General features: G+C 67.9%; 57 protein-coding genes, 1 tRNA gene and 1 pseudogene (2 of these 59 running past the window's edge). 20 read left to right on the top strand and 39 right to left on the bottom strand.

Annotation, left to right across the window (positions count from 1 at the left end; all coding sequences use genetic code 11):
- The 3 genes in view from AC37TH_RS06280 to AC37TH_RS06270 are tightly spaced (at most 14 nt apart) and all read right to left on the bottom strand, a layout consistent with a single transcriptional unit that may run on beyond the window.
- Nucleotides 1-637, bottom strand: the 5' portion of a protein-coding gene (locus tag AC37TH_RS06280) for an ABC transporter ATP-binding protein (protein ID WP_490763480.1). The gene continues 53 nt to the left of window position 1, outside the view; only the first 637 of its 690 coding nucleotides appear in the window; it begins with the start codon at nucleotides 635-637; the stop codon falls past the left edge of the window.
- Nucleotides 634-1,722 (bottom strand): efflux RND transporter periplasmic adaptor subunit, encoded by a 1,089-nt coding sequence (locus AC37TH_RS06275; protein WP_490763479.1) that lies wholly within the window; start codon nucleotides 1,720-1,722, stop codon nucleotides 634-636. Before AC37TH_RS06275 ends, AC37TH_RS06280 begins: the two co-directional genes overlap by 4 nt.
- A gap of 14 nt (nucleotides 1,723-1,736) precedes the next feature.
- The gene (locus AC37TH_RS06270; protein WP_490763478.1) at nucleotides 1,737-2,264 is read right to left on the bottom strand and encodes a hypothetical protein; all 528 of its coding nucleotides are present in this window, start codon (nucleotides 2,262-2,264) and stop codon (nucleotides 1,737-1,739) included.
- 196 nt (nucleotides 2,265-2,460) lie between these two features.
- On the opposite strand from AC37TH_RS06270, the gene AC37TH_RS06265 reads away from it, so the two are divergent.
- The 3 genes from AC37TH_RS06265 (at nucleotide 2,461) to AC37TH_RS06255 (ending at nucleotide 4,793) form a co-directional block, all read left to right on the top strand.
- The gene (locus AC37TH_RS06265) at nucleotides 2,461-3,126 is read left to right on the top strand and encodes a response regulator transcription factor (RefSeq protein WP_490763477.1); all 666 of its coding nucleotides are present in this window, start codon (nucleotides 2,461-2,463) and stop codon (nucleotides 3,124-3,126) included.
- Nucleotides 3,123-4,316: a HAMP domain-containing sensor histidine kinase gene (locus AC37TH_RS06260; protein WP_490763476.1), complete on the top strand. Its 1,194-nt coding sequence runs from the start codon at nucleotides 3,123-3,125 to the stop codon at nucleotides 4,314-4,316. The genes AC37TH_RS06265 and AC37TH_RS06260 overlap by 4 nt, the downstream gene beginning before the upstream one ends.
- Nucleotides 4,317-4,670: 354 nt before the next feature.
- Nucleotides 4,671-4,793 carry a hypothetical protein gene (locus AC37TH_RS06255; protein ID WP_490763475.1) on the top strand — a complete coding sequence of 41 codons (123 nt, stop codon included), beginning with the start codon at nucleotides 4,671-4,673 and terminating at the stop codon, nucleotides 4,791-4,793.
- Between the two features lie 75 nt (nucleotides 4,794-4,868).
- On the opposite strand, the gene AC37TH_RS06250 is transcribed toward AC37TH_RS06255, so the two are convergent.
- Nucleotides 4,869-6,896, bottom strand: a complete 2,028-nt coding sequence (locus tag AC37TH_RS06250) for an ABC transporter permease subunit (protein ID WP_490763864.1) — start codon at nucleotides 6,894-6,896, stop codon at nucleotides 4,869-4,871.
- Between the two features lie 5 nt (nucleotides 6,897-6,901).
- Nucleotides 6,902-7,738, bottom strand: coding sequence for an ABC transporter ATP-binding protein (locus AC37TH_RS06245; RefSeq protein WP_490763474.1), 837 nt, complete (start codon nucleotides 7,736-7,738; stop codon nucleotides 6,902-6,904).
- Nucleotides 7,739-7,955: 217 nt separating this feature from the next.
- On the opposite strand from AC37TH_RS06245, the gene AC37TH_RS06240 reads away from it, so the two are divergent.
- Both AC37TH_RS06240 and AC37TH_RS06235 read left to right on the top strand, forming a co-directional pair.
- A complete protein-coding gene (locus tag AC37TH_RS06240) occupies nucleotides 7,956-9,509 on the top strand; it encodes a sensor histidine kinase (RefSeq protein ID WP_490763473.1) in 1,554 nt (517 codons plus the stop codon).
- Complete coding sequence (locus AC37TH_RS06235) at nucleotides 9,506-10,198, top strand: response regulator (RefSeq protein ID WP_490763472.1); 693 nt, start codon at nucleotides 9,506-9,508, stop codon at nucleotides 10,196-10,198. Before AC37TH_RS06240 ends, AC37TH_RS06235 begins: the two co-directional genes overlap by 4 nt.
- A 25-nt stretch (nucleotides 10,199-10,223) precedes the next feature.
- Here AC37TH_RS06235 and AC37TH_RS06230 read toward each other — a convergent pair whose 3' ends face one another.
- Both AC37TH_RS06230 and AC37TH_RS06225 read right to left on the bottom strand, forming a co-directional pair.
- Nucleotides 10,224-11,033, bottom strand: coding sequence for a COG4705 family protein (locus AC37TH_RS06230; protein ID WP_490763471.1), 810 nt, complete (start codon nucleotides 11,031-11,033; stop codon nucleotides 10,224-10,226).
- A gap of 65 nt (nucleotides 11,034-11,098) precedes the next feature.
- The gene (locus AC37TH_RS06225) at nucleotides 11,099-11,743 is read right to left on the bottom strand and encodes a DedA family protein (protein WP_490763470.1); all 645 of its coding nucleotides are present in this window, start codon (nucleotides 11,741-11,743) and stop codon (nucleotides 11,099-11,101) included.
- Nucleotides 11,744-11,865: 122 nt separating this feature from the next.
- Between AC37TH_RS06225 and AC37TH_RS06220 the strand changes: the two genes are divergently transcribed.
- Nucleotides 11,866-12,009 carry a hypothetical protein gene (locus AC37TH_RS06220; RefSeq protein ID WP_490763469.1) on the top strand — a complete coding sequence of 48 codons (144 nt, stop codon included), beginning with the start codon at nucleotides 11,866-11,868 and terminating at the stop codon, nucleotides 12,007-12,009.
- A gap of 15 nt (nucleotides 12,010-12,024) precedes the next feature.
- On the opposite strand, the gene AC37TH_RS06215 is transcribed toward AC37TH_RS06220, so the two are convergent.
- Entirely contained in the window at nucleotides 12,025-13,422 is a 1,398-nt protein-coding gene (locus AC37TH_RS06215) for an APC family permease (protein ID WP_490763468.1), read from the bottom strand.
- Nucleotides 13,423-13,455: 33 nt separating this feature from the next.
- Nucleotides 13,456-15,156, bottom strand: coding sequence for an amidohydrolase (locus AC37TH_RS06210; protein ID WP_490763467.1), 1,701 nt, complete (start codon nucleotides 15,154-15,156; stop codon nucleotides 13,456-13,458).
- A gap of 94 nt (nucleotides 15,157-15,250) precedes the next feature.
- On the opposite strand from AC37TH_RS06210, the gene AC37TH_RS06205 reads away from it, so the two are divergent.
- A complete protein-coding gene (locus tag AC37TH_RS06205) occupies nucleotides 15,251-15,856 on the top strand; it encodes a TetR/AcrR family transcriptional regulator (protein ID WP_490763466.1) in 606 nt (201 codons plus the stop codon).
- A gap of 3 nt (nucleotides 15,857-15,859) precedes the next feature.
- Here the strand turns inward: AC37TH_RS06205 and AC37TH_RS06200 are convergent, their stop codons facing one another.
- The 3 genes from AC37TH_RS06200 to AC37TH_RS06190 all read right to left on the bottom strand — a co-directional run bounded on the left by AC37TH_RS06200 (nucleotide 15,860) and on the right by AC37TH_RS06190 (nucleotide 18,499).
- Entirely contained in the window at nucleotides 15,860-16,414 is a 555-nt protein-coding gene (locus AC37TH_RS06200; RefSeq protein ID WP_490763465.1) for an adenylyl-sulfate kinase, read from the bottom strand.
- Nucleotides 16,415-16,589: 175 nt separating this feature from the next.
- The gene (locus tag AC37TH_RS06195) at nucleotides 16,590-17,804 is read right to left on the bottom strand and encodes a CynX/NimT family MFS transporter (protein ID WP_490763464.1); all 1,215 of its coding nucleotides are present in this window, start codon (nucleotides 17,802-17,804) and stop codon (nucleotides 16,590-16,592) included.
- The gene (locus AC37TH_RS06190; protein WP_490763463.1) at nucleotides 17,801-18,499 is read right to left on the bottom strand and encodes a FadR/GntR family transcriptional regulator; all 699 of its coding nucleotides are present in this window, start codon (nucleotides 18,497-18,499) and stop codon (nucleotides 17,801-17,803) included. Before AC37TH_RS06190 ends, AC37TH_RS06195 begins: the two co-directional genes overlap by 4 nt.
- A gap of 65 nt (nucleotides 18,500-18,564) precedes the next feature.
- On the opposite strand from AC37TH_RS06190, the gene AC37TH_RS06185 reads away from it, so the two are divergent.
- From AC37TH_RS06185 to AC37TH_RS06160, 6 genes are all read left to right on the top strand, one after another.
- Entirely contained in the window at nucleotides 18,565-19,071 is a 507-nt protein-coding gene (locus AC37TH_RS06185; protein WP_490763462.1) for a hypothetical protein, read from the top strand.
- Between the two features lie 66 nt (nucleotides 19,072-19,137).
- A complete protein-coding gene (locus AC37TH_RS06180; RefSeq protein ID WP_490763461.1) occupies nucleotides 19,138-19,740 on the top strand; it encodes a hypothetical protein in 603 nt (200 codons plus the stop codon).
- A 49-nt stretch (nucleotides 19,741-19,789) separates the two neighbouring features.
- A complete protein-coding gene (locus AC37TH_RS06175) occupies nucleotides 19,790-20,812 on the top strand; it encodes a hypothetical protein (RefSeq protein ID WP_490763460.1) in 1,023 nt (340 codons plus the stop codon).
- Nucleotides 20,803-21,477 (top strand): ABC transporter ATP-binding protein, encoded by a 675-nt coding sequence (locus AC37TH_RS06170; RefSeq protein ID WP_490763459.1) that lies wholly within the window; start codon nucleotides 20,803-20,805, stop codon nucleotides 21,475-21,477. Before AC37TH_RS06175 ends, AC37TH_RS06170 begins: the two co-directional genes overlap by 10 nt.
- On the top strand, nucleotides 21,474-22,526 hold the full coding sequence (locus tag AC37TH_RS06165) for a hypothetical protein (RefSeq protein WP_490763458.1): 1,053 nt from the start codon (nucleotides 21,474-21,476) through the stop codon (nucleotides 22,524-22,526). Before AC37TH_RS06170 ends, AC37TH_RS06165 begins: the two co-directional genes overlap by 4 nt.
- A gap of 418 nt (nucleotides 22,527-22,944) precedes the next feature.
- Nucleotides 22,945-23,463, top strand: coding sequence for a peptidase inhibitor family I36 protein (locus AC37TH_RS06160; RefSeq protein WP_490763457.1), 519 nt, complete (start codon nucleotides 22,945-22,947; stop codon nucleotides 23,461-23,463).
- Between the two features lies 1 nt (nucleotide 23,464).
- Here AC37TH_RS06160 and AC37TH_RS06155 read toward each other — a convergent pair whose 3' ends face one another.
- The 4 genes from AC37TH_RS06155 to AC37TH_RS06140 form a co-directional block, all read right to left on the bottom strand.
- A complete protein-coding gene (locus AC37TH_RS06155) occupies nucleotides 23,465-23,965 on the bottom strand; it encodes a hypothetical protein (RefSeq protein ID WP_490763456.1) in 501 nt (166 codons plus the stop codon).
- 23 nt (nucleotides 23,966-23,988) lie between these two features.
- Complete coding sequence (locus tag AC37TH_RS06150; protein WP_490763455.1) at nucleotides 23,989-24,576, bottom strand: RNA polymerase sigma factor; 588 nt, start codon at nucleotides 24,574-24,576, stop codon at nucleotides 23,989-23,991.
- 139 nt (nucleotides 24,577-24,715) lie between these two features.
- The gene (locus AC37TH_RS06145; protein ID WP_490763454.1) at nucleotides 24,716-26,710 is read right to left on the bottom strand and encodes a potassium transporter Kup; all 1,995 of its coding nucleotides are present in this window, start codon (nucleotides 26,708-26,710) and stop codon (nucleotides 24,716-24,718) included.
- A 103-nt stretch (nucleotides 26,711-26,813) separates the two neighbouring features.
- Nucleotides 26,814-27,383, bottom strand: coding sequence for a TetR/AcrR family transcriptional regulator (locus tag AC37TH_RS06140; protein ID WP_490763453.1), 570 nt, complete (start codon nucleotides 27,381-27,383; stop codon nucleotides 26,814-26,816).
- 144 nt (nucleotides 27,384-27,527) lie between these two features.
- Between AC37TH_RS06140 and AC37TH_RS06135 the strand changes: the two genes are divergently transcribed.
- On the top strand, nucleotides 27,528-28,478 hold the full coding sequence (locus AC37TH_RS06135; protein ID WP_490763452.1) for a ketopantoate reductase family protein: 951 nt from the start codon (nucleotides 27,528-27,530) through the stop codon (nucleotides 28,476-28,478).
- A 15-nt stretch (nucleotides 28,479-28,493) separates the two neighbouring features.
- On the opposite strand, the gene AC37TH_RS06130 is transcribed toward AC37TH_RS06135, so the two are convergent.
- Nucleotides 28,494-29,279: an SDR family NAD(P)-dependent oxidoreductase gene (locus tag AC37TH_RS06130; RefSeq protein ID WP_490763451.1), complete on the bottom strand. Its 786-nt coding sequence runs from the start codon at nucleotides 29,277-29,279 to the stop codon at nucleotides 28,494-28,496.
- Between the two features lie 105 nt (nucleotides 29,280-29,384).
- On the opposite strand from AC37TH_RS06130, the gene AC37TH_RS06125 reads away from it, so the two are divergent.
- The gene (locus AC37TH_RS06125) at nucleotides 29,385-29,870 is read left to right on the top strand and encodes a MarR family winged helix-turn-helix transcriptional regulator (protein WP_490763450.1); all 486 of its coding nucleotides are present in this window, start codon (nucleotides 29,385-29,387) and stop codon (nucleotides 29,868-29,870) included.
- Between the two features lie 108 nt (nucleotides 29,871-29,978).
- Here AC37TH_RS06125 and AC37TH_RS06120 read toward each other — a convergent pair whose 3' ends face one another.
- Nucleotides 29,979-30,563: a hypothetical protein gene (locus tag AC37TH_RS06120; protein WP_490763449.1), complete on the bottom strand. Its 585-nt coding sequence runs from the start codon at nucleotides 30,561-30,563 to the stop codon at nucleotides 29,979-29,981.
- Between the two features lie 283 nt (nucleotides 30,564-30,846).
- Here AC37TH_RS06120 and AC37TH_RS06115 point away from each other — a divergent pair, with 283 nt between their 5' ends.
- Complete coding sequence (locus tag AC37TH_RS06115; RefSeq protein WP_490763448.1) at nucleotides 30,847-31,431, top strand: RNA polymerase sigma factor; 585 nt, start codon at nucleotides 30,847-30,849, stop codon at nucleotides 31,429-31,431.
- Nucleotides 31,428-31,970: a hypothetical protein gene (locus AC37TH_RS06110; protein WP_490763447.1), complete on the top strand. Its 543-nt coding sequence runs from the start codon at nucleotides 31,428-31,430 to the stop codon at nucleotides 31,968-31,970. Before AC37TH_RS06115 ends, AC37TH_RS06110 begins: the two co-directional genes overlap by 4 nt.
- Here the strand turns inward: AC37TH_RS06110 and AC37TH_RS06105 are convergent.
- The 19 genes and pseudogenes from AC37TH_RS06105 to AC37TH_RS06015 all read right to left on the bottom strand — a co-directional run bounded on the left by AC37TH_RS06105 (nucleotide 31,913) and on the right by AC37TH_RS06015 (nucleotide 50,609).
- Entirely contained in the window at nucleotides 31,913-32,581 is a 669-nt protein-coding gene (locus AC37TH_RS06105; protein ID WP_490763446.1) for a peroxidase-related enzyme, read from the bottom strand. The two genes, AC37TH_RS06110 and AC37TH_RS06105, sit on opposite strands and share 58 nt — an antisense overlap.
- Complete coding sequence (locus tag AC37TH_RS06100) at nucleotides 32,578-33,165, bottom strand: CMD domain protein (protein ID WP_490763445.1); 588 nt, start codon at nucleotides 33,163-33,165, stop codon at nucleotides 32,578-32,580. Before AC37TH_RS06100 ends, AC37TH_RS06105 begins: the two co-directional genes overlap by 4 nt.
- 45 nt (nucleotides 33,166-33,210) lie before the next feature.
- Entirely contained in the window at nucleotides 33,211-34,251 is a 1,041-nt protein-coding gene (locus AC37TH_RS06095; protein ID WP_490763444.1) for a putative FMN-dependent luciferase-like monooxygenase, read from the bottom strand.
- Complete coding sequence (locus tag AC37TH_RS06090; protein ID WP_490763443.1) at nucleotides 34,248-34,973, bottom strand: ABC transporter ATP-binding protein; 726 nt, start codon at nucleotides 34,971-34,973, stop codon at nucleotides 34,248-34,250. The genes AC37TH_RS06095 and AC37TH_RS06090 overlap by 4 nt, the downstream gene beginning before the upstream one ends.
- Nucleotides 34,970-35,827 carry an ABC transporter ATP-binding protein gene (locus AC37TH_RS06085; RefSeq protein WP_490763442.1) on the bottom strand — a complete coding sequence of 286 codons (858 nt, stop codon included), beginning with the start codon at nucleotides 35,825-35,827 and terminating at the stop codon, nucleotides 34,970-34,972. The genes AC37TH_RS06090 and AC37TH_RS06085 overlap by 4 nt, the downstream gene beginning before the upstream one ends.
- On the bottom strand, nucleotides 35,824-37,626 hold the full coding sequence (locus AC37TH_RS06080) for an ABC transporter permease (RefSeq protein ID WP_490763441.1): 1,803 nt from the start codon (nucleotides 37,624-37,626) through the stop codon (nucleotides 35,824-35,826). The genes AC37TH_RS06085 and AC37TH_RS06080 overlap by 4 nt, the downstream gene beginning before the upstream one ends.
- 24 nt (nucleotides 37,627-37,650) lie before the next feature.
- The gene (locus tag AC37TH_RS06075; RefSeq protein WP_490763440.1) at nucleotides 37,651-38,811 is read right to left on the bottom strand and encodes an ABC transporter substrate-binding protein; all 1,161 of its coding nucleotides are present in this window, start codon (nucleotides 38,809-38,811) and stop codon (nucleotides 37,651-37,653) included.
- A gap of 209 nt (nucleotides 38,812-39,020) precedes the next feature.
- A complete protein-coding gene (locus tag AC37TH_RS06070) occupies nucleotides 39,021-40,001 on the bottom strand; it encodes a hypothetical protein (protein WP_490763439.1) in 981 nt (326 codons plus the stop codon).
- 116 nt (nucleotides 40,002-40,117) lie between these two features.
- Nucleotides 40,118-40,207 (bottom strand) — tRNA-Ser (locus AC37TH_RS06065).
- Nucleotides 40,208-40,297: 90 nt separating this feature from the next.
- On the bottom strand, nucleotides 40,298-41,029 hold the full coding sequence (locus AC37TH_RS06060) for a DUF2510 domain-containing protein (protein WP_490763438.1): 732 nt from the start codon (nucleotides 41,027-41,029) through the stop codon (nucleotides 40,298-40,300).
- Between the two features lie 233 nt (nucleotides 41,030-41,262).
- A complete protein-coding gene (locus tag AC37TH_RS06055) occupies nucleotides 41,263-41,784 on the bottom strand; it encodes a gluconokinase (protein ID WP_490763437.1) in 522 nt (173 codons plus the stop codon).
- Nucleotides 41,781-43,031, bottom strand: a complete 1,251-nt coding sequence (gene manD, locus AC37TH_RS06050; RefSeq protein ID WP_490763436.1) for a D-mannonate dehydratase ManD — start codon at nucleotides 43,029-43,031, stop codon at nucleotides 41,781-41,783. The genes AC37TH_RS06055 and manD overlap by 4 nt, the downstream gene beginning before the upstream one ends.
- A 1-nt stretch (nucleotide 43,032) precedes the next feature.
- A complete protein-coding gene (locus tag AC37TH_RS06045; protein ID WP_490763435.1) occupies nucleotides 43,033-44,484 on the bottom strand; it encodes a mannitol dehydrogenase family protein in 1,452 nt (483 codons plus the stop codon).
- Nucleotides 44,481-45,359: a sugar phosphate isomerase/epimerase family protein gene (locus tag AC37TH_RS06040; protein ID WP_490763434.1), complete on the bottom strand. Its 879-nt coding sequence runs from the start codon at nucleotides 45,357-45,359 to the stop codon at nucleotides 44,481-44,483. Before AC37TH_RS06040 ends, AC37TH_RS06045 begins: the two co-directional genes overlap by 4 nt.
- A 4-nt stretch (nucleotides 45,360-45,363) precedes the next feature.
- On the bottom strand, nucleotides 45,364-46,506 hold the full coding sequence (locus tag AC37TH_RS06035; RefSeq protein ID WP_490763433.1) for a Gfo/Idh/MocA family protein: 1,143 nt from the start codon (nucleotides 46,504-46,506) through the stop codon (nucleotides 45,364-45,366).
- Nucleotides 46,503-47,335: pseudogene (locus AC37TH_RS06030) on the bottom strand (sugar phosphate isomerase/epimerase family protein). Before AC37TH_RS06030 ends, AC37TH_RS06035 begins: the two are co-directional and overlap by 4 nt.
- Nucleotides 47,336-47,355: 20 nt before the next feature.
- The gene (locus tag AC37TH_RS06025) at nucleotides 47,356-48,231 is read right to left on the bottom strand and encodes a carbohydrate ABC transporter permease (protein WP_490763432.1); all 876 of its coding nucleotides are present in this window, start codon (nucleotides 48,229-48,231) and stop codon (nucleotides 47,356-47,358) included.
- Complete coding sequence (locus tag AC37TH_RS06020; protein WP_490763431.1) at nucleotides 48,228-49,238, bottom strand: carbohydrate ABC transporter permease; 1,011 nt, start codon at nucleotides 49,236-49,238, stop codon at nucleotides 48,228-48,230. Before AC37TH_RS06020 ends, AC37TH_RS06025 begins: the two co-directional genes overlap by 4 nt.
- A 12-nt stretch (nucleotides 49,239-49,250) precedes the next feature.
- Nucleotides 49,251-50,609 carry an ABC transporter substrate-binding protein gene (locus tag AC37TH_RS06015; RefSeq protein ID WP_490763430.1) on the bottom strand — a complete coding sequence of 453 codons (1,359 nt, stop codon included), beginning with the start codon at nucleotides 50,607-50,609 and terminating at the stop codon, nucleotides 49,251-49,253.
- A 144-nt stretch (nucleotides 50,610-50,753) separates the two neighbouring features.
- Here AC37TH_RS06015 and AC37TH_RS06010 point away from each other — a divergent pair, with 144 nt between their 5' ends.
- Nucleotides 50,754-51,788 carry a LacI family DNA-binding transcriptional regulator gene (locus AC37TH_RS06010; protein WP_490763429.1) on the top strand — a complete coding sequence of 345 codons (1,035 nt, stop codon included), beginning with the start codon at nucleotides 50,754-50,756 and terminating at the stop codon, nucleotides 51,786-51,788.
- The gene (uxaC, locus tag AC37TH_RS06005) at nucleotides 51,785-53,203 is read left to right on the top strand and encodes a glucuronate isomerase (protein WP_490763428.1); all 1,419 of its coding nucleotides are present in this window, start codon (nucleotides 51,785-51,787) and stop codon (nucleotides 53,201-53,203) included. The genes AC37TH_RS06010 and uxaC overlap by 4 nt, the downstream gene beginning before the upstream one ends.
- Here uxaC and AC37TH_RS06000 read toward each other — a convergent pair.
- Both AC37TH_RS06000 and AC37TH_RS05995 read right to left on the bottom strand, forming a co-directional pair.
- A complete protein-coding gene (locus AC37TH_RS06000; RefSeq protein WP_490763427.1) occupies nucleotides 53,193-53,741 on the bottom strand; it encodes a DUF1697 domain-containing protein in 549 nt (182 codons plus the stop codon). The genes uxaC and AC37TH_RS06000 overlap by 11 nt on opposite strands.
- 34 nt (nucleotides 53,742-53,775) lie before the next feature.
- A complete protein-coding gene (locus tag AC37TH_RS05995; protein WP_490763426.1) occupies nucleotides 53,776-54,564 on the bottom strand; it encodes an SDR family oxidoreductase in 789 nt (262 codons plus the stop codon).
- Nucleotides 54,565-54,641: 77 nt separating this feature from the next.
- On the opposite strand from AC37TH_RS05995, the gene AC37TH_RS05990 reads away from it, so the two are divergent.
- A protein-coding gene (locus tag AC37TH_RS05990) for a sigma-70 family RNA polymerase sigma factor (protein WP_490763425.1) crosses the window boundary here: on the top strand, nucleotides 54,642-55,033 show its beginning. 499 nt of this gene lie beyond the right edge of the window; 392 of the gene's 891 nt are visible here — the first part of the coding sequence; the start codon lies at nucleotides 54,642-54,644; the stop codon falls past the right edge of the window.

Raw genomic sequence — 55,033 nt, 5'->3', positions numbered from 1 at the left:
CGATCTGGCGGGGGAACTGCTCCGCGATCTCCACGTCGTGGGTGATCAGCACGATGGTGGTCCCGCGCGCGTTCAGGTCGTGCAGCAGTTCGACGACCGCTGCGCCGGACTCGGAGTCGAGGTTGCCCGTCGGCTCGTCGGCCAGCAGCAGCGGAGGATCGCCGATCACCGCCCGCGCGATGGCCACGCGCTGCCGTTCCCCGCCGGAGAGTTCGTTCGGCTTGTGGCCGTGGCGATGCCCGAGTCCGACACTGTCGAGCGCTGCGCGTGCTCGACGTCGACGCTCCGGACGCGGCACGCCGCCGTAGAGCAAACCGTCGGCGACGTTGTCGACAGCCGACACCCCGTCCGCGAGGTGGAACTGCTGGAAGACGAACCCGATCCTGTGCGCCCGCAGCGCAGAGAGCGCGGCGTCCGACAGGGAGTGCACGTCGACGCCGTCGATCAGCGCTGTCCCGGCGGTGGGCCGGTCGAGCGTCCCGATCATGTTCAGCAGCGTCGACTTGCCGGATCCGCTCGGACCGACGATCGCGACGAGCTCACCCGTCTCGATCGTGAGGCTCACGCCGTCGCAGGCCCGAACGGGAGGCTGCCCGTACGTTCGCTCCACATCCTGGAGCACGATGATCTCGCTCATAGCGTCGGCACCACGACTTTCTGCCCTTCGGTGAGGCCGCCGCCGGAGATCTCGACCCGCCCGCCGGCGAACAGGCCGGTCTTCACCGGTACGCGTTCCGTCGTGCCGTCCTTCTTCACGACCTCGACGCCGAACTGCGAGCCGGACAGCGCGACGAGGGCGCCGACAGGAACCGACAGCACGTTCTCTCGCGTGTCGGACGGGAAGTTGACCGTCACCGTGGCCTGCTGCAGCTCACCCGCCGCCGCCGGATCGTCGAGCGTGATGACGACCGGGATGCTCACGGAAGTTCCCCCGGTGCCGTCCTTCTTCTCCTGGGGCGTGCCGACCGAGGTGACGGTGCCGCCGGTCTGCGTGCCGCCCGGCAGGTCGATGGTCACCTTCCCTCCGGTCTTCGCGAGGCGCTGGTCGGCGAGCCGCAGATCCACCGACACGCGCTTCTCGGTGCCGGTCACCGACAGCACGGGGGCGCCGGGCGCTGCGCCGTCGCCGACCGCGACCTTCAGCGCCGAGACGCGCACGTCGCCGTGCTGGAACACGACACGGCCCAGGTCGACGCTGCCGGTCTGCTCCTGTCCGGTCGCCTTCTGCCAGGCCTTGATCGCGCTCACGGTGCGCCAGCTGAACTCGTCGTCCGGCTCTGCGGCGAAGTAGCCGAGCGCCTTAAGGTTCTGTTCGAGCTGCTTCACGTCCGGTCCGTCGTCCATCCCGGAGGCGAACGCTCGCCAGGCGGGAAGGTCACCGTGGAACAGGTACACCGGCACGTTGTCGACCGAGAAGAGCGGCTGGCCGATGCCCACCGTCGAGCCTGGCTGTGGGAGAGCCGTCACCACCCCGGCCGAGCCGGATCCGAGGTCGTGCGGGTCGGCGAACGCGAGCGAGCCGCTCGCCTTGCTGCTGCCGGTGAGTGTCCCGCGCTCGATCGCCGCGGTCGCCGACGTGATCGGGCGCTTGGGCGCCGGGCGATCGGAAGCCGAGATGCCGTACGCGGCGACAACGCCGCATCCGGAGACGAGGAACACCGCGAGGACGACGCCCGCGATCCAGCGGGCGCGGCGATTCGGGCGGGAACGCGATTCGTTCACTGTCTGCTCCGACATCACTGGATCGGTGCCGTCGCGGACATGCCGCCGCCGCATTTCTCCACGACGTCGTCCGGCGCACCGGCCGGCGGGGTGACCCCTTCGCCCGGCCGCGGGTCCGGCACGTCGAAGCCGCTGTCGCGGTAACACTTCGCGGTCTTCAGCATCGCCTTCTGCATGTTCGCCTCCATCTCCTTCTTTTCTTCCGGGCTGAACGGCGGCGGCGTGCCGACCTTCTTCTGGCAGGTGTCGGAAGCGGCCATCATGGCGTCCTGGTTGCTGTCGTCGACACTGAATGCCGCCGTCCCAGAGCCGCTGGGGTCGGGCATGTCCACCCCGTTGTCACGCATGCACTGCGCGAACTTCAGCTGCCAGGTTTCCCGCGCGCTGTGGGCGGACTCCGACGAACCTCCACCACCCTGGCCGGAACCGGAACCGGAACCCGAGCCCGGATTCGCCGCGCAGGCCGTGAAGGCGAGCAGAAGGGCAGGAACGGCGAGCAGAGTTGCGACGGTCTTCGCGTGCCGCTTTCGGAGCAGTGGCATGGTGTCGTCCTTTCGGTCGGAACGGACAGGGTGTCCGCTGACACGAGTCCACCCGGATCGACGTTGCGACGACGTTCAGGAAATCCTTTACGTTCCGATGACATGCTGCGTGCTTGGCTTCTGTCCTGGGGGAACGCCCGGCCGGCGTGATTCGACACCGCGCCGGCCGGGCACCGGAACACAGTGAGGAGAACGGATGCGCGCGCTCATCGTCGAAGACGAGGAGTATCTGGGCGAGGCCGTGCAGACCGGTCTGCGCCGCGAGACGATCGCGGCGGACCTGGTGAACGACGGTGACACCGCCGTGGAGTTCCTGAGCGTCAACGACTACGACGTCGTCGTCCTCGACCGCGACATCCCCGGGATGCACGGCGACGAGGTGTGTGCGTGGGTGGCGGCGAACCGGCCGGAGTGCCGGGTGATCATGCTGACGGCCGCGCGCACGCTCGACGACAAGGTGAGCGGTTTCGAGCTGGGCGCCGACGACTACCTGGCGAAGCCGTTCGACTTCCCGGAACTGGTGATGCGGCTGCGCGCGTTGGAGAGACGCCCCGCCGCCTCCCGGCCGCCCGTGATCGAGGCCGCGGGGGTGACCTTGGACCCGTTCCGCCGGGAGGTCTACCGCGCCGGCCGCCTCGTCCGCCTCAGCCGCAAGGAGTTCGCTGTGCTCGACGTGCTGATGCAGGCGGGCGGAGGGGTGGTGAGCAGCGAGACCATCCTGGAGAAGGCGTGGGACGCGAACGCCGACCCGTTCACCAACACCATCAGGGTCACCATCTCGAACCTTCGTAAAAGGCTCGGCGAGCCGTGGGTGATCCACACGGTCTCCGGCAGCGGCTACCGTTTCGAGATGCCGCGATGACGACGATGGATGCGCCACCGCTCCGCAGCGCGCGCCACTTCACGATCCGCGCGCGCTTGGCGCTGACCTATGCCGCGCTGCTTGGCGGCACCGGTGGCCTCATGCTCGGCGTGGTCTACGTCTTCATGCGCTTCGTGCCCACCTACGAGCTGACCAGCGCGACGTCGATGGCTCCGGCGGCCACCGTGGACGACTCGATCGCCATCATGAAGGACGCGGGCGGCCTGTCGGTCACCGCCACCACGGCGCCCGTGGTGAACAGCACCAACGATCTGCTGAACCTGCTCCTCGTCGTCTCCATCGCGGCGTTCGTCGTGCTCGGCATCGTCGGGGCCGTCATCGGCTGGGTCATCTCCGGCCGCGTGCTGAAGCCGCTGCAGGCGATCAACTCGGTCGCGCAGCGCGCCGCCGCGGGCGATCTCGACCAGCGAGTGGCCGCGACGGGCCCGCGCGACGAGATCCGCGACCTGTCCGACACCGTCGACGAGATGCTCAGCCGACTGGAACGCTCGTTCACAGAGCATCAGCGGTTCTCGGCGAACGCCTCCCACGAACTGCGCACCCCCATCGCCACCACGCAGACACTGCTCGACGTCGCCCTGTCCGACCCCGAGCTCGACCTGCCGACGCTCCGCACGGTCGCCGAGCGGGTCTACGCGACGAACAAGCGCAACCTGGAGATCGTCGAGTCCCTCCTCGATCTCGCCGAGGCGGGAGGCTCGCCGCCGCGCACCGACGACATCGACCTCGCCGCCCTCGTCCGGTCGGCCATCACCGAGGAGAGCGCGGCGATCGCCGAATCGAGGCTGAACGTTCACACGCGCCTCTCCCCCGCCACCATTCGCGGGGACGGCGTGCTCGTGCGCCAGGCGGTGCGCAACCTGGTGCAGAACGCTGTGCGCCACAACGTCGAGGGAGGCACGATCGAGCTGTCGACGGGCCTGGTGCCCGGCGGCGCGAACCTCCTGGTCGCCAACAGCGGGTCGACCCTCCCTCCGGAGGTCGTCGAGTCCCTGGTCGAGCCGTTCGTCCGCGGCCAGGGCCGTACCACCCGGCGGGGGGCGCCGCGCGGTCACGGACTCGGCCTCGCCCTCGTGAAGAGTGTCGCGGGTGCGCACCGCGGCACGCTCGCGCTGTCCGCCCCCGCCTCCGGCGGCCTCCGCATCGAATTGACGCTCCCGACCGCCTAGCTGCCGCGCCCGAGACCGCCGCGACCGAACGAGTGGTCCCGAATTGCCGTGGGGATGGATTCCACGCGGCAATTCGGGACCACTCGTTCGATTCGTTCTGCTTCTTATGGAACCAGAGCGCGTCTGCCGGACATTACAAGGTATGGGGACCGAAATCGTACCGGCGCGAGATCGTCTCGAAACCGGTGACAACCTCCGCGCGCATGACAAGGGGCATTCCGCGGAATGAGGGACGGTGCCCGCCGCCTCGACGCCTGGGGGTAGGCGGCGGCGGGCACCCACCGACCCGAAGGAGTCCGCCAACGGGAACCGGCTGCACAACAGTGTGGCATCGCAGGAGAAGGAAGGCATTTCATGTCCGCACATCGCACCATCGATCCGGCCGCACTCGATCTGCCGCCGACCGAACCGATCGACATCACACAGCTCCTCGGCACCCTCTTCGCGCAGGATGCGCGGGAGGTCCCGCAGGTCTGACGCACAGGCACCGGCCCACCCTGTCGGGGGCGGGCCGGTGCCTGTGTCTGTGCGGGTGACTCTGCAGCGAAGCCGTCAGCCGTTCGCGCCGGCCGGCGTCGTCGTGGGCGTGTAGCCCTCCAGCTTGTTGGCCGCGTCCGCGTACTTGTTCGTGAACGTGTCCGTGTACGTGATCTTCGACGTGTCGATGCCCAGCGTCTTCTCCATGTTGAAGATCACCTTCGGGCCACCGGCCGGCATGATGCCGTCCGGCAGGAACTGGCCCTTGTCGGTGGTGAGACCGTCGATGTACTGCTGCTTGCTGATCGTGGCGTTCTGCACGAAGTCCTGCGGCAGCTTGTTCGCGATGTCGGTCGCCGAGTGCTTGTCGATCCAGTGCATCGTGGCGACCAGCGCGTTCACGACCTTCTGCGCCGCATCCTCGTGGGACTTGACCCAGCTGGCGTTGGCGAGGAGTCCGGCTGCCGGCCACGCGCCGCCGAGCGCCTTCTTCGCGCCGTCGGTGGTGGCGAGGTCGACAGCGGTCGTGGCGAGCTTCTGCGAGGTGAGCGCGCCGACCGTCGGCTGGGTCGTCATCACGCAGTCCGCCGACTTGCGCTGGATGGCGGCGATGGCCGTGGACCCGGCGTGAACCGCGATGGTGTTGTACGCGCTCTTCTTGATCCCGTTCTCGGCGGCGAGGAACTGGGTGAGCTCGTCCGTCCCGGAGCCGAGGTCGGTCACCCCGAGGTTCTTCCCGGAGAAGTCGGCTGCGGACTTCACCCCACTGCTCGGGCCGCACATCTCGCGCTCCCCCGGCGCCCCGGAGAGCTGGACGAGGTTGACGACGTCCTTGCCCTTGGACTGGAAGTCGACCGTGTGGATGTACCAGGCGCCCGCCAGGTCGACCTGCCCGGAGGCCATCGCCTCCTCGGCGCCGACTCCGCCGTTCTGCTCGGTCGAGAGCTCCATGTTGACGCCGTACTTCTTGTAGTAGCCGAGGCTCTGGGCGAGCTGGTACGGCAGGTAGATCTGCTTGTCGATGCCGCCGACCATCATCTTGACGGTGGGCATCGCCGCGCTGGTGCCGCCACCGGCCGTTCCGCCTCCGCCGCCGCTGCACGCTGCGAGGCTGAGGGCGATCACGCCAGCGGCCGCGAAGATCCCGATGCTGCGTTTGTTCATGGTGCGTGTTCCTTTCGTCATGCCGGAGACCGGCGTCTGCTTCATTGCAGGTAGGAGGGGGGTCAGATCGCTTGCACGTCGTTGCGGACCGGCGGCCGCCACTTCAGGAGCGACTTCTTCGAGCAGGGTGATGAGGTATTCGGCGACGAGGGTGACGACGGCGACGATCACCATGCAGGCGAAGACCGTGTCGGGGTCGAAGTTGCCCTGCGCCTGGCTGATGATCAGGCCGATGCCGTGCTGGGCGCCGAGGACTTCGGCGACGAGGGCGCCGATGATCGCGAACCCGAACGCGGTGTGCAGGCTGGCGATGATCCAGGTCATGGCCGACGGGATGGTCACGTGACGGGCCACCTGGAACGGCGATGCGCCGAGCACCCTGACGTTCGCGACGAGGTTCTGGTCGACCTCCCTCACGCCCTGGAAGGCGTTGAAGAACACGACGAAGAACACCAGCACGGACGCCAGCAGCACCTTGGGGAAGACGCCGAGGCCGAACGCCACGATGAAGATCGAGCCGAGCACGATGCGCGGGATCGAGTTGACCACTTTGATGTACGGGCCGAAGACGGCGGCGAGGTAGCGGTTCGAGCCGAGGAGGATGCCGAAGACCACGCCGGTGAGCGTGCCGAGCAGGAAGCCGAGGAACGCCTCCTGGACGGTGATCCACAGGTTCTCCCAGATCGTGCCGAAAGCGGTCCCGACCGTGAACAGGTGGACCAGGCTGTCCCAGATGCCCAACGGCTGGCCGTAGAAGAACTTGTCGACCCAGCCGGTCGCGGTGAACCACTGCCAGCCGCCGATGACGAAGACGGCGACGGCGACGCGTCCCACCCAGATCCAGGCGGTACGCCTGCTCCTGGCCTGACGGGCCGCCACCTGCAGATCGATCTCGCGCTTCTCGGTGGTCGTGCTCTTCGCGGTGTCGATGGTTGTCATGGTGGTCACGCTGCCGCTCCTGCTGTCTGCTCGTACGCTCTGGTGACCTCGTCGCGGAGGGACTCCCAGATGCGGCCCTGGATGTCGAGGAAGCGCTCCTCGTGCCGGATCTCCTGCACGTCGCCACGGGGGCGGGGCAGGTCGACGTCGAAGACGTCCTTGACGGTGCCGGGGCTGCTCGTCATGATGACCACCCGGTCGGAGAGCGCGACCGCTTCATCCAGGTCGTGGGTGATGAAGAGGACGGACGGCCGGAACTGCTCCCAGAGCTGCAGGAGCTCGGTCTGCATGATCGCCTTCGTCTGCACGTCGAGCGCACCGAACGGCTCGTCCATCAACAGGATGCGCGGGTTGTTGATCAGCGCGGCCGCCATCGCGACGCGCTTGCGCATCCCGCCGGACAGCTGATGCGGGTACCGGTCCTCGAAGCCGGAGAGCCCGACGCGGCGCAACCAGTCCATGGCGAGCGCCGTTGCTTCCTTCTTCGGCGTCCCGAGGAGGATCGGGCCGATCATCACGTTGGCGAGCACCGTCTTCCAGGGGAAGAGGGAGTCGGCCTGGAACATGTAGCTGACGCCGCTGGTGATGCCGTCGACGAGACGCCCGCCGACGCTGACCGAGCCGGCGCTCGGTCGCTCCAGGCCGGAGACCTGAGCGAGCGTCGTCGATTTGCCGCATCCTGTCGGTCCGACGATCGCGCAGAACTGGCCGGGCTCGACCGTCAGGGTCACATCCCGGATGGCCGTGAAGGTCTCGCCCTTCGGCGTCAGGAAGCGTTTCGTCAGACCGACGATGTCGATGCGGCCGGCATCGTCCGGTGACGCGGATTCGTATTCACCCATCTGTCAAGACCTCTCTGTCTCTTGGTGCAGGTAGGCCTTGATGCTGCCCGTCGCCGGTGGGCGCTGTCGCGCTTTTGAGCTATTCGCCCTGTTCTGCCCGTTGTGCGACGTTTTGGGCGTTCTGTGCGGACCGCGTTCACACCGCGGGGTGAAACAATCGGTTGTGATGCGACGACGGATCAGACGATTGTCGAGCCTGATACTCCTGGCTCAGGTGGTGATTCTCACTGCCTCGATGGCGATCGGCTTCCTCCTGTTCGCACAGACCGCGCGCAGCAATCTCGATACCGATTTCCAGGCTCGCGCCGCCGCCATCGCGCAGACGTTCGCGGGCATCCCGGACATCCGGTCGTGCATGACGACCAACGGCCCCGGATGCGCGGCGACGGTCCAGGACCTTGCGACGCAGACCGCCGACCGGACGGGCGCCGCCTACGTCGTGGTCATCGACACGAACCGGGTGCGGCACTCGCATCCGAACCCCGCCCTGATCGGCAAGAGGATCGAGGAGCCGCTGATCGCTGCGGACGGCAAGGTGCATCTCGGGACAGACAACGGGTCGACCGGGGTGAACGCCAACGCCCGCGTTCCCCTGTACGGGCCGTCCGGGAGCCTCGCGGGCGAGGTCTCCGTCGGCATCCAGGAGAGCTCGGTGTCGAGTGAACTCCTCGCCGAGCTGCCGACATACGCCGCCTGGTTCGTCGTCGTCCTCGCGATCGGCGCTGCGGCGTCGTTCGGGTTGGCGAGCCTCCTGAAACGGCGCACGTTCGGCTTGGAGCTCGACGAGATCGCTCGGTTGCTGCAGGAGCGGGAAGCGACGCTGCACGGCATCAGGGAGGGCGTCATCGCGATCGACCCCGCCGGACGGATCACGGTCGTCAACGACGAGGCCCAGCGTCTGCTCCGGCTGCCGGAGGGAGCGAGGGGGCGGCTGCTGGAGGACGTCCTGGTCGCCGGTCCGATCAGGGACACCCTCACGGGCACGACTGTGGTGAAGGACGCCATCGCCGTCACCGACGACTACGTCCTGGTCATCAACCGGATGCCGATCACCCTCGGCGGACGCCCGCACGGCGCGGTGTTCACCCTGCAGGACCGCACCGAGCTGATCGGCCTCACCAGGGAGCTGGACGGCGAGCGCAGTTTCGCCGAATCCATCCGGGCGCAGAAGCACGAGTTCTCCAACCGGATGCACGCCGTCTCCGGGCTGCTCGAACTCGGCCGCATCGACGAGGCGCTGCAATACGTCAACGAGATCCGTGGCACCACCGCCGACCTGGATGAGACGCTGCGCACGCACGTCGGCTCTCCGATGATCGTCGGTCTGCTCCTCGGCAAGGCCGCTGAGGCCAACGAGCGCGGCATCGAGCTGGTCATCGCACCGGACACCGACCTCGGCGACGCGCCCGGCCGGGTGCAGGCCCTCACCACCATCCTCGGCAACCTCATCGACAACGCGTTCGACGCCCTCGCCGGAGCCCCTGGTCCGCGGCGCTGCGTGGTCAGCGTCGTCGAGTCTCCACAGTCGCTCACCGTACGGGTCACCGACAACGGCCCTGGCGTGCCGAGCGCGGACGTGCCCCGGATCTTCAACGACGGCTACACGACCAAGCGCGGCTCCCTGACCAGGCACAGCGGGCTGGGGCTCTCCCTCGTCCACTCCACCGTCACCAAGCTCGGCGGGACCGTCACCGTTTCCGGCGGCCCGGGCGCCACCTTCACGATCGTGCTCCCCCACGCCGTGCTCGGCACGGAGGAGAGGCAGCGATGACCGACGAATCCATCTCGGTGCTGGTCGTCGACGACGACTTCCGTGTGGCGTCCGTGCACGTCGGGTTCGTCGAGGCTGTTCCCGGTTACACAGTGGTCGGCCAGGCGCACACCGCCGCCGAGGCGCTGCGTGCGGCGGAGACGCTGCGCCCGGACCTGGTGCTCCTGGACATCTACTTGCCGGACGGCGACGGTCTCAGCGTGGTCCGCGAACTGCTCACGACCCCCGCCCCGCCCGCGGTGATGGTCATCTCGGCGGCCAAAGACCTGGCGACCGTTCGTCAGGCCATCCAGCTGGGCGCCATCCACTATCTCGTCAAACCGTTCGGCTTCGCCGAGTTCGCCGAGCGTCTCGAAGCGTTCCGGAGAGCCCGCGGCGACGCCGACGCCTTCCCCGCCAACGCGACGCAGCAGGATGTGGATCGGCTCTTCGACCTTTTCCGTCCGTCCACGGCGGCCCAGGCCGACGAGCTGCGGCGGTTGGCCCCGACCTTGCAGGCCGTCCTCGACGCGATCACCGCCGGAGCGAGCCCGCTGTCCGCGAACGACGTCGCCACTGCGATCGGTGTCAGCCGCACCACCGCGCAGCGGGCGCTCAGCCAGTTGGAGCAGAGCGGGGTGCTCCGGCTGGAGCTGAGGTACGGGACCACCGGCCGCCCGGAGAACCTCTACGCCGTCAAGCGCCGCTGACCTCCCCCGCACCGACCGCTGCCGGTCAGACGGCTGCAGGCTCCTCGATGCCCGTCGAGCTGGCCGCGGATGCGCGGGTCTGGCGCTTCCCTCTGATGGACAGGTAGATGACCAGCGCAACGATCGCCAGCAGGAAGATGACGCTGGTCACGATGGTGCCGAGCCCCAGGCCGCCGTCGGCAGTGGGCTGCGACAACAGGTCGCCCAGGGAGGCACCCAGCGGGCGGGTGAGCACGTACGCGATCCAGAACGCGGTGATCGGTCCCAGCCGGAAGACGAAGTGGGCGACGGCGACGATCGCGATCGCCGCGGCGAAGACACCGACCGACGCCAGGTAGCCGAGGTTGAGCTGCTCGGCCAGGAAGTCGCCCGCCGCCGTGCCGAGCGCGAACGTGAAGAGGATCGCCAGCCAGTAGAACGCCTCCCGGCGCCGAGTCACGATCTCGTGGATGGAGAGGGTGCGCTCGACTGCGTACCAGACCGCGAACGTGGCCACGAGGGCGATCGCGAACACCGTGGTGGACAGGCCGAGCGGAACGCCGAGACCATCGGTGAGGTTGTCGGTGATGAGTGTTCCGACGACGCTGATCAGCACGACGGTGAGCCAGTACACGGCCGGGATGTACCGCCTGCTCCGGAACTGGACGACGAACACCGCGAGGAACAGCACCGCCATGACCACCGAGGTGAGCTGGGTGCCCAGGTGCAGGCTGGTCGCCAGCAGATCGGCGGCCGTCTCGCCGACGGTCGTCGCGAGGATCTTGATGATCCAGAAGGTGGCTGTCGGCTCTGGCACCTTGTTCTCGCGCAGCGAGAGACGAGTCGGCTCGGTCAATGGATTCCCCTTCGGTTGATCGGGTCGGTCACTTCGAACAGTACGAAGCCGACCCTCATCCACCGCTAAGAATCGACGCGCGAGCGGCGGCGCAGGGTGATCATCCTGACCAGCACGGGGACCACCGAGACCACCACGATCCCGATCAGGATCAGATCCAGGTAGCTGGACACGAAGTCGGCGACACCCGGGATGTGCCCGAGCCCGTAGCCGAGGAGGATCACGGCGGTCGCCCAAATGGCGGCGCCGACGACGTTGAACATCGTGAAGACGCCCCAGCGCATCCGGCCCACACCGGCCGCGACGGGCGCGAACGTGCGGACGACGGGGACGAACCGGGCGACCGTGACCGCCGCGCCGCCGAACCGGTCGAAGAAGTGCTGCGTCCGTTCGACGCTCGCCGTGCTGAAGAAGCCGGACTCCTTCCGCTCGAACACCCGGGGCCCCGTGCGGCGCCCGATGGTGTATCCGAGCTGGTCGCCGAGGACGGCTGCGACGACGACCGCCAGGATGATCACCCAGAGCGGCTGGGGGAAGTGCCCGGTGAGGGTCAGCACGCCCGTGAAGAACAACAGGGTGTCGCCCGGCAGGAAGAATCCGACGAGCAGCCCCGTCTCGATGAAGGCGATGGCGCAGACGCCGAGCAGCGCCCACGGGCCCGCGGCCTGGATGATGCCTTGCGGGTCGAGCAGACCGGAATGGACGATCATGGTGTCCTTTCGGAGACGGTGTGGGGAGACGTCCCAGTCAATCGTCCGCATCCCCAGAAGAGTCCAAGAGAAGCCCCAGTCGGCTGGGAGGTTTCTTGGAGTGCACACTGGACACTGTCGTCATGCGAGTCATCGTTCCCGTTTTGCTGGCGGCACTGGCCGTCGCGGCCGGGCTGGTGGCGTTCGAGCTGCTCGTCGAGGCGGCCGACCTCAGAGACGAACGCGACGATCCCGCCCGGTTCGGACGTCTCGAGTTCGACCTCTGAGGCCGCGGCCGGCGCCTACAGGTCGGTCGGCCCGTGCAGCGGCGGCGGGCTGACGCGGAAGAAGCGCGTGCGCCACAGCAGGTAGGCCAGCCCGATCGCCACCCACACGCCGCCGACGATCATCGCGCTCGGCTCCAGGCTGAACCACAGGGCGACGTTGATCGCCACGCCCAGCCCTGGCAGCACGAGGTAGCCGATCCTGGCCCGCCAGCCGCGGTCCTTCACGAACCGGATGTAGGTGAAGATCACCGACAGGTTCACGAAGATGAAGGCGACGAACGCGCCGAAGTTGATGAGCGACGCCGCGCGGCCGAGGTCGAGGAAGACGGCCGAGCAGGCCAGCGCCGCGATCAGAAGCACGTTGGCGGCCGGGACGCCCGCACGGTTCAGCGAGCCGAAGAAGCGCTTCGGGAGCGCGCCGTCTCTGCCCATCGCGTAGAGCAGCCGCGCCGCGCTCATCTGCTGGGTGATACCGCAGCCGAGCACGGCGACCATGTAGCCGCCGATGAAGATCGCCTGGAAGGCGGCGCCGCCGATGTACTTCGCGATCTCCGGAGACGCGCCGACGATGTTGCCGACCTTCGCCACGTCGGGGAAGAGCGCCTGCATCGCATACGTGACGGACACGAAGAACACCCCGGCGACCGCCACGATTATCAGGATGGCGCGGGGGATGTCGCGCCGTGGCTTCTCCGCCTCCTCCGCCAGCGTGCTGACCGCGTCGAACCCCAGGAACGACAGCGCCAGGATGGCCGCGCCGGAGGCGACGGCCGGCACGTCGAGGCCCGGCGAGAAGAACGGCGTCATCGTGAACGACGAGCCGTTCGCGCCGTCCGCGATGTTCTTGATCGTCAGCGCCACGAACGCCACAGCGACGACCACCTGGATCACCACCAGGATCACGTTCACCTTCGCCGCGATCTGCACCCCGATCAGGTTCAGGACCGTGCAGATGACGATGGTGGACAGGATCCACACCCACGACGGGATGCTCGGGAACGCCGCGGACATGTAGATCGCCGACAGCAGCGCGTTGATCATCGGCAGCAGCAGGTAGTCGAGGGTCGCCGCCCAGCCCACCAGGAAGCCGATGTGCGGGTTGATCGCCTCCCTCGTGTACGTGTATGCCGAGCCGGCGAGCGGGAAGACCTTCACCATCTTGGAGTAGCTGAGCGCCGTGATCAGCACGGCGACGAGCACCACCAGATACGCCAGCGGGACGTGCCCGTGGGTGACGTCCGCGACGATCCCGAACGTGTCGAACACGGCGAGCGGCGCCATGTACGCCAGCCCGAGGAAGACGATGTGCCGGAGTTTGAGGGTGCGGCGGAGGCCGGGAGCGCCGTGCGTTCCCTGGGCGTGCGGCGCCTCCGCCGAGCGGGTCGGCGCGATTGACGGGTCGAGCTGGGACATGGGGGTTTCCTTCGCGACGGTGAGAGGAACGGATCAGTGGAGGTGGCCGGCGTGCGCCGCGTCGGCGGTTGCCGCCGAGCAGTGCGCGAGCCCGCCGTACACGGACGGGACGGCAGAGGCGGTGGCCGCGTCGTGCACGACCTCGCCTCCCACGATGGTGAGCGCGGCCTGCTGATCGAGCAGGCCGGACGGGTCTCCCTCGTGGGTGTACAGGTCGTCGGACCAGGCGACGACATCCGCCTTCGCTCCGACGCGGAGCACGCCGAGCTCCTGCTCGGCGTGCCAGGCCCAGGCGCCCTCGCGGGTGTACCCGCGGAGCGTGTCGTCGAGCGTGATCCGCTCACCGGGTGTCCAGGAGTCGCGGCCGTCGAGACCGGCGCGAGTGAGGGCGGAGTAGAAGCCGACCAGCGGGTCCATCTCCCCCACCTGCCAGTCGCTCGACAGCGCGACGTGTGCGCCGGATGCCATCAGCGACCGGATGCGCCAGGCGCGATCCCAGCGCTGCTCTCCGACGTTCTCCATCCAGGTGCCGGCGACGAGGTCGGGCGAGCAGTGCCGCGGCTGCATCGCCGCGGTGATGCCGAGCGCGGCGAACCGCGGGAGGTCGTCGGGGTGCAGGCACTCGACGTGCACGATGCCGTGCCGGCGGCCGACCGTGCCGTTCGTTCGCGCGGCGTGCTCGATCGCATCCAGTGCCAGCCGGATGCCGCCGTCGCCGGTGGCATGCGTGTGGGTCTGGAAGCCGAGCCTGTCGAGCTCGGTGACGATCCTGGTGAGCTCGCCCACCGGCGCGCTCGGGTTTCCGCGGTGGCCCGGCTGGTCGGCGTAGTCGTCGAGCATCCACGCGGTGTGCGGTTCGATGACGTCGTCGGCGTAGAGCTTCACCGGGCCGAAGCGGAGCCGTTCGTTCTGCGGCGCGGAGTCGACCGCTTCGCGCAGGTCGCGACGGAACGCGGCATCAGCGTCGATGGGGTGGAACAGAGCCGCGATCACGCGCGAGCTGAGCCTGCCCTCGGCGTGCGCCCTGGACAGCAGGTCGATCTCCGCGAGCGGAACCTGCGGCTCCACCACGGTGGTGATGCCGCTCGCGGTCGCGAGTGCGAGACTGCCGACGAGCTTGCGGTAGCGGCGCTCCGGCGAGTACATCGGGATGTCGCGCTGCAGTCCGGCGAGCCCGGCCGTCGTCATGGCGCTGGTGTAGAAGTCCGTGACCCAGCCGGTGGCCGTGCCATCGTCGCGGCGCTCCGGTCGCCCCCAGGGGATGTCCCCGCCGTCCGCGATCCCGAGGACGCGCATGGCCTTCTCGTCCAGCCACACCGAGTGCTGGTCATAGGTGGTGACGAAGATCGGCCGGTCGGTCAGCCCGGCGAGGTCGTCGGCGTTCGGACGGCGGCCGGCGACGATCGAGTAGACGGCGTTCTCCGCGCAAATCCAGTCGAGGTCTGGTCGGCTCGCGGCCAACTCCCGGATGCGCCGCCTCACTTCGTCGAGCGTGTCGGCGCCCTCCAGGGTGACCGCATCCTGATCGAAGCCGAGCAGCAGGTGGTTGTGGCTGTCGATGATGCCGGGGGTGACCGACGCACCGGCCAGATCCCTGGTCTCGGTGGCGTCCGGAGCGTCGTCGACGGAGCCGACATAGCTGATGCGTCCGCCCGTGATCCCGACCGCCTGCGCCCACGGTCGGGCGTCGTCGAACGTCCGCACGGACGCGTTGGTGAGGAGCAGGTCGGTCACGGATATCCCTCTCGGCGGTGAACTGGATTCATTCTTTGACGCTAGTGTCAAATAATTCCGAAAGTGTTTCACGGCGATCGGATAGTGTCAAGGAATGGCCAGACCGCGCAGACAGGAGGAACGCCGCGCCGACCTCGTGGAAGCGGCGCTCACCGCCGTCTCCGAGCACGGCCTGCGCTCCCTCTCCCTGGCCGACGTGGCTGAGAAAGCCGGCCTCACCCGCGGCGCGATCCTCTACTACTACGAAGACCTCGACGCCCTCCTCGTCGAAGCGCACCGCGCCGGCCTCGAACGCTTCTGCGACCACCGCGACGCGGTCGTCGCCGCCATCGCCGAACCCGAACTGCAGCTCGCCGCCGCCATCCGGGAAGGCCTGCCGAGCGGCCCCGACGACGCCCTGATGCGCCTGCTTTACGAGTTCGACGTGCTCGCCGGAACGTCGAAACTGCACGACGACCTGGTCGAGCGGATGTACCTGCGCCAGCTCGCGACATACACGGCGATCCTGGAGCGCGGCACCGCCTCCGGTGCCTTCGCGCCCCGCCTGGACGTGCCGACCTTGGCGATGAACCTGGTGGCCCTGGAAGACGCATACGGCCTGCACATCGTGGCAGGAAACAGCCTGATCACGGTGCAATCCGCGGAGGCCGCGATGACGGCGGCGGCGAACGGGCTGGGAGCGCCGACGCAGGTGGGGTGAGCGCTAGTCCCGGTTACGAGCCTGCCCGTGCGCGTCGAGCCAGCCGGCTCGCGTGAGCACCTCGCTCGCGACCTCGCCGACCGAGCGGCCATCCGTGGTGACGCGCGCGACAGTCCCATCCGCACCATCCAGCCGCTGCGCCGCGCGGTTGCTGCGGTCGATGTGCTCCTCCAGCGCGCTGCCGATCTCCCGCTGCCCGAGTCGCTGCGCCGCCGTCGCGTCGGTCGCCGTCAGCAGCACGGCGAACGGACGGACTCTGCCGCCGAGCGCAGCGATCAGCGGCGACAGCTGCAGCACACTGACGGTGTTGGTGAAGATCAGCCGCGAGTACCCGATGGCGCGGTAGTTCTTCCACATCGCAGCCAGGTTCTGTTCAGCCAGGTCGATGCCGTCCCGCCACGGCTCCGGATGCGCCTGGTCCAGGTTGTCGCCCTCGATCACGGCGTGACGGAGGTCGGCGCGCGCCAGGATGTGCGAGGCCTCGGCGGCGACCGACGACTTGCCGACGCCGCTGCGTCCGCCGATGAAGATGACGTCGGTGGGAAGGTCAGGCTGCATCCGACCATCTTGGCGCAGCCGCGTTCGACTGCGGATGAAACGAGCCGCGGTCCGTTGAAGTGGAGGATTCAGGAAATCGAACCTGACCAGGGCGCCCCGATAGGCGCATCCCCCGTACAGCCACCATTCAAACAGATCATGGCGCCTCCGGCCAGGAGACTCCCCGACCTCCCAGTTACGAGATCACCTTCGCGCGACTCGCCAGCGTCCCGAAGACGAACTGCGCCGCGATCACCACCACCAGGATGCCGACGGCGGGCGCCCAGCTCCCGGTCACGTCGTGCGCCAGGCCGATCCCGATCGGTCCCGCCGCCGCGAGGAGGTAGCCGACGCCCTGCGCCATCCCGGACAGCCGCGCCGCCTGATCGTGGTGCGCGGTCCTGAGCCCGAACAGGGAGAGGGCGAGAACGATGGATGCGCCACCGCCGACTCCGAGCAGGCACGCCCAGACCACCGACCAGCCCGGCAGGAGGAGGACGCCGACGAGCCCCAGCCCGGTGAGCGTCGCCGAGACGACGACCACAGGGCGCTGATCTCTCCAGCGATGGATGAGCGCCGCCGTCCCGAGGCTGCCGACGATGCCGAGACCGTTCAGCAGGAACTGGTGGAAGCCTGCTGCCGCGGCACTCGTCCCCGCCGCCTGCTCGATCGAGGGCAACCAGGTGATGAGGCTGTAGAAAACCGTGGACTGGAGGCCCATGAAGAGGGTGACCTGCCAGCCGAGCGCGGTGCCCCACGGCGACCGGTGGCGCAGCTCCGGCGCGGCCGCCGCCCGCGGCCCCGAGTCCCGCCGCGGCGACCGGAGCTGCGGCGCGAACACCGCGAGCGCGATCAACGCCAGCCCCGCCCAGATGCCGAGCGAGAGTCTCCAGCCGTCCTGCGCGATCCCGGAGATCGGGACCGCCACACCCGCTGCGGTCGCGGCGGCGACCGACTGCGCCGCCGAGTAGATGCCGGTGATCTGTCCGATCCGCGCCGGGTAGTCCCGCTTGACGAGCGACGGGAGCGCGACGTTCATGACGGCGATGGCGACGCCGAGCAGTGCGGTGCCGATCCAGAGCCCCGGCAGCCACGGAAGCGAACGGACGACGATGGCGACGGCGAGCACGGCCAGCGCCAGTCCGAGCACCCGCTCCAGTCCGATCCGCCTGGCGAGCCAGGGGCTGACGGGCGAGATGAGCGCGAAGGCCACCAGCGGAATGCTGATGAGGATCGACGCGGTGAACGCGCTGAGCTGGAGGGAGTCGCGCACCTGGTCGAGGACGGGCCCGACGCTGGTGATGCTCGCCCGCAGGTTCGCCGCGATCAGCAGCAGTCCGACGAGCAGGAGCGCGCCCCTGACCCTGGGTGAGCGGATGGCGGGAACGGCGGCGGTCGGCTGGGTGGTCATGCGCGATCCCCCGCAGCCGGCAGACGGTGGGCTTCGGCGACGAGGTCGGCCGCGATCCGCTCGGCGGCCACCGGGTCGCCGTCGACGATCGCCTCGAGGAGGCGTTCGTGCGCGTCGTTGAGCGGTTGGATGCTGCGCATGAACGCGGCGAAGTCTCCCGCTGTCGGCGTCACGAACATCATGTGCGCTTCGATTTCGTGCAAGCTGCCGTACAGCTCGGAGATCAGAGCGTTGCCGGAGGCTGCGACGACAGCCCGGTGGAACGCGAGGTCGGCCGCGACGTGCTCGGCGGCGTCTGTGGCGTGGTTCCGCCGGTCGAGGGCCGCCCGCATGGCAGCGAGGTCATCCTTCGTGGCGCGGGTGGCCGCGGCGGACGCGCCGAACGTCTCCAGCAGCGACCGCGTCTCGACGACGTCGTCGGACCGACCGCGCTCCGCCCGCCGGAACAGCGCAGGCCCGAGTTCGCTGTCCGCCCGGACATACGTGCCGTCGCCCGCGCGCGAGCTCAGCAGGCCGGAGTGGACGAGCGCCCTGGTCGCCTCGCGCACACTGTTGCGGCTGACGCCGAACTGTTCGGCGAGCTCGTTCTCCGTCGGAAGCCGCGACCCGACGGGCATCCTGCCCTCGGAGATGCTGTCGCGCAGGCTGGAGGCGATCTGCTCCGACACGGGGATGTTCTTGACGACCTGACTCATAGCTCCAGCATAGAGCCAAATGTCCGACATTTGGAAAATGCGAACTCGATGGAACCAACCGAGGAATGGCGGACATCTCCTTGAAGGCGCGACGTTCAAGCACGAACGACGGCCGAATCGAAAACCGAAATGGAGAAAAGATGTCAGCAAGGAGCACGCTTGCCAAAATGGCGGCAGCTGTTGGGGGAATTGCGGTAGTAGGCGTGATCGCGTTGGGGCCGACGGGAGCCGCCTTCGCGAGCGGGAATGGCTGCGCGATATCGCACGGTGCCGGGGGTACGACATGTCTGGCGGTCGTCGGCAGCGGGGCGACAGTGAACAGCGTTCGCGTCAGTCACGGCGACGGAGGTCAGTTCATCGACTACTGCGGGTTCCAATCAAAAGCGTGGGGAACGCTCTCAAGCGGGAGCGCGTACTCCTCGACGTTCGGCTACACCAGTGGGTGCACTGTCGCACCCTTCTATAACGACAAGACCATCAACCAGAATTTCAAGCTCCACACCAACATCGCTGGGCAGTCCTATCACGATGGCAGCTGGGCTCCCGGTGTGCCGACCGTAGCCATTCAGTAGCGAACAGGTGGCCGGACTATCGTCCGGCCACCTCGCGAACGTCCGCCGAGACCAGAAAGAGAAGCAGTGACAACCAAATTCAAGTCCCTAGTGTCGGCACTTGTCGTCACCAGCGCTGCAGCCCTGCTATTCAGTGGGTGCGCGGAAACGCCGGAGCCGGAGCCGAGCCTCGACATCGCAGCGATCCGCGCTAGCGCTCCGCCCTTCCAACAGGACATTCTCGCCGATGGGACAGTGACCGCCGCTGAGTACGAAAAGGCCGTCCTGGCTCAACGCCAGTGCGTCATCGACGCCGGAGCGAATGCGGGAGAGGTCACCAAGACGGGGAACAACGAGCTCACGTTCGACTACGACGTCACAGCTGACACGCAAGGCGAGGTTGCCTCCGTAAATGGCGAAGCAGAGAAGTGCCTGCCCGCCTATCTCGCCGATGTGGGCAAAGTGTGGGCCTTCCAGCAACTCCTTAGCCCCCAGGAACGAGCGGACCAGAAGGCCGACGTCGCCGCGTGTCTATCCGCGGCGGGAATCAAAATCTCGGGTTCGGCGACAGTCAAAGAGATCTATGCAGCCGTCTCCAACGAGGAGAACGCTGCGAAGGCCGGTGCCTGCGTGCACAAGTACCCCGCATTCTTCTCGGTCGCACCCTCGTCGGGAGATCATGAGCACTAGAACGAGGGCTCGCTCTGGGCGCGTCCGCACTTCGCGTGGTTTGGCACTCGTGCTCGCGCTTACCTCCCTGCCGGTGATTGCACTCGCTGCAGGCGTCGTCGTTGCCTCTCTTCCATACCCCGAGATCGAGCCGCGGTCGAGTGAAGTGCTGGCGAGCGTCCACTCCGAGAGGTTCTCCGACGCAGTAGCCGTGGACCTCAATGTCGCGTGGGCGGACGGGGCAACGCTCGCGTCGCCGTCGTGGTCGGGCATGGTAACGGCGGTGACTCAGCCGTTGCCGTCGCCGATCGTCTCCGGAACTCCTATCGTGCAAATCGACGGCGTCTGGCGGATCGCCGCCAGAACGACAAGTCCGTTCTACCGTCCTCTGGGTGTCGCGGCTTCCGGGTCAGACGTCCGGGACCTCAACGCCCTGTTGACGCAGCTCGATTTGCCGTCGACGAATGGTGACACATTCGGGATCGCAACACTTCGTGGGGTTCGTGGACTGGCTAAGCGATTGGGCTTGCCCGATGCGAATGTCGATCTGTTCGATCCGGCGTGGACGATTTGGCTTCCCGCCGACTCGTTCGCTGCTGCATCGGTCACGGCGGTCGTCGGAGCGCCGGCACCAGGTACGGGGACACCAATAGCGCAGGGCAGCCCCCGAGCGACGAAAGCGTCGCTGAGCGCTGAGGGTCAGATACTTCCGGATACCTCCTCGGCCGACTGGCAGATCGTCCTGGGCACCCTGAAGGTGCCGTATGCGCATTCGGCCGACAAGCCACTGAGCGACCTCACCTTGCTGAACCCTCTCGCCGCCGACAAGCCGGAGAAGCTACGTGCGACGCTGGAACGGGTGTCACCGATCGATGCATGGACGGTCCCTGCGAGCGCGGTCTTCACCGACGATCATGGACGAACGTGCGTGATCGCCCGAAAGACGGCTAACGCGCCCCGGCAGTGGACTCCGGAACCCGTGAGGGTCGTCGGCGGCGATATCGGACGCACCAGAGTCCTCGGGCTCTCGAAAGGAATTGATCGCGTCGTGTCCAACCCTGATGAATTTGCGCAGGGCAGGGAATGCAGTTAGCTCTCGACGAGGTGGGCTTTCGCTACCCTGGATCCGATCGGTGGCTTTTCGGCCCGCTGTCTCATGAGTTCAGATCCGGGACCTTGACGGCGTTGGTCGGCCCCTCTGGCTCTGGCAAATCAACGCTGCTGAACGTGATCGGGGGCCTGTCTCCCGCAAGCACAGGGAACGTGAGCTTCAACGAGGAGATGAACGCGGCCACGCGAGACTCGTACTTCTCGTGGATCCTGCAAACGAACACGGTCTTTGCCGGCCGGACGGCGATCGACAACGTGGCTATCGTACTCGTGGCCCAGGGACTTGACTTCGCCACTGCACGTCCTCGGGCGGAGCACGCGCTGGACCTACTCGGGCTCGCGGACCGGGCGGCATCACCTGTGGCGGATTTGTCTGGCGGCGAGGTACAGCGAGTGACGATCGCCCGTTGTCTCCTTGCGAACGCACCGATCATCCTCGCCGATGAGCCGACTGGCCAACTCGACCGCTTCAACACGGAAACCGTTGTCGATGCGCTGGTGACGGCATCGACCAGTGACAAGATCCTCGTGATCGCCACACACGATCCGTCTGTCGCCGAACGCTGCGACATCGTGGTGGAGCTCGCCGACGGTGTCGCTCTGACGCGACCAGGTATCGAGGCTCCTTCCCGGCGAGGGGCATCATGAATCTCGCCGACGCATTTCACGAAGCTTGGCTCTCCGCCAGCTGCCGGCCGTGGCGTCTTCTGTTCATTGTCGGATCTCTCACCGCCCTACTGTTCGGTGCGGTCGTCCCCGAGGTCCTGGCAGCTGAGCGCGCATCGCGAGAGGCCGTTCAGGAACAGGCGGCGGGTTCGAACGTCATGGTCATCACCTCAGGCAATGGCTCACTGGACGCGGGGAGCTGTCTCGCTCTCACCAGCAATGCGGCGGTGCTGGCGGTCGGCGGCCTCATAAATCGCACTATCTCGGCTGCGCAATCGGCACCTGGAGTGGTGGTCCAGCGTGCGACCGTCAGCCCTGGGTACATCGATGTTCTGGCACCCTCCCGTGCCAATCGTCCTGGGGGTGTGTATCTCGGTTCCGCGATCGCGGCAGAGGTCTCGCATACGGTCGGCTCGACGATCAAGTTCACCGATGGCGTGGAAGGAAGGATCGGCGGAGTCTTAGGTAATTTCAGGGACGACAGCCGCACTCGTTGGATCTTTGTCGTCCAGGCTCCGACACAACGGATCCAGGAATGCTGGCTGGAGGCGGCTCCCGGTGAAGCAACAGAAGTGCGTGGGCTCCTCCCGAGCGCGTTCAGTTCAGACTCCGCGTTCCGCATTCAGACGATCCGGTCGAACAACGAAAAGGGGATTCAGGATGCGTGGCGATCCAGGCCCACGCAGTGGCTCGGCGCTGCAACCGGCGGTATCGCAGCTCTTTTCGTTGGGTTCGTCATCTGGGCACGACGTAGCGAGTACGCCCTGTACACGATCATCGGGTTCACTCGAACGGATGTGGCGGTCCTAGCGTGGCTGGAACAGTACTTCTGGCTGACACCTGCCGTGACCATTGCGAGTGTCTCCGCATCCGCGCTGTTGTCTTGGGTGGGAGGCTGGTCGGTACTCGGCGTCCGCGTAGCCGCGACTCAGCTCCTGTTGGCGTTCGCAGTAGCAGCGATCGCGACACTCTTCACCGCTGTGACGGTGTCGCGGGGTGATATGGGAAGGGCCGTTCGCGATCGCGGTTGAAAGTCGACGTTCACAAAAAACAGGAAGAGGGAAGCAATTGCAATCAGAAGATATCGAGACCGCGTCTCCGTCGGAAGGGCGAGCGGTAGCGCTCACCGCCCTCGTACTCGGGCTCATCGTTCCTCCCGTTGGAATCATCCTTGGGTTCATCGTGCTGGCCAGACGGCCTTCGGGCGCTACACGCCGATTGGCCGTTTCCGGGATCGTCCTCGGGTTCGTGGTCATTCTCGCCTACGCTCTGGCGCTTTTCAGCCCTGCACTTTTCGCTCTGACGACCTGAGGTCCCGAGTCGCATCATCACCTCTTTGGGGGCGACTCGGGAACCACGGGTGCAGTGGCGGACATAACGCGTGTGAGTCCCAGCGTCCGCTGCGACCCTAACGTGGCCGCCCGGCCCCAAGATCACCCGAGGTAAACGATGCGTTTTGTTCTCCCCCTTGCACTTGCGACCGCGTTCGCGATAAGCCCGTCACTCGCTGTCGAGCCGATCCCTTCGGTCTCCGCCGAATACTGCGCGGTGCGCATCGAGCCGATCGGCTCTGAGCAGCCGCCGGCCATGCCGGCGTGTTTCACGACGCAAGCCGAGGTCGACAGCTATCTCGGGGCGATCACAGCGCCTCACCCTGGCGCCCGTTCCGCGGCCTCGTCCGTGGTCCTCGGCACGATGTACAAGGATGCGAACTATGGGGGCGCCAGCTATTCGTTCTACGGGTCCGGCTCCTGCGCCGGCGTCACGTACGGATTCCCGAGTCTCTCGTCGGACTGGCAGAACTCGATCAGCAGCGCGAAGGCCTCGGCGTCGTGCTGGGTGACCCTTTACGACGCTCCGTCCTACGGCGGCCAGCGGTACAACTGCTCGCCGACGTGCGCCAGCCTTCCGACGTTCAACGACCGGACGAAATCACTGGTCTTCCGGCCCGCGGGAACGGTTGGCTGAGTCAGCCGGTCTTCTCCGGGGCGAGCCCTACTGCTTGGCAGACGCCGGGCCGCCCCGGCACGACTGCCGCGGTTCCGTCGTTCATGACGCAGACCTGTAGTTCTGACGGGACCTGTCCGGGCGCGCTGGTTGCCGCGAGGGGGTCGTGATCCTTGGCGAACACTCCTTGGCGCCACATCGTCCGGCAGAGTTCGAGCGCGTTCTCAACGCGCCCTCCGCCCGATTCGGGGTCGTACATCGTCGCTCCGGACATGTCGAATTCGCCGTTGACGCCCCTCTCTGCGGACGCGAAGCAGTACACGCCGTTCGTGTTCGTGACGTGCTGGGCGGACACGACCGCTGTCGCAGCGGTCGCGACACCCCCGATGGCGAGTATCCCGACGCCGCCCCAGATTGCGAATCGTCGCCGGAGTCTGCGTCGCGTCTGTTCGGGTCCGGTCCGGACCTGCATGACGAGTGCGTCTCGGATGGCGTCGGTGCGAACTGTCGTCATGTTCGGCATGTCGTCGCTATCGTATGCGGGGGTCACAGGGGCGCTCCGTCCAGCCGGGCGGCGAACTCGGTCGGTGCGCCGTGTGTAAGTAGTCGCTGTCGGACCTTCTCCCTGGCACGGTGCAATTTCGACTTCACGGTGCCTACTGGAATATCCAGCACGGCAGCGACGGTTGCAATCGGGAGTTCTTCGACGATGCAAAGGTCGAGGATTGTCCGCTCCTGAAGTTTCAGCTGAGACATCGTCGCGCGGATGGCGATCAATTGAGCGTCCCGGTCGAGGCGATCGAGCACCCCGTCGGAGTGATCAGGTTCTTGCTCGGACGCTGGCAGTGCCGCGAGAAGACGGCTGTACCGTCGTGCCGTTCGAGCCTGGTTCATCAACACGAAGTTGGTGACCGTCAACAACCACGGCAGGAGGGACCCATCGACAATGCGAACCTTCGCTCTGCTTCGCCACGCTTCCAGAAAGACCAGGGCAACGACATCTTCAGCGTCAGCTACCTGGCGGACGTGTGCGTACGCCTTCCGGAACACACGCTTGCGGTGCCTGTCGAACAGAACCGCGAAAGAACGTTCGGTGCCAGAGGAAGCTTCCAGCCACAGCGCGGCGTCAGCCATCTCCCCCGTGTCGTGCAACCCCACCCCCCGTTCGCGAACGAAGCCGAGACTAACACGGTGGGCAATGGGGCCGGTGGAACTCTGGCTTGGTGAACGCCCGTGGCGTGAAGGCGAGAACCAGCATCCGGTGGCTGTTGCGTCAGATCTCGACGTCGCTGCCCATCGTGACGGTCCGGAGAGCCGGCAGACCGAAGCGCGCGGCGGGGTCCGCGGCGTTGTGGGCGAGCGCGACGAACAGCGAGCGACGCCACCGGACCATGCTGGTCGTCCGGGTGGTCCGGATCGCTCCGCGGGAGATGAAGTATGAGGCGTCCGCGAAGTCGCGCGCACGGAGCGGGAGCACGCCCGCGTAACAGGCGGCGCGGAGTGCACGTGGGATGTCCGGCTTGTCCGAGAAGCCGAACCTGATGCTCAGGTGCTCGATGCCGTCATCCGCGTAGCCGAGGTCGTCGTAAGCGAACGACTCCCGGCGCGTCACGTGCGGCACCGGAGCCGTGGTCACGGACACGATGATGACATTCTCGTGCAGGACGTGGTTGTGCTCCACGTTCGCCCGGAGGGCGAGCGGCGTGCTGTCCTTGTTCGGGTGCGGGAAGATCGCGATGCCCGGCACACGCGGCAGGTTCTTCTTGCGCACGTCCTCGATGAACTCTTCGAGGGAGCCTTCCTTCTTCTTCCTGTCCTCCTGGACCAGCTGCCTGCCGCGGCGCCACGTCGTCATGATCAGGATGACCACTGCCGCGATGAGGAGCGGCACCCAGCCGCCGTTGACGATCTTCGAGAGGTTGCCCGCAAGGAACGCCAGCTCAAGGCCGCCGAAGACGATGGCCGCCGCTGCCATCTTCCACGGACCCCAGCCCCACAACGGCCGAGCGACCAGCACGAGCAGCAGGGTGTCGACGACGAGGGCGCCGGTGACAGAGATCCCGTACGCCGTGGACAGCCGGTCGGACGACCCGAAGGCGAGCATCACGGCCATCACCCCGATGAACAGCAGCGCGTTGATCGCCGGCATGTAGATCTGGCCGCCCTCGCGCTTCGAGGTCTGCCGCACTGTGAGCGGCGGTAGCAGGCCCAGCTGCACCGCCTGCCTGGACAGGGAGAACGCCCCCGAGATGACGGCCTGGCTGGCGATCACAGTCGCGGCCGTCGCCAGGATGACGACGGGAAGCCTGCCCCACTCCGGGATCAGGAGGAAGAACGGGTTGGACTTCGCTTCCGGATGATGCAGGATCAGCGCGGCCTGGCCGAGGTAGTTGATCGTGAGCGCGGGGAACACCAGGAAGAACCACGAACGGCGGATCGGCGAACGCCCGAAGTGCCCCATGTCGGCGTAGAGGGCCTCCGCCCCGGTGATGACCAGGACGACGGCGCCCAGCGCGATGAACGAGATCGAGGGATGCGAGAAGATGAAGACCACCGCATACGTCGGCGACAGACCGAGCAGCATCGACGGATACTGGATGACCATTCCGAGCCCGGCCGCAGCGAGCACGACGAACCACAGCACCATGATCGGACCGAACAGCACGCCGACCCGGCCGGTCCCATACCGCTGGACCAGGAACAGCCCGACCAGGATCACCGCCGCGATCGGGATGACGAGGTGCGAGATCGCCGGCACCGTGACGTGCAAACCTTCGACGGCGGACAGAACACTGATCGCGGGCGTGATGATCGAGTCGCCGTAGAACAGGGAGACCCCCACGATGCCGATCACGAGCAGGATCCCGGCCTTCCCTGCGTGCTTCGCGTACAGACGCTGCGCCAGCGCGGCCAGCGCCATGACGCCGCCCTCTCCGTCGTTGTCCGCCCGCATCAGGATGCCCAGGTATTTGATCGAGACGATGATCGTGATGCTCCAGAACATCAACGAGATGACGCCGAGCACGTCACTCTCGGTGGCGCGCACCGCCCCGCCGTCGAGGAGGAAGACCGTCTTCAGGGCGTAGAGCGGGCTCGTCCCGATATCGCCGAACACGACGCCGAGGGCGGCGATGGAGACCGCGATCAGCGGACCGCGCCCGTGACCGGCACTGCCTCCCGCGCTCCGGCCGGCGCTGCCGGGCGGAGTGGGACGATCCGGGTGCGCGGCGTCAGCGCCGCCCCGCCGTGTGGGATGCGCCCGGGTCATCGTGACCTGCGGAACCGCGAGCGGAAAACCCAGCTACCTTGCATGAGCGCAACGGTACCCCTGCCCACTGGGATGCTTTCGTGAATTCAGTGACGCCACGCCACTATTCGACGCCGAGACGCAGACCGTCGAGCACGAGGGTGATGACATCGTCGGCCTCTGCCCGCCAGTCCGGCCGGTCCTGAGCCGCACTGATTCCGTGGAGCGCCATCATCACCGCCCCGGCAGGGACGTCGTCGCGGATTGCGCCCTCGGTCACGGCGGCCGACATCAGCGCGGCGACCGCATCATCCAGCTCGTGCCCGGTCCGCGCCAGGTCGCTGGGAGCCGTGGCGATGAGCGCGGCGAGTCTGCGGGCGAGGCGCTGGTGGGCGTCGATGTGTTCCACCATGCGGCGCAGGAAGGTCGCCAGCGCCTCCCCTGCTGGCAGCGTGGTCTGCAGTTCGCGTGCCAGATCGCACAGGGTTGCGGTCTCCTGCTGGAGAACGGCGATAGCCAGCGCCTCCCTGGAGGGGAAGTGGCGGTACAGGGTGCCGGTGCCCACACCGGCCAGACGGGCGAAGTCGTCGAAGCGCAGGTCCTCGTCTCCCGCGTCGAAGATGTCCCTGGCGCGCGCCACCAGGGCATCGCGATTGCGCCGGGCGTCAGCGCGCAACGGCTTGGGGCTGGTCATCCGTTGCCTCCTGACCCCTCGTTTGACAAGTGGAGATAATCTCCATATCTTCATTACCGGAGATCATCTCCACTTAGAACGCTATCAGGTGGATCCCCTCTCGCGTCGGCCGACGGCTGACCCGCAACAGAATGGACGTGCGACATGAAGATCCTGATGTTCGGGCGGGGTGCGATCGCCACCATTTACGGCTGGGCGCTGGAGCAGGCCGGGCACGAGGTCGAGTTCTACGTCCGGCCTGGGCGCGCCGCGTCATACGGGGAGGCGATCGAGCTCGATCTCCTCGACGCACGGCGACGCGTGTGGGGCCAGCGGATCGTCCAGACCTGGCCGGTGCGCTACCGAGAGGAACTGGAGCCGGACCACGACTTCGACCTCATCGTGCTGAGCGTGGGGCACCACCGTCTCACGGAAGCCGCGCAGTTCCTCACCCCGCGCATCGGCCGCGCCACCGTCCTCCTGTTCGGCAACGTCTGGGCCGAGCCACTGGATGCGATCGGCGACCTTCCGCCCGACCGGCTCGCCTGGGGCTTTCCCGGCGCAGGCGGGAGTTTCGGCACGGATGGCGTGTTTCGCGGAGGACTGGCGCCGCGGACCGTCTTCGGCACGCTCGCCACAGCACCCACCGAACGAGAGCTGGCGGTGCGCCGGGCTTTCCGCGACGCCGGGCTCCCACACGCGGAACACGCCGATTTCCGGGGCTGGCTGTGGATCCACTTCATCGCAGACGCGGGCATCCACGCCCAAGGACTCCGACTCGGCACCCTCTCCGAACTGGCTGGATCACGGCACGACCTTCGCGAGGCGCTGCTGGCCACCCGCGAGCTCCTCCCCCTCCTTCGCGCCCGCGGCCTCGACCTGCGGCGGCACCGCGGCGGCGCGCTGCTCTACCGCGCACCTGTGTGGCTGACTTCGTCCCTTTTCGCGTGGGCGACGCGCCGCGTCCCGCTGGCAAGCCGCGCGCTCGAGGTGCACGACGACCCGGAGGCGGAGGAACCCCGCGCGATCTGCCGCGACACCCTGGCGGAAGCGCGGCGCCTGGGCGTCGCGGCGCCGCGCCTTGAGGCGGCGGAGACGTACTTCGCCAGGAGGTGACGGGCGCGCGTCCACTCAGCCGATCGTGGTGAGCACCCCGCCGTCTGCGCGCAGGGTCGCCCCGTTCGTGGCCGAGGAGAGGGGGCTGGCGAGATAGGCGACGAGACTGGCGATCTCCCGTGGCTCGATGAACCGCTGAATGAGCGAGGTGGGGCGCACCAGCCTCGCTGCCAGCTCCTCCGGGGAGATCGCCTGGGCGGCCGCGATCTGCGCGACCACCCCCGCGACGCCGTCCGAATACGTCGGGCCTCCGAGAACGGTGTTCACCGTGACTGCTGTGCCGCGGGTGAGCTTCGCAAGCCCGTTGCTCACCGCGAGGGAGGCGGCTTTGGTCGCGCCGTACGGGATCATGTCGGCAGGCACGTCGACCGCCGATTCGGTTCCGATGAAGATGATCCGCCCCCATCCCTTGTCGAGCATCGGCGGGAGAAGACGCCGCGACAGCCGGACACCGCTCATCACGTTGACCTCGAAGTATCGCGCCCACTCGGCGTCCTCGAACTCGGTGAACCGTGCGACGTCGAAGGTCCCGACGTTGTTGACGAGAACATCCACCTCACCGAGTTCGTCGAGAAGGGATTCGGCCTGATCCGCGTCAGCGAGGTCGGCCACTATCCCGGACACCGTTCCGTGCGGAACGGCGGCACGAAGCCGTTCGACCGCTGCCGCGACGCCCTGTTCCCGCCGGCCGTTGACGATCACCGTGGCGCCTTCCACCAGGCACATCTCCGCGATCGCATACCCGATGCCCTGCGTCGATCCGCTGACGAACACCTTCGTGCCGGTGAGTTGAAGATCCATGTCCTTCTGCCTTTCCGGCCGCTTGTCGCGGCGCAGATTACTTTCCTTGGAAAGTCAAACGTAGAACGATTTACTTTCCCAAGCAAGTCAACCTAGGCTGGGGGTATGACGGCACAGCACTCCCCCGAGGCGTTCGATCACGACGAACTGGAGACGTGGTCGGCGCTCGCCACCCTCCTCGAGTGGCTACCGGCGACACTGGATGCGCAACTCAAGCGGGACTCGGGCATCAGCCATTTCGACTTCGGGATCCTGTTCGCCCTGTCCCAAGCGGACCACGGGACTCTCCGCATGAGCGACCTCGCGGACTTCGCGAACAGCACCCTCTCCCGCCTCTCCCGGGCCGTCGGCAGACTCGAAAGCGAGGGCTGGGTGCACCGCGCCCCCGACCCGGCAGACGGCCGGATCACCCTGGCGACTCTCACCGAACAGGGCCATTCGGCCGTCATCGACGCGACGCCCGGACATGTCCGGTTGGTGCGAAGCGTCGTCTTCGACGCGCTGACCCCTGCTCAGACTCGACAACTGCTCGCGATCAGCCGACGGATCACCGGCGCGATCCGCGCGCAGGAAGGCTGGAAGCCCGCCTGAGACGGGTGGTCACTCGCTGTCCGACCGGGTACCGACGCCCGCGGTAGGAGGGGTTCGTCCGACCATTCGCCGCCGCACGCTCCACACAGTCTGCGACATCCTGACCAGTCACGACCGTTCGCGCACTGCTGTGACGCGGAGATCGGCGTGCCACAAGCTCGCTCGCTGGAACCAGAGGGTGAGCGTTCCGAAAATGAGCACTGCCGCCAACGGGGGCCAGACGGTCCTCATGACAGATGTCCAGTAGAACGCCGACGCACTCACCTGCCTGCGGATACCGCGATTCTCCAGGTAGGTGGCGCCGTTGATGTCCAGCAGGGTCGGCGTCCCATGAACAACGAGTGCGCACACAACGAAGATCGCAAGTCCCAACCCGATAGCTAGGCAACCACCAACGACGATCCGCCCCGGGGCAGTCCGCAGATAGTCCCCCGTGTACCGCGCCGCGTTCTTCTGCTGTCGAGCAAATCGTCGCTTGCCTTCAAGCGGAAGGACGATCATCGAGGCCGCAAGAGTCACCCACTGGGTGACGAACACGACAGCGGTCGCGCCAAAAAGCCAACCGGCTGACGGAAGGGCCGCCGCAATCAGGATCATTGCGAGGCTCGCGAACAGGGTCAGCGTCTGCAAGCAGACAAGGACGCGAAGGACACCCATGTGGCCGGCGGTCACAATGTTCGTCTCGCTCGTCACAGCTCACCCCGGAACACTGCGTCGTTCATATCCGATCGCCAATCTCTGCGCACACCCGGCCAGTCCGAGCAAAAGCGTTGCAGTTGCAACACCCGCCACAAACCTGGACTTCACGCCTGACCCCAAGGCCGCATTTCCCCGTCTTCAGGATTAGCGAATCCATGATGCTCAGGCAACCCCGCAAACAGGACACAAACGACTCATCGGACAAGATCTGCTCCGCGGGCCGCGTGCCCTTCTGCTGTGCTTGGAACCGACACCGATTGGCTGGACATTACAGGGTATGAACGCCGAACCGACCGACCTCGACCTGCTCAAGCAGGCCAGCGCCGGCAACGGCGATGCGTTCGCCCGGCTATTCCGCCGTCACCGCGACCGGGTGTTTCGACACACGCTGCGGTTGGCCAGCACTCCCTCTGACGCGGAGGACCTGGTCGCCCTGGCCTTCGCCGAGGTCTGGCGCAAGCGAAACCACATCCGCTCGGACGACTCATCCATCCTCCCGTGGCTGCTCGTCACCGCGTCGAACCTGGCGCGAAACAACGTGCGAGCGTTCCGACGGCACCAGGCACTCCTTGCCAAGATGCCCGCACCGGAGCCGATCGCTGACCACAGCAGCGACGTCTTGGATCGCCTCCAGCACGACGACATCGCTGCCAGGGTCCGGGACTCGTTCGAACGACTCAACGACCGTGACCGCGAGATCTTGAGCCTGTGCGTCCTGGAAGAACTGACCACCCAGCAGGTCGCCGATCTTCTCCGTGTGCCAACCGGCACAGTGAAATCCCGGCTCTCCCGGGCGCGGAGCCGCCTCGCGGCATTCGTCTCGATCGACCTCTCCGCCGAAGAGATCAGGAGCATGCAATGACCGTCATCTTCGATCCGAAACGCAGCGCAGCGCTCGAAGCAGCCCTCGCTGCCCAGGTCCGATTCGACACCGATCCCGCACAGGTCCGTCGCGTCCACCGCCGGCGATGGGTTCTCGGCGGAGCCGTCACTGCTGGTGCGGCGCTCAGCGTCGCTGCCTCGGCGGTCGTCATCGGTCTTCCCGGATGGACTGCGCTTCCCAGCACGCACCCGAGCGCCTCGCCCTCGTACGGTCCGGTTCCCAACTGGCCGAAGAATGCCAACGGACAAACCTATGGTGCACAAGGCTCCAGCCCCATCGCGCCCGACCTCCTCGAAGTGCAGGGCGAAGACGCGACCGGGACACCGGTGAACGGCTACGTGTTCAGCCGGGATCTCACCCGCGCTGAGAACGGGGGTCCGAAACCGACGTCGCCGGCTCAAGCACTGAAACAGCAAGAGGAGCGCCTGAAGAACTATCCGAACGGGCAATGGCTTCCCGTCTATAAGAGCGACGGCGAGACCACGATCGGACGTTTCCTCGTCGGATCAGGGAACTGAGATTCAGCTGGTCTCGGCCGGAGTCGGTTCGCCGAGCGAGAGCATGAGCCGGTTGGCCCAGTTGAAGAAGGCCGCGCCGTTGATCGCGTCGATGATCGCCAGGTCGTCGACCCCGCCTCCCGAAGCTGTTGCACGTTCCCCGGGCCGAACGCATCCGGGATCACGGTGAGCGCGACCGACGCGTCGATGACGGCGCGCCACTGCGGGTCGTCCTGCTGCCCGGCCGGACCGTCATCGAGCAGGCGCTGCACGTCGTCCGGCCGCTTGGACTTGTGCGTGGCGAACCGGGAGTGGACCGACGCGCAGAAGATGCAGCCGTTGGTGCGGGACGCACTGGCGGCCGAGAGCTCGCGCAGGGCGCGGGAGAGGCCACCCTTCTCGTTGTAGAAGATGTCGTTATCGGTGCGGGTGCGGGCACCCAGGATGTCGGGGTCGCGCACGAGCAGCCGGAAGTACGGGCTGTTCGCCCGCCCCTTGTCGACGAGCCCCTCATAGTGGCGCTCGGTCAGCTCGTCGAGCGGCAGCGGCTCCAGCCATGCCTCCCAGCCGAGTTCTGCCTGGGTGAAGGCGTTGGGCACCTCGAAGTCGTGCCGGATGACGGTGTCGCTCATGCGAGCTCTCCTTTCAGGACGGTGAGTCCCGCGACGACGCGGAGCTGGAAGCTGAGGAACGCGACGAGTTGGGACAGGGTGACAATGCCGGTCGTGGACCAGCCTGCGTCGAGTAGCACCTGCAGGGCATCGGCCGACGAGTCCCGCGGCCGGTAGACGAGCAGATGGGTGTGGGCCAAAGCGGCAGCGAGGCGCTCGCCGACCGCTGCGGTCAGCGCGGAGTCGGGGGCCCACAACAGGCCTGCGACGTTCTCGACTGTCAGCGGCCCTGCAGGGTAGTCGCCGTACGGACCCTCGGTGACCGCTCCAGGCAACGAAGCCTCAAGGGCGTCGAGGACGGCGGCGTCCTCTCCCGCGAGCAGGTCACGGTAGTGGGCGGCGGTCGGCGACTGCGAGAGCGCGACCGTCCAGTATGCGATGGCGAGCCGTTCGCGCTGGCTGACGTCCTGACGTTCGTCGGAGTGGAAGAGGGCGTCGTAGCTGGCCTGCGCGTTGGCGCGGGCGTTCGGCCGCTGGTCGCGGAGAGCGTCGAGGGCGTCGCCGGGGGCGATGCCGACCAGCTGGTCGATGATGTCGGTGGGCACGTGAGGTCCTTTCAGAGGTTCGCGGATGTCCGTAATTCGCGGAGGTCAGTGGTTCGCGGATGCGGGCAGCGCCGGCGTCCAGTCGAGGAGAGCGGGCCCGACGTCGGCGGCGATGAGCTCGATGGAGCGCAGCACCGTGTCGTTCGGCGGATCGATGGGGTGCGGCTGGAAGGCGACGTCGGTCGCCCGCGCCAGGATCGGGTCGGTCCGCAACGTCGCCAGCACCTGCTCCGGCGTCCCGATGTGGATGTCGAGCCACGCCAGTAGCTCGGCGTCGGAGGCCCCGGGCGGCACCTCCAGACCCTGCGCGTCGATGAAACTCCGTCCACGGTCGATGCCGCGCCGCACCCAGCGATCCGCTTCCGCTTCTGTGTCGACGACGAGCGCCGACCGCGACGCCAGGATGCGCGGCTCGACACCCACGGGAAGCGCCGCCAGGTAGGCGTCGACAATCGCATCCTGCAGTTCGGGGGAGGTCGGGTCTGTCCAGTTCTTCCGCGGCTGGGTGCGGGAGAGCATGAGGCCGTTTCCCCGGCGTCCGATGCGCTCGGCGCCCGCCGCGGAGAAGGTCGCCTCCCACACCGCTCCGAGCAGGTCGGGCGCAGCGGGATACAGGGCGCCCCCGTCCGACGTCAGGGTCTCTCCGCGCAGCGCGGCCACCAACGTCTCCCGGTGACGATCGTAGATCGCCGCGCGGTCGCCCGAATCGTGTCCGAACGGCGGGAACGACGACGGCGTCCCTCCCGACCCGATCCCGAGCTCGACCCTGCCGTCCGACAGCAGCTGCAGCACCGCGGCGTCCTCCGCGACACGCAACGGCTCCTCCAGAGGCAGGGTCACGATCCCCGTGCCGAGGTGGATGCGGGAGGTGCGCGCCGCCGCCTGTGCGAGGAGGACGAACGGCGACGGGAGGCCGCCCTCGTCCTCGTGGAAGTGGTGCTGGGCGACCCAGACGCTGTCGAAACCGACCTCCTCGGCGCGCACGAATTGGTCGATCGCGCTGCGGTAGCGGTCGCGTGCGCTCCCGTCGTCGAGGAGCCGGGTGAAGAACCCGAGCCGCTGCCGCCGTTGGGGTGCGCCGGTCATTGTCCTGCCTTTCCAAGGTATGCCTCTTGGATCTGAGGGTTGTCGAGCAGTTCCTGCGCGGTGCCCTCCAGCACGATCGCCCCCGTCGCGAGGACGTAGCCGCGGGAGGCGATGGACAGCGCCAGTTCCGCCTGCTGTTCGACGAACAGCACGGCGACGCCGAGCTCACGGTTGATCCGCACGATCTCGTCGAGCACCTGGTCGACGAGCTTCGGCGACAGCCCCATCGTCGGCTCGTCCATGCACACCAGGCGCGGACGGCTCATCAGTGCACGGGCGAAGGCGAGCATCTGCTGCTCGCCGCCCGACAGCGTCCCGGCCTGCTGGCGGCGACGCTCGGCGAGCCGGGGGAAGTGGGTGCGCATCCTGTCGAGGTCCTCGGCGACGCCTGCTTTGTCGCGCCGCGTGTACGCGCCGGCGATGAGGTTGTCGTCGACGGTCATCTCGGGGAAGACCCGCCTGGCTTCCGGCACCGAGGCGATGCCGGCGGCCACCCGGCGGCGGGTGGGCGCGTGGGTGACGTCCTCACCCGCGAACCGGACTGTGCCGGACTTCGGGCGGACCAGTCCGAGGATGGTCTTCATCGTCGTCGACTTGCCACTGGCGTTGCCGCCGAGCAGTGAGACGATCTCCCCCTCCCCCACGGTCAGCGAGTTGCCACGCAGCGCGTGGAACGGGCCGTAGTAGACGTTCACGTCGTCCAGCGCGAGCAGCTCGGTCATTTGAGGTCCACCCCTCCCAGTCCCCGGCGGCGGCCGAGGTACGCCTCGACCACGGCGGGGTTCGTGCGGACCTCGTCCGGGCGCCCCTCGGCGATGATGCGGCCGCCGTCCATCACGATCACCCGATCGGAGACGGTCATGACCAGGTCGAGCTTATGCTCCACCAGCAGGATGGTCTGCCCGGCCGCCTTGAGTTCCAGCAGCTGTTCGAGCACCTCAGCGGTCTCCGACTGGTTCATCCCGGCCGTCGGCTCGTCGAGCACGAGCAGCTTGGGCGCGAGGGCCAGCGCGCGGGCGATCTCGGTGCGCCGCCGGTTGGCATAGCTGAGCGAGTATGCCGGGTCGTCGCGACGCGGCCCGAGCCGCGCCTCGAACCGGTCGATCCCGGACTCGACGGTCGCCGCGATCTCGTTCTGCTCCCTGCGGGAGGCCGGCGTACCGACGATCGCGATGTACAGCTCGGCGAGCAGGGGGATCCAGCGCAGCAGGAACACGTTCGACAGCCGGCGGAACGGGCGGTTCGCCCGGAGGGTCGAGTGGAGTCCGACCTCGATGTTGTCCGCCACGGAGAGGGTTGCGAAGACACGTCCGTTCTGGAAGGTGCGAGCGATGCCGTGCTCGGCGATCCGCGCGCTGTCCGCTCGCTCGATCCGTTCGCCTTCCAGCGCGATCGTCCCGTTGTTGGGCCGGAAGGTGCCAGTCACCAGGTTGAGCGTCGTGGTCTTGCCAGACCCGTTGGGTCCGATGATGGAGACGACCTCGCCGTGTGCGACGGAGAAAGAGATGCCGTCCACGGCCTTCACACCGTCGAAGTGCCGTTCGAGGTCGCGCACCTCCAGCAGTGGTTCGCTCATGCGTTCTTCACCAGGATCCCTCCCGGCCGGAACCGCACCGCGAGGATGAGAACCAGGCCGTAGACGACGATGCGCAACTCGGGTGTGAACCGCAGCAGCTCCATCGCCCCGATCAGCACGATCGCGCCGATCACCGCCCCATACGGCAGGTTGATCCCGCCGAGGATCACAATCGTCACCACGAGGAGCGACATCAGCATGGTGAAGATCGTCGGGTCGATGTATGTGTACTGGTGCGCGAGCAGGGAGCCTCCCACGCCGGCGAAGAAGCCGGAGACGGCGAACGAGAGCGCCTTGTAGTTGCGTCCGCGGACTCCGGAGGCGAGCGCTGCGACCTCGTCGGAGCCGACGGAGGAGATGACCTTGCCGAGATGCGACCGCCGGATTCGCCACATCACCAGCAGCGTCAGAACGAGCACGCCGAAGTCGATCAGGTAGTACGCCTGTGGGGTGTTCAGCGGCGTCCCGAACCATTCGGGCACCGGGATGTTGTAGAGGCCCTGCGGCAGAATCAGCTGGATCACTGCGACGATGGCGATTCCGAGGCCCAGCGTCGCGATCGAGATGTAGTGGCCTTTCACTCCCCAGATCGGCGAGGCGAGGATCGACGCGACGACGGCGGCGGCGATCCCGGCCACGGGCAGCGCAACCCAGAACGGGAAGTGCAGATACAGAGAGAGCAGAGCGGAGGTGTACGCGCCGATCGCGATCGGGCCGGCCTGGCCGAGCGCGAGCACGCCCGCCTGCCCGGCGGTCACCGTGAACCCGGCGGCGATGATCGCGTAGATCAGGACCTGCGTTCCGGTGGTCAGCACGTAGTCGTTCGCGACCAGCGGGATGACCACACCGCCGACGACGAAAGCGGCGAGCCACACCCAGCGCGGGATGCGGATCGGACGCCCCTTCCCGAGGAACGTTCCCGTCAACGGCTCGCTCGAGACCAGCGGCACTTTGCCGAGCAGACCGCCCGGCCGAACGATGAGCACCACGATCAGGATGACGAACACGATGATCTCGCGTGCGGTGTCGCCGAAGAAGTGGATGCCGAACGCCTCCAGCACGCCAAGCACGAACCCGCCGATCACCGCCCCGACGAGCGACCCGAGACCGCCGAGGGTGGCCGCGACGAACGCGGTCAGTCCGACGTCGAGGCCCGAGGTCGGGTTCGCGATTCCGACGTAGAGGGCGATGAACACACCGGCGAGGCCGCCGAGCGCCGACGCGATCACGAACGACACGTGCTGCACCTGACCGACGGGGATCCCCATCTGCAGGGCAGCCTCCTGGTCCTGCGCTGTTGCGCGGATGGCGCGACCGACCTTCCCGTACTTCAGGAACAGGGTCATCACGACCATGATGACGGCGGTCGTCCCCAGCATGACGACGTCGGAGGTGCCGAAGCGCATGTTGCCGAGCTGCAGGTTCGACGTGGGCAGCACGTCGGGGAAGACGCGGAACTGCGCACTGAACGCCATCTGCGAGGCGTTGTCCAGGATCAGCGAGATGGCATATGTGGAGAGCATTGCCGCCAACGGCAGGTACTTCGCGAGCGGGCGGACGACGGTCACGTTGATGAGCAGCCCGAGCGCGCCGCAGATGACGAGCACGACGATCAGCGCGAGCCAGAAGGGGAGCCCGATCTTCACGATGAAGAACCAGGACAGCATCGCGCCGAGCCCGAAGAAGGAGAACTGCGCGAAGTTGACGACGTTCATGACGCCGAAGACGAGGGAGATGCCGACCGCTCCGAGGGCGTAGACGTTCCCTCGGAGCAGGCCGGCGATCAGAGTGTCGAGCATGATGTTTTCAGGAGCGTCAACGGGTCAGCCGTTGTACGCGACCCAGCTGCCGTCCTTGAGGATGCTCGGGGTCAGCTGCGGCGACGCGACACGACGCGTCGACTGGTCGAAGCTGATCTTCCCGTAGACGACGCTCGGGACGTCCTTGACCTTCTTGAAGCCCGCGAGGATTCCCTCACGGCTGGTGCCGCCGATCTTCGCCGCCTCGACAGCCACGTGGAGGGCGTCGTATGCGCCGGCCTCGAATCCGGTGACCTCGGTCTCCTGCGGGTACTTCTTCTTGAACGCCTTCACGAACGTCTGGACCTCCTTCGCCGGGTTGGAGGCGAGGAACTCAGCGCCGTTGATGGCTCCCTCGGCGTCCTTGGTTCCGTCGAACGACTGCTCGTCCTGGCCGCCGTAGAAGGTGCCGTCGTAGCCGATCGCGCGCAGCTGTGTGACGATCTTCGCCGCATCCGGACCGTAGCCGATGTGAACGAACGCCTCCGGCTTGTCGGCGACGGCCTTCGTCAGCGATGGGCGGTAGTCGTCGGAGGTGTCGAGCACGCCTTCGGCGTCGGTGATCTTCAGTCCCACCTTCTTCGCTTCCGCCTTGAACGCGTTGTATGCGGGGATGCCCCAGTCGGCAGTGTTGAGGTAGCTGACACCGACCGAGTGGATCCCCTGCTTCTTGATGTAGTCGGCCGTCCACGTGTATGTGGCGCTCGTCGTGATGGACGTCGACCACTGGTACTGGGTGCCCTTGGCCGTGAAGTCGGGGTTGGAGTTGTTGAAGCCGTACTGCACCAGCTTGCCCGCGGTGTAAATCGGCGACGCGGGGATGGATGCGGCCGACGAGTAGTCGCCGAAGACGAGGCTGATGCTGTCGTCGCCGACGAACTTCTGGGCCACGGCCACGGACTGCTTCGGGTCGGACTGCGAATCCTCGTACTTGAGCGCGACGGGGTGCCCGTTGATACCGCCGTCGGCGTTGACCTCTTCGACGGCCAGATCGAACGCCTCTTTGAACTGCTCCCCGTACTGCGCGTACTGTCCCGTGGTGGCCGCAGAGACACCGAAGTACACAGGGCTCGCGCCGGATGAGTCGCCAGACGATGCGGCGGAGCCGCTGGCGCACGCGGCGAGGCCGACGATCGCGAGCGTCGCGACAGAAGCTGCGGCCGCGCTTCGGATAAGTCTCTTCATGATCGGTTCCTTCGGGCTGCGTGATGGGTTGTGATGCAACGCCGAAGCTAGAGGCTGCTTGTAGCAGCAGCACCCCCTACGGTCACAGTCGGTAGTGCTGCGTAATCAGCTGTCACGGAGATTGCGATTCGACCTCGTCGAGGGCTAGGCGCGAGGGGGTATGGAACCTGTCGTCCTGGAACTTCCGTCCAGCGACAGACTGCCCAGCCCTACGGGCCGGTCAGGTCGAGCTGCGGGGGGTGGTTCATGATGGGGAATTCGGGCGGCGGCGGCCAGGTGACGGGTATCGAACCGCTCCCAGACTCGCCGGAGGAGGCGGAGGATTCGCTCCGGGACCGAGCCGCTGCGCGAGCCGCCTCTTCTGCCGCGGCTCGCGCAGCGGCTTCGGCAGCGGCGCGATCGGCCGCCTCCTGAGATGCGGCGAGGTCGTGCGCGCGCGCGACGAAGGCCAGCAGCTCCGCCTCGACGGTAGCCCGGGCGTCCGCTGCAGTCCGTGCCACACCGGCGGCGGCCGTCAGCGCCGAGCGGGTGGCGGCGTCCGCTCGCGGATACGTCGCGAGAAGTGCCGTACCGGCGGTCTCCAGCGGGTCGATGGGGGGACGGTCACCGGACTGTTCCGCACCCGTAACGAGTTGGGCCAGCAGCGCCTTCGTCGCGTCGCGCTGGCTGTCCGCCTTGCGGAGGGCGACGCGTGTGGCGTCGAGCCAGGCCACCTCGCGCCGTGTCTGTCTCTCCACCGTGATTGCCGCCGCAGTGAGCTCCTCCGTCGTAGAGTCGGTGAACGCTGTGGCCTCCTGCTCACCAGGCGCCTCACCCGATCTCTGCGCCAGGACTCTCGCAATGTCCACCGCAGCCGCATCCAAGACGGCGTGATGCGATGTCGGCAGGACACCGGCGGGACTGGATCGCAGGGTCTCCACTGTTTGGGAAAGACTGACGAGGACCTCTGTCACATCGATGAATCGGGAATCTACAGCGGAGAGCTGATCAGTCAGCCGATCCAGCCGCGAACTGGCGGCCTCGTAGCGGTCGACGGCAGCACTGTGCTCCGAAGCCGTCGATATGGGCACTGCGACAGCTGCTGCGACAAGCACGAGAGCCACGGCGATGGTCGAGGTCGCCCGGACGGGCGAGCCGAGGAACCGCCTGGCGGAAACGCTCAGCGCATCCCGTATCGCGAACGATGCCACCTACGCCTCCCGATCACCATCGACACCACACGCGACTACCAACCCTGCACAAAGAAATAGCCCGCACCCACATCTTGAGGGTTCGGGCTAGTCGGATGTCCTGAGACATCACAGCGCGGAGACGGTGGGATTTGAACCCACGGTGCCCTTGACGGGCACTCCACCTTAGCAGGGTGGTGCACTAGGCCGAACTATGCGACGTCTCCTGAGCGTCCGTGGGACGGACGCACGACAGCCATCATAACGGACGATTCAGGCGGGGCCGGACACCGGCCTCCCAGCTTGAGGGAGGGGCGTCAGGCTCCGAGGTTCTGCATGTTCGGGATGGTGTTCATCAGGGTGGACATGAAGCTCACCGTCCAGGCGATGGAGACGACGAGCGAGAGCACGTAGAGGCCGATCGTGACCCAGATCGGGGCGAGGCCGCGGCGAGGGGCGACACGGCGGACGATGACGCTGCGGCCGATGACGTAGACGAGGCCGCTGAGGAACGTCCAGGCCCAGTGGAACGGGCGGACGACCCCTGTGCGCTGCAGTTCACGGTAGTCGAGCCAGGCGAAGACGACACTGAGGGCGTAGGCGAGGAAGCCGACGCCGACCAGCGCGAAGTAGACCGGGGTGTAGAACGCGAACGGGTTCATCGAGGTGACGTGGCCGTCGGGGCTTGCGACGATGTCGAGGTGTGGCTGGTAGAACGGCAGCAGCACGATGCTCACGAACGGAAGCGCGACGACCAGCCAGATGTACGCGTTGTAGATGCGGGCTCCGTCGGCCAGTCGAGGGCGCGCGGGGGCGTAGACCTGGCCGTATGCCGGCTGCTGCGCATACGAGGGCGCGACGGGCTGCTGCACGTACGCGGGCTGCTGCGCCGAGGCGGCTCCCGCCGAACCGGCACCATTGGCACCACCCGCACCACCGGCCGGCGCGTAGTGCGCCGTCCACTGCGTCCCGTCCCACCAGCGCAGCTGCTGCGCGCCGCTCGGGTCCGGGTACCACCCGGCTGGGACGTGTGCGTTGGTGTTGCTCATGCTGCGGCTCCGCTCTTGCGACCCGTCGGCCGCCCGGCTCGTATGCTACCGCTGTGGCCTATGGATGCGCCGTCAGGCGCACGACTCGTGCCGAACGTGCGGTCGCGAGCGCGGGGACCGCACGTTTCGCACGAGCCTCGCGGACGCTCTTGGCGCGACTCGTGCGAAAAGTGCGGTTACGGGGGCCGTGACCGCACGTTTCGCACGAGCCGTGCGGCGCGAAGCGGCGCGGGTCAGGCGAGCGCGCGGACCGCGGCGACGGCGTGCGCCAGCACGTCGTCGACCGGCGCGTCGATGTCGACGGTCACGCCGCGCTCCGCGGCGGTGAGCGGTTCGAGCGTCGCGAGCTGGGAGTCCAGCAGCGCCGGCGGCATAAAGTGGTCGGTGCGGCCCTCCATCCGCGCGGCGAGCACGGCCCGCGACCCGGCGAGGTGCACGAACACCGTGCCGGGCGCCTCGGCGGCGATGAGGTTGCGGTACGCGACCTTCAGGGCCGAGCAGGCGATCACCTCGCCGCCGTCCGCCTCCACGAGTGCTCGGCCGACGGCGCGCAGCCACGGCCCGCGGTCGGCGTCGTCAAGCGGCGTGCCCCCGGCCATCTTGCGGACGTTCTCGATCGGATGCAACGCGTCGCCGTCCACGAACGGCAGCCCGAGCCGGTCGGCGATCAGTGCGCCGATCGTGCTCTTGCCCGAACCGGAGACGCCCATGACGATGACGCGGAGCGGCACGCCGTCCACACCGGCCCCGCTCACCAGTCGTGCATGGAACCGTCGAGCAGACGGTTCACCGGCAGGTAGGCCGCCTCGTACGGGAACGACTGCGCCACGACGTCGTCGTAGTCGACACCGAGCCCGGGCGCGTCGCTGGGGGCGAGCATCCCGTTCTCGAAGGTGTACGTGGTGCGGAACACCTCGTGCGTCGTCGGGCTGTGCTTCATGTACTCCTGGATTCCGAAGTTCGGGATCGCGATGCCGAGGTGGATCGCTGCGGCCAGGCCGACCGGCGAGACGTCGGTGGGGCCGTGGACGCCGGACTTGATCTGGTACACGGCAGCGTAATCGAAGATCCGGCGCAGTCCGGTGATGCCGCCCGCGTGCGTGACAGGCGAGCGCACGTAGTCGATCAGCTGCTCCTCGAACAGTTCGCGGTAGTCCCAGATCGTGTTGAACACCTCGCCGATCGCCAGCGGCGTCGTCGTGTGTTCGCGCACCCGGCGCAGAACCGCCTGGTTCTCAGCCGGCGTCACATCTTCCAGCCAGAACAGGTCGTACGGCTCCAGCGACTTGCCGAGCTTCGCCGCCTGGATGGGCGTGAGCCGGTGGTGAGCGTCGTGCAGCAGCGGCAGCTCGGGCCCGAACTCGTTGCGCACGGCCTCGAACACGGTCGGCGCGTGGCGCAGGTACGCGCGCGTGTCCCAGGATTCCTCGACGGGCACGGCGCTGCGGCGAGCGGGCTCGTAGTCGTAACGCGCATCCGAGCCGGACCCGGCACCGGCCGCGGCGTTCTTGCTCGACGCGACGCCGTACACGGACGGCAACCCGGGGATGCCCGTCTGCACCCGCACGGCGCGGTAGCCCTCCTCCAGGTGCTCGGTGATGGAGTCGAACAGCTCGGGCAGTTCGGCGCCGGAGGCGTGGCCGTAGACCAGCAGACCCTCCCGGCTGCGTCCGCCGAGCAACTGGTACAACGGCATCCCGGCCGCTTTGGCCTTGATGTCCCAGAGCGCCGTGTCGACAGCGGCGATCGACGCCATCGTCACCGGGCCCCGACGCCAGTACGCACCCCGGTAGAGGTACTGCCAGGTGTCTTCGATCTGGTGCGCGTCGCGCCCAATCAGCAGCGGCACGATGTGCTCGCTGAGGTAGGCGGCGACCGCGAGCTCGCGGCCGTTGAGGGTGGCGTCGCCGAGGCCGGTGTAGCCGTCGTCTGTCGTGATCCGCAGTGTCACGAAGTTGCGGCCCGGGCTCGAGACGAGCACCTCGGCTGAGGTGATGCGCATGTCAGTGTGCTCCTGTCGGTAGCGGTGGTTCGGTGGTGGTGATGGTGGTGATGATGGTGGTGGCGCCGGCGCGCAGGTGTGCGATCCGGCTCTGGATGAGGTCGGTGACGGCGGTGTCGCCCGCCAGGTCCGGTGCGAGTTCGGTGAGCACGGCGGCGGTGAGCGCAGCGTCGTCACCGGATGCGATCCCCCGCAGCCGCGACGCCAGCGCAGCGGCCCCCGGGTCGCGCACATCGTCGCCGAGCAGGTGCAGGGCCCACGCGGCGAGCACACCGGTCTGCGCCTCGCCCGGCGGCCGTCCGGCCGCCAGCCTCGACCGCAACGGGTCCAGGATGCGCGGCCCGAGCTTCTGCGAGCCGTCCGACGCGATCTGCGCCAGCCGGTGCTCGATGCGCGCGTTGCCGAAGCGGCTGCGGAGGGCGGCGAGGGCCGCCTCCAGGGTCGCGTCGTCGAACGGGAGTTCGGTGCGGGCCTCTGCCCATAGGCGTTCGAGGTCTGCGGCGATCGCGTCGTCGTCCATCGTCTCCGCGATCGTCGCGTGTCCCTGCAGCAGTCCGCGGTAGGCGAGCAGCGAGTGCCCGGCGTTGAGCAGCCAGAGTTTGCGGCGTTCGTACGGTTCGATGTCGTCGACGAACTGCGCGCCGACCGCGTCCCAGGCCGGTCGCCCGGCCGGGAAGTCGCCGCTCAGCACCCACTCGCTGAATGGCTCGGTGACCACGGGAGCCGCGTCGTCGTAGCCGGTCAGCCTGGCCGCAGCCGCCCGGTCGGCGTCGGTGGTGCCCGGGGTGATCCTGTCGACCATCGAGGAGACGAACGACACCTCGGACGCGATCCAGTCGGCGAGGCCGGGGTCGACGTCGCGCGCCAGGCCGAGCACCGCGTCCTTCGCCACGCGCCCATTGTCCGGCAGGTTGTCGCAGCTCACCACAGCGATCCCCCCGGATCCCGCTGCACGGCGCGCCCGCAACCCGTCGACCAGCCGGCCGGGGGCAGTGGATGCGCCACCCCAATCCTGCAGCGAGGCGCGGTCGGCGTCGAGCGCGTCCGCGGGCGGCCGGTAGCCCGCCTCGGTCACGGTCAGCGTCACGACGGCGACAGCCGGGTCCGCGACCGCTGCCCGCCAGCGCTCGACGTCTGCGCCGTCGGCGACGGTGCTCAGCGCCTCCACGATGCTCGCGGTGTCGGAGACGGGACCGCGTTCGATCAGCGTGTACACCGCGTCCTGGGCGGCGAGCACGCGGGCCGCCTCCGGACTCCGGCCGGTGAACGCCGCGATCCCCCAGCCGCTGTCGCCGGTCGTGCAGCTGGTCGCGTCGCCAGTGCTGTCGCCGACCGTGCCGCCGCGCTCGTTCGCCCGCTGCGTGTACCAGGCCTGGTGCGCGCGATGGAACGCGCCCAACCCGAGGTGCACGATGCGGACGGGGTGACGCTCGGAGCGCGGCGGCGTGGTCATGCGGTGGCCGTGGCGCCCGCGAGAGCCCTGGTCGACGCTTCGACCTGGCGCAGGTAGGCGAGATTGTCGCGGGTGCGCTCGGCGAGCGGCAGTTCGGTGGAGAAGTCCTCCGACGTCACCCAGCCGTCGTAGCCGAACGCGTGCAGCGCCGCGAAGTACGCCTCCACGTCGCCCGCGCCGCTGCGCAGCGGCGCCCACTCGTGGTGCCAGCGCACAGTGCCGTCGGCCTCCGGCTCCCCCGGCAGCCAGGCGACGTTCTTGACGTGCACGTGGGCGAGGTACGGGCCGAGCAGCTGGAAGGCGGCCAGCGTCGCCTCCTGACCCTCGATGACGAGGTTGCCGAGGTCGTGGATGACGCCGACCGTCTGCGGGTCGATGCCGTCGATCAGCCGGAACGCGGCGGACGCCGACGGCGTGATGGTCTCGTGGTGCAGCTCGATCAGCGCCTTCACGCCCAGCTCGCCCGCACGCGCGGCGGCCCGCTCCACGTCGCGCCTGGCCGACGCGAACAGGTCGCGGTAGTCCTCGCCGGAGTCGGTGCGCGGCACAGTCACGCGCACCTGGCGTGCGCCGAGGGCGGCGGTGGCGGCAAGCATCCTGTCGACGTTGGCGTGGTCGTCGCACCGGGCGTAGCCGCCGATGCCGGAGTATTCCAGCCCGGAGGCGCTGGTGATGCGCGCGATCTCCGACACGGACTCCTCCAGCCCGGTCAGCCGCCAGGTTGAGCGGTTGCCCGCCCAGAACCCGGGAGGCGTCGCGTCGCCCTGGTCGATGACGCGCCACTCGATCCCGTCCCAGCCTTGGGCTGCGAGCGTCTGCGCCGCCTCCTCTGCTGTCCAGTCGGGGGTGGATGCGGTGAACACCGAGAACTTCATTGCGTCAGGCTCCTGTCGTGACGGTGATGTCGTCGAGCGCCCCGGAGAGCACCTCGTCGAACGTGATCGGCCGGCCGAGGGTGGCCGACAGGTAGATGGCGCGCACGACGGCGAGGGACACGAACGCGTCCTCGACGGTCACGCCCGGTGCGCGGTGCTGCTCGATCGCATCGACAACGTCTTCGTACTGGCGCAGGTGGCCGACGATGAAGCGATCTGCGCCGCGTTCGCCCCCGCGCACCTCGCTCGCCTCGACGACCTCGGCGGCGCGGTTCACGACGCTCGCCCCGCTCGGATCGAACGCGGCGGGGTCTGCTGTACCGAGGTATTCGAGCTGGTCGTCCTCGATGACCGCCGAGCCGCGGTCGCCGAGCACCTGGATGCGCACCGACCCGCCCGGGTATGCCGCCGTCGTCGCGTGCACCACGGCGAGCGCGCCGGACTCGAAGCGCACCGTCGCGACGGCGATGTCCTCGATCTCGACCCTCTCGTGCGCCAGCAGAGCGGTCTGGGCCACGATCTCGACCGGGCGGCCGAGGAACCAGACGAGCAGGTCGACGGTGTGAACGCCCTGGTTCATCACGGCGCCGCCGCCGTCGAGCTCCCAGGTGCCGCGCCACTGCCCGGAGTCGTAGTAGTCCTGGCTGCGCCACCAGGCGACCGAGGCGATCCCGCTGGTCACCCGGCCGAGCGCTCCGCCGTGCGCGGCCTCCGCGACGACCACCGAGGCCGGATCGAAGCGATGCTGGCTGATCACCGAGACCACCAGGCCGTTCTGCTCCGCCTCCCTCGACAGCTCCAGGATGCGCCGGGCGCGCGCCATCGAGACGTCGAGCGGCTTCTCGATCACCACGTGCTTCCCGGCGGCGAGCGCTTCCTCCGCGAGCTGCACGTGCAGCCCGCTCGGGGTGCAGATCACCACAAGGTCGATGTCAGCCGCCGCGACGGCGGCGGGAAGCGTCTCGAACTCTGCTGGACGTTCCCCGCCGAACTCGGACACGATCTGGTCGGCGAGCGCGCTGGCGGCGGCGGGGACCGCATCCACGAGTGCGGTGATCGCGAGGCGGGGGTGCCTCGCGATGGCTCTGGCGTGGTTGAGTCCGATGATGCCGCAGCCGACGATGGCCACGTTCAGGCGCGTGCTCATACGAGCTGCACTCCAATCTGGTCGGCGAGGCGGCGGAGCGCGCGGCCTGCGCGGCCGAACGCCTCCGGTCCGGAGAAGCCGCCCATGTTGTTCACGTCGGCGAGGTGGGGTTCGAGCGAGGCGAAGCCGGTGTACCCGTCGTCGCGCAGCGCGGTGAGAGTGGCGAGCAGCTGCCCGTCGCCCTCGCCGGCGGGGGTGACCTCGCCGGTGGAGCTGAGCGCGTCCTTCACCTGCAGGTATTCCAGGTGCGGGCGAAGCGCTGCGTAGCCGTCGTCGAACGGGTGCGCGACGCCGACTTGCACGAAGTTCGCGCTGTCCCAGGCCAGCCGGAGGTTCGGGGACGCGACCGTCTCGACGATGTCGAGGCAGCGCTCGGGGGTGTCGCCGTAGATGTCCTTCTCGTTCTCGTGCAGCAGGACGACGTCGGCGGCCTCCGCGGCGTCGGCGAGGGCGCGCATCCGGAGCATCACGTCGTCGCGGATGCTCTCCACGGCCACGCCGTCTCCGTAATAGAAGGAGAACAGCCGGATGTAGCGGGTTCCGAGCCGTTTCGCCGCGGCGATGGCACGGCCGAGACGTTCGACCTCGTGCTCGACGGGGAGGGAGACATCCACTTTGCCGATCGGGGAGGCGATGGCCGAGACGCCCATCCCCCGCTCGGTGAACACGGCGGCCAGCCGGTCGAGCTGCGCGGCGTCGAGGTCGACAATGTTCACACCCAGGCGCTGCGAACCTCGATGTGGTTCGCGCCGAGCGCCTGCAGCACCGCCACCTGGACCACCGGGTCCTGGTCGATCTCGTCGCCGAAGCCCGACAGGGCCCAGCTCACCGAATTCTGAGCGTTCTGGCTCACTTCACTCCTCCAGAGGTCAGGCCACCGACGAGGTAGCGCTGGAACACGAGGTACAGCACGACCACCGGCACGGCGCAGATCAGGCTTGCCGCCATCATCTGCCCGTAGAGCGGGATCGCGCCACCCTCTTGCGTTGCCCCGAACACCTGCAGCGCCACGGCGGCGGTGCGGGTCTCCGGGTTGGTCAGCACGGATGCGAACAGCACGTCGTTCCAGCCGAGCAGGAACGCGAAGATGCCCGAGACGACGATGCCCGGCCAGCTGAGTGGCACCACAATGCCGGTCAGGATGCGCCACGACGACGCCCCGTCGATGCGCGCGGCCTCTTCGAGCGCTTTGGGCAGGCCGCGCAGGTAGGTGACCATGACCCAGGTCGAGAACGGCAGCGCGAAGGTCAGGTAGGTGATGAACACCGCCCAGCGCGTCCCGATGATCTGCACGCCGAGCAGGCTCGCGGTCGACGAGAACAGCACGAACACCGGCAGCAGCATGAGCGTACCGGGGATCGACTGCAGGCCGAGCAGGCCGCGCAGGAAGGTCAGGCGTCCCCGGAAGTCGTAGCGCACGAGCACGTAGGCCGTCGCGACGGCGAGGAACGCACAGACGATGGCGACTGCCACGCAGACGATCACGCTGTTCATCAGGCCGGTGCCGAGGTCGACGGTCGTCCACACTTTGAGGTAGTTGTCGAGGTGCAGCTCGGTCGGGAAGAACGCGCCGCCCGCCACGGCGACGTCGGAGTTGATCGACGCGAACAGCATGTAGAGCACGGGGCCGAGCACGATCACCAGCAGCACCACGATGATCGTGACGAGCAGCGGTCGCGGCAGCAACCGCGTGATGTCGGACGAGGACGGCTTGACGGCGGTCATCGCTTGTCCTCCTCTCCTGAGTCGAGTTTCACGGCCCGCAGGTAGACGAACAGCGGGATCGCGATGAGCACGAGCGAGCAGATCGCCATGGCGGCGCTCAGCCCGAACCGGAAGCTCTGGAAGCTGGTCACGTAGGTCAGCACCGGCAGCACGTCGACCGCCTCCGGGGCAGGAACCCCGAACAGCACGAACGGCAGCGTGAACGCGTTGATGTTGTGCAGGAACGCGATGATCAACGCCAGCAGGATCGGCCCGCGCAGGTACGGCAGGATGACGTAGCGCAGCTTGATCCACCAGGTGGCGCCGTCGAGCGCCGCCGCCTCGTGCACTTCGTGGTCGACCGACTGCAGCCCGGCGAGCACGAGCAGGTAGAAGAACGGCCACGACGTCCAGATCTGCACGACGATCAGCGACCAGTAGCTGAGCGGCCCGTTGAGGAACAGACCGGTGTGGATGCCCATCGCCCCGAGTGTGGCGTCGACGACCCCGCCCGGCTGCAGCATGGTGCGCCAGAGCGTGCCGACCACGAACGCGGGAAGCACGTACGGGATGAGGAACAGCGAACGGACGAGTGCCCGCCCGCGGAACTTGTTCTGCGTCGCGAGCGCCGCGGCGAGGCCGATCGGCATCGTCACCACAGCGGCGATGAGCGCGAACGACACGCTGATGCCGATCGAGCGAAGCAGCGACGACGAGACGATGGCCTCGATGTAGTTCTGCAGGCCGATGAACGGCGCCTGCAGCCAGCTCTGCAGCGTGTACTGGTCGAGGTCGAGCGTGGACATGACCACCGCGACGAGCAGCGGCACCACGATGATGACGAGCATGAGGATACCGCCGGGCAGCAGCATCCAGAGGGGCCGGTTGCGCTCGTACTTGCGCTTGCGGCGGGGCGTGTCGTGCTGGTCGGTCCGGCCGGGGCGGCCGCCCGCGGGGGTGATCCCCGCGGGCGAACCGCTCTCGTGGCCGGTCGCGCCTTCCGGCGCGGCCAGGGTGGGGTTGGACATGATCGGGTCCGGCTACTTGGCCTTGTTCAGTGCGCTCTGGGCGGCATCCTGGGCCGTCTTGAGCTTGGCGTCGAGGTCGGAGGACGACACGGAGCCGTTCGACAGCGACGGGATGGACTGCACCACCACGTTGGTCAGTGCGAGCTGGGTGTCACCCCACGCCCCGGTGAACGGGGTGCCGTACGCCTTGGTGCCCGCCTCGAGGATCGGCGCGATGAGCGCGTTGCCCGTCTCGATCTGCTTGGCGGCGTCGGCGTTGGTCGGCAGGTCGCCGAAGGTCTTCGTGTACTTCACCTGGTTGTCGGTGCTGGTCAGCATCTTGATCAGGGCGAAGGCGAGGTCCTGGTTCTTCGAGTACTTGGCGACGACCATGTTGTCTCCGGAGATGATGGTCGCCGCAGCCTTGCCCTTGCTCGGCAGCGAGGTCTCCCCCGGCGGGATGGTCGGCATCACCGCGTAGCCGTACTTGCCGGCGACGCTGGACTTGTCGAGCGAGACCTGCGACGACGACGAGACCATCGGCAGGAACGCGGCCTTGCCGTCGGCGAAGGCGGCGACGGCGTTCGCGTTCTTCCAGCCGATCGCGGCCGGATCGACGACCTTGTCGTTCGTCATCCAGCCGAAGTACGTCTCGTACGCCTTCTTCACAGCGGCGTCGTCGATCGTGGCCTTCTTGTTCTTGAGGTCGAGGATCGTGTTGCCCTGCTGCATCGACATCGCCCAGACGAACTTCCACGGATCGAAGCCGTCGGCGTACCCGATGGCCATGCCGTGCACGTCGCCGCTGGTCAGCTTCTTGGCCTGCTCGGCGAGGCCGTCCCAGGTGTCTGCTGGCTTGTCGATGCCTGCTGCCTTCAGGAGATCCTTGTTGTACGCCATCACGAACGGACGGCTTGCGAACGGGATGCCCACCTCGTTCTTCTCGTCCGGCCCGGAGATGCCGAGCGTGGCCGGGACGAAACGGTCACGGCCGCCGACCTTCTGCCAGTCGGCGTCGGTGAGCTTGACGAACGCGCCGGTGGAGTACGCCGTGGGGGTGAAGGTGGTGCCGAGGTCGTAGATGTCCGGGCCCTGACCACTGAGGACCGAGGTCTGGATCTTGGTCAGCTCGTCGTTCGCCGATGCGAAGGTCTCGAACTTGACCGTGGCGCCCGTCTGCTTCTGGAACTGGGCGGAGACATCCTTGAACCACTGCTGCTGTTCGGTGGGGTAGAGGCCGTTCGCGCCGATCATGACGTCGAGGGTCTTGCCCTTGCCGTCGACGGGGCCGGAACTGGAGGAGTTGTTGCTCCCGGAGGAAGAGCAGCCGCTCAGGGCCAGGCCGATGACGGCCAGGCCGGCGACCGCGCCGAGCGCGATGCGAGATCTCATTCGTGACTCTCCTTTGAGACAGGGACGTGAGTTGTCAGCACCCTCTGCTGGTGCACGGAGGATGGTTGCTGAGGACTCTAAAAGGCGCGGCAACGTTGCTGCAACCGATTGCCATAAATTGCCATCGTGTGCTGAAATGTCGTCATGCAGCCTCTCGCCGGAGCGGGGTCGGATCGCCCCGCCACTCTCGCAGACGTGGCGGCGGCCAGTGGAGTCGCCACCTCGACGGTGTCGCGCGCCCTCTCGAACCCCGGTCGCGTCAACGCGCTGACCCGTGAGCGCATCGAGCAGGCGGCCCGGGCCCTCAACTACGTCCCGAACTCGCAAGCCCGCGCGCTGACGAGCGGCAAGACCAGGGCCATCGCGGTGCTCGTCTCCGACGTCACCAACCCGTTCTACTTCGGCATCATCCGGGGAACGCAGCAGCAGCTCAAAGCAGCCGGGTACACGCAGATCCTGGTCGACACGGAAGAGTCCGACGAACTGGAGGACGGGATGCTGCACAAGCTCCGCCGCTCCTTCGACGGCGCCATCCTCGCCGCCTCGCGCCTCACCGACCGCCGCCTCACTGTGCTTGCGAAGGACATCCCGCTGGTCGCGATCAACCGGCAGACCCGCGGCGTCCCGCACATCTTCATCGACACCCCGAGCGGCATCGAGCAGGCCGTCGGCCACCTCGTCTCCCTCGGCCACACGCAGCTCTCCTACGTGTCCGGTCCGGAGACCTCGTGGTCGAACGAGGGCCGCTGGCGGGCGATGGTGCGCGCGGCGGAGCGCTACGGCGTCACTGCGACGCGCCTCGGGCCGTTCGCACCCCGGCAGTACGCGGGGGCGGCCGCGGCCGACGCGATCCTGCACGCCGGCGTCACCGCCTGCATCGCCTTCAACGACCTCCTGGCCATCGGGATGCTCGCCCGCTTCCGCGAGCGCGGCGTCGACGTTCCCGGCGACGTGAGCATCGTCGGCTGCGACGACATCTTCGGCGCCGACTTCTGCAACCCGCCGCTGACCACGCTCACCGCACCGATCGAGCAGGCCGGCCGCACCGCCGTCTCCATGCTGCTCTCCCGCCTCGACGGCGAGGGGCCGATCGGGATGCGCCAGGGCGCCACCCTCCCCACGCACCTCACCGTGCGGTCCTCCACCGGACCAGTGCGGGACCAGAAAGGACCCAGATGACCACGCTCGCCCCGCATCCAGACCGCCTGTTCCCCGCCGATCCGGCGGAGCGCGACCTGGCGAGGCGCCTGCACGCCACGGTCGCCGACGCCCCGATCGTCTCCCCGCACGGCCACGTCCCAGCGTCGATGCTCGCCGACGACGAGCCGTTCGGCGACCCGTCCGCGCTCCTCATCACGCCCGACCACTACGTGACGCGGATGCTGCACGCCGTCGGCGTCCCGCTCGGCGAGCTCGGGCTCTCCCGCGACGGAGCCGCGCCCACCGCCTCCGGCCGGGAGATCTGGCGGAGGCTCTGCGAGAACTGGGACGTCTTCCTCGGCACCCCCGTGCGGTTCTGGTTCGAGTCCGAGTTCAGCGACGTCTTCGGCCTGACGGAGCAGCCCTCCGCGGCGAGCGCAGACGCACTCTACGATCAGCTCTCCGAGACCCTCACTCGACCCGAGTTCCGGCCGCGCGCCCTGTTCGACCGCTTCCGCATCTCCGTGCTGGCGACCACCGACGACCCCGCCGACGACCTCGCCGCCCACCAGCGCCTCCGCGACGACCCCACCTTCACCGGCCGCGTCGTCCCCACCTTCCGCGCCGACCGCTACATGCACCCGGACGAGCCCACCTGGCGCGGCCGACTGGATGCGCTGGCCGCCCGCGCCGACATCGACACCTCCACCTATCCCGGCCTCCTGGCCGCGCTCCGCGCCCGCCGCCAGGCGTTCATCGCCGCCGGAGGAACGGCCACGGACACCGGTGTGATCGACACCGGCAGCGAGCCGCTCCCCGAGGCGGAGGCGTCGCGCATCCACCTGGCGGCGTTGAACGGCAGCCTGACCGCCACCGAGGCCGTCGCTTACCGGCGCAACATGCTCTACCGGCTCGCCGAGTTCGCGGCGGAGGACGGCCTGGTGATGCAGCTGCACCCCGGCGTGATCCGCAACCACCACCGCCCGACGTTCGACGCGTTCGGTCCGGACACCGGCCACGACCTGCCGGCCGTCGGCGGCTTCACGGCGCCGCTCACCCCGATCCTGCGCGACTTCGGCACGAGCAGCACGTTCCGCATCGTGCTCTTCACCGTGGACGAGACGACGTTCTCCCGCGAGATCGCGCCACTGGCCGGGTTCTACCCGTCCGTCTACGCCGGAGCGCCGTGGTGGTTCCTCGACACCCCCGCCGCGATCCTCCGCTACCGCCAGGCGATCACCGACAGCGCCGGCTTCACGAAGACCAGCGGCTTCATCGACGACACGCGCGCGTTCTGCTCCATCCCGGCCAGGCACGACATGTCCCGGCGCGTGGATGCGTCGTACCTGTCGTCGCTGGTGGTCACGCACCAGCTCACGGAAGAGGACGCGTTCGCCATCGCGCACCGCCTGGTCGACGACATCCCGCGGGCGACGTTCCGGCTCAACTCGTAACGTCGTCGAGCAGTTCGAGCAACCGGGTCGTCGTGCGCCAGGAGCGCACCGTGATCCGCTTGAACACCGGCAGCGCGTACAGACGGGTGATGCGGGTCTTGGTCGCCTGGGCGACCGTGCGGGAGAAGAAGATCGCGCCCGGACCCGGCGCCACTGAGTCGACGCCGTCGCGCAGCGCGGGCATCTGCTCCATGACCTCTGCGGCAGTCAGCGGGTGTTTGAGGAAGTAGACGTCGCTGCGGAGGTCGGCGGAACCGTGGTCGGCCGGGGCCGCCTCGATCGTCTCCACCAGGGCATCCCTCGACCGGACGATCACGGGAACGTGCGTGCCGAACCGCTCCTGCAGCACAGTCTCGATGGCGGATTCGAGGCGCGTCCCGCTCCGCGACGCGGACGTGAACAGCGCGTTGCCGCTCTGGAGGTGGGTGCGGACGTCGTCGTATCCGGCGTCGCGGAGGGCGGCGGCGAGCGCATTCATGCCGATCAGGTTGTTTCCGCCGACGTTGATCCCGCGCAGCAGTGCGACGTATCGGGTCATGACGCCATGATGCCACCGTCACGTCCGGCCAGGACTAGCGAGACGACGCCGCCGATGGATGCGCGACGCCAGCCTGCAGGTACTCCCGCCACGTCCGCTGGCCGCGCAGCGCCCCGTCTCCGGCGAGGTTGTCTCCGGCGCGGTACGCCCGGCCGACGGCGCCGGGGAGGCGGAGCGGCAGCCGACCGCGCGGCTTCTTCCCGTTCGCTTCGGCGTACGCCTCGGCCAGCCGGCGGATGTCGAGCACCTCGGGTCCCGCGATGTCCGCGGCGCGGCCGACCGGCTCGCCGAGCGTGAGCTCCGCCAGACGGTGGGCGACCTCGTCGACGTCGACCGGCTCGAACCGCAGCCCGCCTGGAACCGGCAGCAGCGGCAGCTTCGCCATGCCCCGCACGACCGGGAGCACGAAATCGTGCAGCTGGGCGACGCGCAGCACCGTCCACGCCACACCGGACTCCGCGACGATGCGCTCGGCCTCCGCCTTGCGGCGGAAGTAGCCGATCGGCATCTTGTCCGCCCCGACGACGGAGATGAAGACGAGGTGGCGCACTCCGGCCGCCTTCGCCGCGGCGGAGACGGTTCGCGCACCGACGTCGTCGCCTTTCGCCCCTCCGGCCAGGTGGAGCACCGCATCCACGCCGTCGAGCGCCGCGGCGAGTCCGTCGCCGGTCACGGTGTCACCGGCGACCTGTTGGATTCCCGGCTCATCGGCGCGAGGATGGCGGGAGAGGATCCGGAGGTCGCGGCCCTCAGCACGGAGCAGGGGCACGACGTGGCTGCCGATGTTCCCTGTTCCGCCGGTCACGAGCAGTGGAGCGTTCATGGTGGTCTTCCTCCCTTGTCACATCCGAGGGCGTTCCCTCGTCGACATTCCGACGATCACCGACGAGGAGATGTGACATGACCGACGGAGATTTTCTGGCGAAGCGTTTCGAGAGGGAGCGTCCGCGGCTGACGGCCATCGCCACGCGGCTGCTCGGCTCCGCCGCCGACGCCGACGACGCGGTGCAGGAGACCTGGCTCCGGCTCGCCCGCACGGACGCGTCCACCATCGACAATCTGGATGCGTGGCTCACCACAGTCGTGTCCCGCGTGAGCCTCGACGTCCTGCGCACCCCGCGCCGCACCCGCGAGCACTCCTGGCAGGTCGAGCCGTGGCGGGAGGAGCCGGTCGCCACGGAGAAGGACCCCGCCGAACAGGTGGCGGAGAGCGACCGCATCAACACCGCACTGCTCGTGCTGCTGGAGACGCTGAGCCCCGCCGAACGGATCGCGTTCGTGCTGCACGACGT

The organism is Leifsonia sp. McL0627, from assembly GCF_058244615.1.
This window is presented reverse-complemented; position numbering and strand designations above follow the sequence as displayed.

Coding starts and splice junctions, on each gene's coding strand:
- AC37TH_RS06270 (WP_490763478.1), bottom strand. CDS start 2,264: ATGCCACTGCTCCGAAAGCGGCACGCGAAGACCGTCGCAACTCTGCTC.
- AC37TH_RS06265 (WP_490763477.1), top strand. CDS start 2,461: ATGCGCGCGCTCATCGTCGAAGACGAGGAGTATCTGGGCGAGGCCGTG.
- AC37TH_RS06260 (WP_490763476.1), top strand. CDS start 3,123: ATGACGACGATGGATGCGCCACCGCTCCGCAGCGCGCGCCACTTCACG.
- AC37TH_RS06255 (WP_490763475.1), top strand. CDS start 4,671: ATGTCCGCACATCGCACCATCGATCCGGCCGCACTCGATCTGCCGCCG.
- AC37TH_RS06250 (WP_490763864.1), bottom strand. CDS start 6,896: ATGACAACCATCGACACCGCGAAGAGCACGACCACCGAGAAGCGCGAG.
- AC37TH_RS06245 (WP_490763474.1), bottom strand. CDS start 7,738: ATGGGTGAATACGAATCCGCGTCACCGGACGATGCCGGCCGCATCGAC.
- AC37TH_RS06235 (WP_490763472.1), top strand. CDS start 9,506: ATGACCGACGAATCCATCTCGGTGCTGGTCGTCGACGACGACTTCCGT.
- AC37TH_RS06225 (WP_490763470.1), bottom strand. CDS start 11,743: ATGATCGTCCATTCCGGTCTGCTCGACCCGCAAGGCATCATCCAGGCC.
- AC37TH_RS06220 (WP_490763469.1), top strand. CDS start 11,866: ATGCGAGTCATCGTTCCCGTTTTGCTGGCGGCACTGGCCGTCGCGGCC.
- AC37TH_RS06215 (WP_490763468.1), bottom strand. CDS start 13,422: ATGTCCCAGCTCGACCCGTCAATCGCGCCGACCCGCTCGGCGGAGGCG.
- AC37TH_RS06205 (WP_490763466.1), top strand. CDS start 15,251: ATGGCCAGACCGCGCAGACAGGAGGAACGCCGCGCCGACCTCGTGGAA.
- AC37TH_RS06200 (WP_490763465.1), bottom strand. CDS start 16,414: ATGCAGCCTGACCTTCCCACCGACGTCATCTTCATCGGCGGACGCAGC.
- AC37TH_RS06195 (WP_490763464.1), bottom strand. CDS start 17,804: ATGACCACCCAGCCGACCGCCGCCGTTCCCGCCATCCGCTCACCCAGG.
- AC37TH_RS06190 (WP_490763463.1), bottom strand. CDS start 18,499: ATGAGTCAGGTCGTCAAGAACATCCCCGTGTCGGAGCAGATCGCCTCC.
- AC37TH_RS06185 (WP_490763462.1), top strand. CDS start 18,565: ATGGCGGACATCTCCTTGAAGGCGCGACGTTCAAGCACGAACGACGGC.
- AC37TH_RS06170 (WP_490763459.1), top strand. CDS start 20,803: ATGCAGTTAGCTCTCGACGAGGTGGGCTTTCGCTACCCTGGATCCGAT.
- AC37TH_RS06165 (WP_490763458.1), top strand. CDS start 21,474: ATGAATCTCGCCGACGCATTTCACGAAGCTTGGCTCTCCGCCAGCTGC.
- AC37TH_RS06160 (WP_490763457.1), top strand. CDS start 22,945: ATGCGTTTTGTTCTCCCCCTTGCACTTGCGACCGCGTTCGCGATAAGC.
- AC37TH_RS06155 (WP_490763456.1), bottom strand. CDS start 23,965: ATGCCGAACATGACGACAGTTCGCACCGACGCCATCCGAGACGCACTC.
- AC37TH_RS06150 (WP_490763455.1), bottom strand. CDS start 24,576: ATGGCTGACGCCGCGCTGTGGCTGGAAGCTTCCTCTGGCACCGAACGT.
- AC37TH_RS06145 (WP_490763454.1), bottom strand. CDS start 26,710: ATGACCCGGGCGCATCCCACACGGCGGGGCGGCGCTGACGCCGCGCAC.
- AC37TH_RS06140 (WP_490763453.1), bottom strand. CDS start 27,383: ATGACCAGCCCCAAGCCGTTGCGCGCTGACGCCCGGCGCAATCGCGAT.
- AC37TH_RS06135 (WP_490763452.1), top strand. CDS start 27,528: ATGAAGATCCTGATGTTCGGGCGGGGTGCGATCGCCACCATTTACGGC.
- AC37TH_RS06130 (WP_490763451.1), bottom strand. CDS start 29,279: ATGGATCTTCAACTCACCGGCACGAAGGTGTTCGTCAGCGGATCGACG.
- AC37TH_RS06125 (WP_490763450.1), top strand. CDS start 29,385: ATGACGGCACAGCACTCCCCCGAGGCGTTCGATCACGACGAACTGGAG.
- AC37TH_RS06115 (WP_490763448.1), top strand. CDS start 30,847: ATGAACGCCGAACCGACCGACCTCGACCTGCTCAAGCAGGCCAGCGCC.
- AC37TH_RS06110 (WP_490763447.1), top strand. CDS start 31,428: ATGACCGTCATCTTCGATCCGAAACGCAGCGCAGCGCTCGAAGCAGCC.
- AC37TH_RS06105 (WP_490763446.1), bottom strand. CDS start 32,581: ATGAGCGACACCGTCATCCGGCACGACTTCGAGGTGCCCAACGCCTTC.
- AC37TH_RS06095 (WP_490763444.1), bottom strand. CDS start 34,251: ATGACCGGCGCACCCCAACGGCGGCAGCGGCTCGGGTTCTTCACCCGG.
- AC37TH_RS06090 (WP_490763443.1), bottom strand. CDS start 34,973: ATGACCGAGCTGCTCGCGCTGGACGACGTGAACGTCTACTACGGCCCG.
- AC37TH_RS06085 (WP_490763442.1), bottom strand. CDS start 35,827: ATGAGCGAACCACTGCTGGAGGTGCGCGACCTCGAACGGCACTTCGAC.
- AC37TH_RS06080 (WP_490763441.1), bottom strand. CDS start 37,626: ATGCTCGACACTCTGATCGCCGGCCTGCTCCGAGGGAACGTCTACGCC.
- AC37TH_RS06075 (WP_490763440.1), bottom strand. CDS start 38,811: ATGAAGAGACTTATCCGAAGCGCGGCCGCAGCTTCTGTCGCGACGCTC.
- AC37TH_RS06060 (WP_490763438.1), bottom strand. CDS start 41,029: ATGAGCAACACCAACGCACACGTCCCAGCCGGGTGGTACCCGGACCCG.
- manD (WP_490763436.1), bottom strand. CDS start 43,031: ATGCGCATCACCTCAGCCGAGGTGCTCGTCTCGAGCCCGGGCCGCAAC.
- AC37TH_RS06045 (WP_490763435.1), bottom strand. CDS start 44,484: ATGACCACGCCGCCGCGCTCCGAGCGTCACCCCGTCCGCATCGTGCAC.
- AC37TH_RS06040 (WP_490763434.1), bottom strand. CDS start 45,359: ATGAAGTTCTCGGTGTTCACCGCATCCACCCCCGACTGGACAGCAGAG.
- AC37TH_RS06035 (WP_490763433.1), bottom strand. CDS start 46,506: ATGAGCACGCGCCTGAACGTGGCCATCGTCGGCTGCGGCATCATCGGA.
- AC37TH_RS06025 (WP_490763432.1), bottom strand. CDS start 48,231: ATGACCGCCGTCAAGCCGTCCTCGTCCGACATCACGCGGTTGCTGCCG.
- AC37TH_RS06020 (WP_490763431.1), bottom strand. CDS start 49,238: ATGTCCAACCCCACCCTGGCCGCGCCGGAAGGCGCGACCGGCCACGAG.
- AC37TH_RS06015 (WP_490763430.1), bottom strand. CDS start 50,609: ATGAGATCTCGCATCGCGCTCGGCGCGGTCGCCGGCCTGGCCGTCATC.
- AC37TH_RS06010 (WP_490763429.1), top strand. CDS start 50,754: ATGCAGCCTCTCGCCGGAGCGGGGTCGGATCGCCCCGCCACTCTCGCA.
- uxaC (WP_490763428.1), top strand. CDS start 51,785: ATGACCACGCTCGCCCCGCATCCAGACCGCCTGTTCCCCGCCGATCCG.
- AC37TH_RS06000 (WP_490763427.1), bottom strand. CDS start 53,741: ATGACCCGATACGTCGCACTGCTGCGCGGGATCAACGTCGGCGGAAAC.
- AC37TH_RS05995 (WP_490763426.1), bottom strand. CDS start 54,564: ATGAACGCTCCACTGCTCGTGACCGGCGGAACAGGGAACATCGGCAGC.